Source organism: Lawsonibacter sp. OA9 (assembly GCF_022440585.1).
Map to the genome: position 1 here is coordinate 1 of NZ_JAKNTI010000022.1, position 56985 is coordinate 56985.

55 protein-coding genes and 1 other annotated feature (1 of these 56 only partly in view) are annotated in these 56985 nt (G+C 59.5%); of the genes, 39 read left to right on the forward strand and 16 right to left on the reverse strand.

The window, feature by feature from the left end:
* Positions 1 to 307: 307 nt before the first annotated feature.
* From dnaN to rnhA, 10 genes are all read left to right on the forward strand, one after another.
* Positions 308 to 1414: a DNA polymerase III subunit beta gene (gene dnaN, locus MCG44_RS00950; RefSeq protein WP_147572521.1), complete on the forward strand. Its 1107-nt coding sequence runs from the start codon at positions 308 to 310 to the stop codon at positions 1412 to 1414.
* An 89-nt stretch (positions 1415 to 1503) separates the two neighbouring features.
* Complete coding sequence (locus MCG44_RS00955; protein ID WP_240286345.1) at positions 1504 to 1830, forward strand: hypothetical protein; 327 nt, start codon at positions 1504 to 1506, stop codon at positions 1828 to 1830.
* A gap of 21 nt (positions 1831 to 1851) precedes the next feature.
* Positions 1852 to 2067 carry an RNA-binding S4 domain-containing protein gene (locus tag MCG44_RS00960; protein ID WP_147572519.1) on the forward strand — a complete coding sequence of 72 codons (216 nt, stop codon included), beginning with the start codon at positions 1852 to 1854 and terminating at the stop codon, positions 2065 to 2067.
* A complete protein-coding gene (recF, locus tag MCG44_RS00965) occupies positions 2064 to 3176 on the forward strand; it encodes a DNA replication/repair protein RecF (RefSeq protein ID WP_147572518.1) in 1113 nt (370 codons plus the stop codon). The genes MCG44_RS00960 and recF overlap by 4 nt, the downstream gene beginning before the upstream one ends.
* Positions 3177 to 3681: 505 nt before the next feature.
* Positions 3682 to 3945 carry an extracellular matrix regulator RemB gene (gene remB, locus MCG44_RS00970; RefSeq protein ID WP_147572516.1) on the forward strand — a complete coding sequence of 88 codons (264 nt, stop codon included), beginning with the start codon at positions 3682 to 3684 and terminating at the stop codon, positions 3943 to 3945.
* A gap of 103 nt (positions 3946 to 4048) precedes the next feature.
* The gene (gene gyrB, locus MCG44_RS00975) at positions 4049 to 6004 is read left to right on the forward strand and encodes a DNA topoisomerase (ATP-hydrolyzing) subunit B (RefSeq protein ID WP_147572515.1); all 1956 of its coding nucleotides are present in this window, start codon (positions 4049 to 4051) and stop codon (positions 6002 to 6004) included.
* Positions 6005 to 6102: 98 nt separating this feature from the next.
* Positions 6103 to 6288 (forward strand): hypothetical protein, encoded by a 186-nt coding sequence (locus MCG44_RS00980; RefSeq protein ID WP_147572514.1) that lies wholly within the window; start codon positions 6103 to 6105, stop codon positions 6286 to 6288.
* Between the two features lie 26 nt (positions 6289 to 6314).
* The gene (gyrA, locus tag MCG44_RS00985) at positions 6315 to 8825 is read left to right on the forward strand and encodes a DNA gyrase subunit A (RefSeq protein ID WP_262669552.1); all 2511 of its coding nucleotides are present in this window, start codon (positions 6315 to 6317) and stop codon (positions 8823 to 8825) included.
* Positions 8826 to 8937: 112 nt separating this feature from the next.
* On the forward strand, positions 8938 to 9321 hold the full coding sequence (locus MCG44_RS00990; RefSeq protein WP_240286347.1) for an SHOCT domain-containing protein: 384 nt from the start codon (positions 8938 to 8940) through the stop codon (positions 9319 to 9321).
* Between the two features lie 37 nt (positions 9322 to 9358).
* Positions 9359 to 9796, forward strand: coding sequence for a ribonuclease HI (rnhA, locus tag MCG44_RS00995; protein WP_147572511.1), 438 nt, complete (start codon positions 9359 to 9361; stop codon positions 9794 to 9796).
* A gap of 65 nt (positions 9797 to 9861) precedes the next feature.
* On the opposite strand, the gene MCG44_RS01000 is transcribed toward rnhA, so the two are convergent.
* The 3 genes from MCG44_RS01000 to MCG44_RS01010 are packed head-to-tail and all read right to left on the reverse strand — an operon-like array spanning position 9862 to position 10610.
* On the reverse strand, positions 9862 to 10056 hold the full coding sequence (locus MCG44_RS01000; protein ID WP_147572510.1) for a hypothetical protein: 195 nt from the start codon (positions 10054 to 10056) through the stop codon (positions 9862 to 9864).
* A gap of 25 nt (positions 10057 to 10081) precedes the next feature.
* A complete protein-coding gene (locus MCG44_RS01005) occupies positions 10082 to 10291 on the reverse strand; it encodes a helix-turn-helix transcriptional regulator (RefSeq protein WP_147572509.1) in 210 nt (69 codons plus the stop codon).
* A 4-nt stretch (positions 10292 to 10295) separates the two neighbouring features.
* Positions 10296 to 10610 carry a DUF6442 family protein gene (locus tag MCG44_RS01010; protein ID WP_186852952.1) on the reverse strand — a complete coding sequence of 105 codons (315 nt, stop codon included), beginning with the start codon at positions 10608 to 10610 and terminating at the stop codon, positions 10296 to 10298.
* Positions 10611 to 11072: 462 nt separating this feature from the next.
* Here MCG44_RS01010 and MCG44_RS01015 point away from each other — a divergent pair, with 462 nt between their 5' ends.
* Both MCG44_RS01015 and MCG44_RS01020 read left to right on the forward strand, forming a co-directional pair.
* Entirely contained in the window at positions 11073 to 11882 is an 810-nt protein-coding gene (locus tag MCG44_RS01015) for an AAA family ATPase (protein ID WP_240286350.1), read from the forward strand.
* A gap of 3 nt (positions 11883 to 11885) precedes the next feature.
* A complete protein-coding gene (locus tag MCG44_RS01020; RefSeq protein WP_240286352.1) occupies positions 11886 to 13082 on the forward strand; it encodes a vWA domain-containing protein in 1197 nt (398 codons plus the stop codon).
* A 39-nt stretch (positions 13083 to 13121) separates the two neighbouring features.
* On the opposite strand, the gene MCG44_RS01025 is transcribed toward MCG44_RS01020, so the two are convergent.
* From MCG44_RS01025 to rpsO, 3 genes are all read right to left on the reverse strand, one after another.
* A complete protein-coding gene (locus MCG44_RS01025; RefSeq protein ID WP_240286354.1) occupies positions 13122 to 14996 on the reverse strand; it encodes an LTA synthase family protein in 1875 nt (624 codons plus the stop codon).
* A gap of 207 nt (positions 14997 to 15203) precedes the next feature.
* Entirely contained in the window at positions 15204 to 17354 is a 2151-nt protein-coding gene (locus tag MCG44_RS01030; RefSeq protein WP_147572503.1) for a polyribonucleotide nucleotidyltransferase, read from the reverse strand.
* A gap of 265 nt (positions 17355 to 17619) precedes the next feature.
* Positions 17620 to 17886 carry a 30S ribosomal protein S15 gene (gene rpsO / locus MCG44_RS01035; protein WP_008982127.1) on the reverse strand — a complete coding sequence of 89 codons (267 nt, stop codon included), beginning with the start codon at positions 17884 to 17886 and terminating at the stop codon, positions 17620 to 17622.
* Positions 17887 to 18263: 377 nt separating this feature from the next.
* Between rpsO and MCG44_RS01040 the strand changes: the two genes are divergently transcribed.
* Entirely contained in the window at positions 18264 to 18416 is a 153-nt protein-coding gene (locus MCG44_RS01040) for a ribbon-helix-helix protein, CopG family (protein ID WP_186852948.1), read from the forward strand.
* A gap of 45 nt (positions 18417 to 18461) precedes the next feature.
* Here MCG44_RS01040 and MCG44_RS01045 read toward each other — a convergent pair whose 3' ends face one another.
* The 3 genes from MCG44_RS01045 to ileS all read right to left on the reverse strand — a co-directional run bounded on the left by MCG44_RS01045 (position 18462) and on the right by ileS (position 23479).
* Complete coding sequence (locus MCG44_RS01045) at positions 18462 to 18974, reverse strand: macro domain-containing protein (RefSeq protein ID WP_147572501.1); 513 nt, start codon at positions 18972 to 18974, stop codon at positions 18462 to 18464.
* Between the two features lie 16 nt (positions 18975 to 18990).
* Positions 18991 to 20355: a Na+/H+ antiporter NhaC family protein gene (locus tag MCG44_RS01050; RefSeq protein ID WP_147572500.1), complete on the reverse strand. Its 1365-nt coding sequence runs from the start codon at positions 20353 to 20355 to the stop codon at positions 18991 to 18993.
* A 346-nt stretch (positions 20356 to 20701) separates the two neighbouring features.
* A complete protein-coding gene (ileS, locus tag MCG44_RS01055; RefSeq protein WP_240286356.1) occupies positions 20702 to 23479 on the reverse strand; it encodes an isoleucine--tRNA ligase in 2778 nt (925 codons plus the stop codon).
* A gap of 322 nt (positions 23480 to 23801) precedes the next feature.
* Positions 23802 to 24051: a binding site (T-box leader), on the reverse strand.
* 180 nt (positions 24052 to 24231) lie between these two features.
* On the opposite strand from ileS, the gene glf reads away from it, so the two are divergent.
* Complete coding sequence (gene glf / locus MCG44_RS01060) at positions 24232 to 25395, forward strand: UDP-galactopyranose mutase (RefSeq protein WP_186852945.1); 1164 nt, start codon at positions 24232 to 24234, stop codon at positions 25393 to 25395.
* Positions 25396 to 25490: 95 nt separating this feature from the next.
* Entirely contained in the window at positions 25491 to 26519 is a 1029-nt protein-coding gene (locus MCG44_RS01065) for a glycosyltransferase family 2 protein (RefSeq protein ID WP_186852944.1), read from the forward strand.
* A 77-nt stretch (positions 26520 to 26596) separates the two neighbouring features.
* On the opposite strand, the gene MCG44_RS01070 is transcribed toward MCG44_RS01065, so the two are convergent.
* Positions 26597 to 26749 (reverse strand): hypothetical protein, encoded by a 153-nt coding sequence (locus tag MCG44_RS01070; protein WP_186852943.1) that lies wholly within the window; start codon positions 26747 to 26749, stop codon positions 26597 to 26599.
* Positions 26750 to 26882: 133 nt separating this feature from the next.
* On the opposite strand from MCG44_RS01070, the gene MCG44_RS01075 reads away from it, so the two are divergent.
* Complete coding sequence (locus MCG44_RS01075) at positions 26883 to 27053, forward strand: ribbon-helix-helix domain-containing protein (RefSeq protein ID WP_186852942.1); 171 nt, start codon at positions 26883 to 26885, stop codon at positions 27051 to 27053.
* A gap of 14 nt (positions 27054 to 27067) precedes the next feature.
* Here MCG44_RS01075 and argB read toward each other — a convergent pair whose 3' ends face one another.
* The 5 genes from argB to MCG44_RS01100 all read right to left on the reverse strand — a co-directional run bounded on the left by argB (position 27068) and on the right by MCG44_RS01100 (position 33332).
* A complete protein-coding gene (argB, locus tag MCG44_RS01080; RefSeq protein WP_207721965.1) occupies positions 27068 to 29431 on the reverse strand; it encodes an acetylglutamate kinase in 2364 nt (787 codons plus the stop codon).
* 108 nt (positions 29432 to 29539) lie between these two features.
* Positions 29540 to 30256 carry an aspartate/glutamate racemase family protein gene (locus tag MCG44_RS01085; protein WP_147572493.1) on the reverse strand — a complete coding sequence of 239 codons (717 nt, stop codon included), beginning with the start codon at positions 30254 to 30256 and terminating at the stop codon, positions 29540 to 29542.
* 59 nt (positions 30257 to 30315) lie between these two features.
* Positions 30316 to 31536: an ATP-grasp domain-containing protein gene (locus MCG44_RS01090; RefSeq protein ID WP_240286358.1), complete on the reverse strand. Its 1221-nt coding sequence runs from the start codon at positions 31534 to 31536 to the stop codon at positions 30316 to 30318.
* A gap of 60 nt (positions 31537 to 31596) precedes the next feature.
* Entirely contained in the window at positions 31597 to 32664 is a 1068-nt protein-coding gene (locus MCG44_RS01095) for an alanine racemase (protein ID WP_240286360.1), read from the reverse strand.
* Positions 32665 to 32873: 209 nt separating this feature from the next.
* Positions 32874 to 33332 carry a hypothetical protein gene (locus MCG44_RS01100; RefSeq protein ID WP_240286362.1) on the reverse strand — a complete coding sequence of 153 codons (459 nt, stop codon included), beginning with the start codon at positions 33330 to 33332 and terminating at the stop codon, positions 32874 to 32876.
* Between the two features lie 256 nt (positions 33333 to 33588).
* Here MCG44_RS01100 and MCG44_RS01105 point away from each other — a divergent pair, with 256 nt between their 5' ends.
* The 14 genes from MCG44_RS01105 (at position 33589) to MCG44_RS01170 (ending at position 47890) form a co-directional block, all read left to right on the forward strand.
* Positions 33589 to 34236, forward strand: a complete 648-nt coding sequence (locus tag MCG44_RS01105; RefSeq protein ID WP_240286363.1) for a GNAT family N-acetyltransferase — start codon at positions 33589 to 33591, stop codon at positions 34234 to 34236.
* 373 nt (positions 34237 to 34609) lie between these two features.
* The gene (gene miaB / locus MCG44_RS01110) at positions 34610 to 36025 is read left to right on the forward strand and encodes a tRNA (N6-isopentenyl adenosine(37)-C2)-methylthiotransferase MiaB (RefSeq protein WP_147572488.1); all 1416 of its coding nucleotides are present in this window, start codon (positions 34610 to 34612) and stop codon (positions 36023 to 36025) included.
* Positions 36026 to 36050: 25 nt separating this feature from the next.
* A complete protein-coding gene (mutS, locus tag MCG44_RS01115; RefSeq protein ID WP_240286365.1) occupies positions 36051 to 38657 on the forward strand; it encodes a DNA mismatch repair protein MutS in 2607 nt (868 codons plus the stop codon).
* 10 nt (positions 38658 to 38667) lie between these two features.
* On the forward strand, positions 38668 to 39423 hold the full coding sequence (locus MCG44_RS01120) for an AAA family ATPase (protein ID WP_186852936.1): 756 nt from the start codon (positions 38668 to 38670) through the stop codon (positions 39421 to 39423).
* 2 nt (positions 39424 to 39425) lie between these two features.
* Positions 39426 to 39935 carry a hypothetical protein gene (locus tag MCG44_RS01125; RefSeq protein ID WP_147572485.1) on the forward strand — a complete coding sequence of 170 codons (510 nt, stop codon included), beginning with the start codon at positions 39426 to 39428 and terminating at the stop codon, positions 39933 to 39935.
* A gap of 50 nt (positions 39936 to 39985) precedes the next feature.
* Complete coding sequence (gene mutL, locus MCG44_RS01130) at positions 39986 to 42016, forward strand: DNA mismatch repair endonuclease MutL (RefSeq protein WP_240286367.1); 2031 nt, start codon at positions 39986 to 39988, stop codon at positions 42014 to 42016.
* Between the two features lie 165 nt (positions 42017 to 42181).
* Entirely contained in the window at positions 42182 to 42856 is a 675-nt protein-coding gene (locus tag MCG44_RS01135) for a hypothetical protein (RefSeq protein ID WP_240286369.1), read from the forward strand.
* A 21-nt stretch (positions 42857 to 42877) separates the two neighbouring features.
* Positions 42878 to 43819: a tRNA (adenosine(37)-N6)-dimethylallyltransferase MiaA gene (miaA, locus tag MCG44_RS01140; RefSeq protein WP_147572481.1), complete on the forward strand. Its 942-nt coding sequence runs from the start codon at positions 42878 to 42880 to the stop codon at positions 43817 to 43819.
* Positions 43820 to 43886: 67 nt separating this feature from the next.
* Positions 43887 to 44123 (forward strand): RNA chaperone Hfq, encoded by a 237-nt coding sequence (gene hfq / locus MCG44_RS01145; RefSeq protein WP_147572480.1) that lies wholly within the window; start codon positions 43887 to 43889, stop codon positions 44121 to 44123.
* A gap of 119 nt (positions 44124 to 44242) precedes the next feature.
* Positions 44243 to 44353, forward strand: coding sequence for an RNA chaperone Hfq (locus MCG44_RS01150; protein WP_147572479.1), 111 nt, complete (start codon positions 44243 to 44245; stop codon positions 44351 to 44353).
* A gap of 104 nt (positions 44354 to 44457) precedes the next feature.
* Positions 44458 to 45723, forward strand: a complete 1266-nt coding sequence (locus tag MCG44_RS01155; protein ID WP_240286371.1) for an HlyD family efflux transporter periplasmic adaptor subunit — start codon at positions 44458 to 44460, stop codon at positions 45721 to 45723.
* Positions 45724 to 45773: 50 nt separating this feature from the next.
* The gene (locus MCG44_RS01160) at positions 45774 to 46499 is read left to right on the forward strand and encodes a YggS family pyridoxal phosphate-dependent enzyme (protein ID WP_240286373.1); all 726 of its coding nucleotides are present in this window, start codon (positions 45774 to 45776) and stop codon (positions 46497 to 46499) included.
* Between the two features lie 26 nt (positions 46500 to 46525).
* Positions 46526 to 47026, forward strand: coding sequence for a cell division protein SepF (locus MCG44_RS01165; protein WP_147572476.1), 501 nt, complete (start codon positions 46526 to 46528; stop codon positions 47024 to 47026).
* Positions 47027 to 47149: 123 nt separating this feature from the next.
* Positions 47150 to 47890 (forward strand): DivIVA domain-containing protein, encoded by a 741-nt coding sequence (locus tag MCG44_RS01170; protein ID WP_147572475.1) that lies wholly within the window; start codon positions 47150 to 47152, stop codon positions 47888 to 47890.
* Positions 47891 to 47928: 38 nt separating this feature from the next.
* On the opposite strand, the gene MCG44_RS01175 is transcribed toward MCG44_RS01170, so the two are convergent.
* Entirely contained in the window at positions 47929 to 48150 is a 222-nt protein-coding gene (locus MCG44_RS01175; protein ID WP_240286375.1) for a hypothetical protein, read from the reverse strand.
* A gap of 94 nt (positions 48151 to 48244) precedes the next feature.
* Between MCG44_RS01175 and MCG44_RS01180 the strand changes: the two genes are divergently transcribed.
* The 9 genes from MCG44_RS01180 to MCG44_RS01220 all read left to right on the forward strand — a co-directional run.
* Positions 48245 to 48418, forward strand: a complete 174-nt coding sequence (locus MCG44_RS01180) for a ribbon-helix-helix domain-containing protein (protein WP_240286377.1) — start codon at positions 48245 to 48247, stop codon at positions 48416 to 48418.
* A 429-nt stretch (positions 48419 to 48847) separates the two neighbouring features.
* A complete protein-coding gene (locus MCG44_RS01185; RefSeq protein WP_240286379.1) occupies positions 48848 to 50269 on the forward strand; it encodes a glycine--tRNA ligase in 1422 nt (473 codons plus the stop codon).
* A gap of 361 nt (positions 50270 to 50630) precedes the next feature.
* A complete protein-coding gene (locus MCG44_RS01190; RefSeq protein WP_147572471.1) occupies positions 50631 to 51407 on the forward strand; it encodes a TIGR00282 family metallophosphoesterase in 777 nt (258 codons plus the stop codon).
* 2 nt (positions 51408 to 51409) lie between these two features.
* Positions 51410 to 52492, forward strand: coding sequence for a metallophosphoesterase family protein (locus MCG44_RS01195; RefSeq protein ID WP_186852931.1), 1083 nt, complete (start codon positions 51410 to 51412; stop codon positions 52490 to 52492).
* Positions 52489 to 54741 (forward strand): ATP-binding protein, encoded by a 2253-nt coding sequence (locus MCG44_RS01200; RefSeq protein ID WP_240286381.1) that lies wholly within the window; start codon positions 52489 to 52491, stop codon positions 54739 to 54741. Before MCG44_RS01195 ends, MCG44_RS01200 begins: the two co-directional genes overlap by 4 nt.
* A 68-nt stretch (positions 54742 to 54809) precedes the next feature.
* The gene (gene lepB, locus MCG44_RS01205; RefSeq protein ID WP_240286383.1) at positions 54810 to 55421 is read left to right on the forward strand and encodes a signal peptidase I; all 612 of its coding nucleotides are present in this window, start codon (positions 54810 to 54812) and stop codon (positions 55419 to 55421) included.
* A gap of 192 nt (positions 55422 to 55613) precedes the next feature.
* A complete protein-coding gene (locus MCG44_RS01210; RefSeq protein WP_240286385.1) occupies positions 55614 to 56006 on the forward strand; it encodes a zinc ribbon domain-containing protein in 393 nt (130 codons plus the stop codon).
* A 10-nt stretch (positions 56007 to 56016) separates the two neighbouring features.
* Positions 56017 to 56841, forward strand: a complete 825-nt coding sequence (locus MCG44_RS01215; protein ID WP_240286387.1) for a purine-nucleoside phosphorylase — start codon at positions 56017 to 56019, stop codon at positions 56839 to 56841.
* Positions 56842 to 56875: 34 nt separating this feature from the next.
* On the forward strand, positions 56876 to 56985 hold the 5' portion of the coding sequence (locus tag MCG44_RS01220) for a hypothetical protein (protein ID WP_186852927.1). Its footprint extends 163 nt past the window's final position; only the first 110 of its 273 coding nucleotides appear in the window; its start codon is at positions 56876 to 56878; its stop codon lies beyond the right edge, outside the window.

Sequence of the window (56985 nt, forward strand, 5' to 3'; positions counted from 1 at the left end):
ACTGCCAACATCAACAGCCGGTACGAATAAAAAAGCGCGAAGGATAGACCCATAGGAGATCTTGAAAAAATCAGAGAACACATAAGTTATCCACCTTTTTTTGTGGATTATCTGTTGACCAATGTGGATAATTTTTTCTCTGTGGAAAAGAGCTTTTCTCTATCCACATCCCCTGTGGAAGCTATTTTCTTACTCCCCCAGAGCTTTCAGCCATCTTTCCACAATTTTTTCTCCTACGGCTAACTACTACGAAATATATCCTGTCCTCTCCCCTTCCGGGAGAGAGAAAGAGATCGGAGGAATCCATATGAAATTTTCCTGTGAAAAGGCCCTGCTGTCTTCCGCTGTTACCGTGGCCTCTCGGGCAGTGGCGGCTAAGAGCTCTATCCCCGCCATGGAGGGCATTCTCATCGAGGCCGGAGCACAGCTGAAGCTGACTGGTTATAATCTGGAAACTGGCATCCAAGCTACGGTACCGGCGGAAATCAAGGAAGGGGGTTCCCTGGTTCTCTCCGCCCGCCTGCTGGGGGAGGCCTGCCGGAAAATGCCAGATGATGTGGTGGTATTTTCCTCACAGGGTTACTCGGTCAATATCAAATGCGGGATGTATGAAATCAACATCCTGGGCACCGATGCCGAGGAGTTTCCAGAACTGCCCTCAGTGGACCAGCAGAACTCTCTGGTGTTGAGCCAGCCTGTGCTCCGGTCCATGATTGCCCAGACTCTCTTTGCCGTCAGCGACAACGAGAGCCGCCCCATCCATACTGGCTCCCTCTTTGATGTGGAGGGCAGCCGCCTCACTGTGGTGTCTGTGGACGGTTATCGTCTGGCACTCCGCCGGGAAGATGTAGAGGAAAAAACCGGGGCCGAGGCGTTCTCCTTTGTGGTCCCCGGCTCCGCTCTTAACGAGGTGGAAAAGATCTGCTCCGGGGAAGAAAAGGTGACCATTATCCAGGGAGCCCGGCATATCCTGTTCCAGACCGGGGATATCCTTCTGGTCTGCCGCAGGCTGGAGGGAGAGTTTCTGCCCTATAAGAACGCCATTCCTCGAAATAACACGATTCAAGTGGAAGTGGAAGCTAAAGCACTCTTGTCCTCCATTGACCGGGTGTCCCTTATCATCAGCGAGAAGCTGAAATCTCCCCTTCGCTGCCTTTTTGGGGATGGGGTGGTAGATATTACGACAAAGACCGCCCTGGGCGACACCGCCGATCGGTGCCCTATTAGCGGCAACGGCGGCGGGCTGGAGATTGGATTTAACAACAAGTATCTGATGGACGCTCTGAAGGCCGCCCCCGCTGACAAGCTCCGGATGGAGTTTACCTCCGGTGTGGCCCCCTGTGTCATCCTGCCCGCCGAGGGGGAGGAGAAGTTTATTTATATGGTGCTGCCCGTCCGTTTGAAGGCCAATTAAAGACCCGAAAAAACAAAAGGAAGGACACTATGAAACAGAACCGCTGAACAGAGCTCTGGCAGAGGCATAAATCCTATTTCATCAATGTATTGGGATTTGTGGGATTTTTCGTTCTCTTTTCATTCTGGATTCCCTTGGTGTTTTGGATATTTTGGCACTATGTTGCCTGTATCCTTCTTATTTCAGCCAGCTATCTATGTAAAAAAGAGGGAAAGCAGGGCCTTGTGACAGGTATTACGGTCCTGGTCTGTATCGTAGCGATTGCTGGCTTTTTTCTGGTATATCAGACCTTGGGGCATGTTTATTCCAGAGAACATTGGAGCTTTTATCGATATGTGACAGGACACGCTGCTCTCCCCATCTTTTTGCTGCCTTGTATCGCTGCTGGAATTGCGGTATGGAAGCCAAAACAATAACCTTAGAAAGTTGAGGCCGCTATGGAATCTCATGAGGTCAAAATAAAAACTGAATTTATCAAGCTCCAGGATTTACTGAAGTTTGCCGGGGCGGTGGAGACCGGAGGCGACGCCAAGCTTATCATCCAGGAGGGACGGGTGACAGTCAACGGCGAGGTGTGCGAAATGCGGGGCAAAAAGCTCCGCCCCGGGGACCGGGCGGCCATCGACCACGCCCTTGAATTGGTGGTTACATGATCGTAAACGCCTTAGAGCTGGATTTTTTTCGAAACTATACCCATCTGGAGGCCTCCTTTGACCCGCGGGTCAACCTGATATATGGGGACAACGCCCAGGGAAAGACCAATCTGCTGGAGGCAGTCGCCTACCTCTCCGCCGCCCGGTCCCATCGGGCCCGCTATGACAGAGAGATGATCATGATGGGGATAGACTCCGCTTTTCTCAAAGGGGAGGTGGCCAGTCGGGACCGGGTGTTCACTTTGGAGGCCAAGCTGTTCCGGGGCCGAGGCAGACAGCTTTTTTCCAACGGCGTACGCCTTAAGACAGCCGGGGAGCTGGCCGGGATCCTGACCACGGTGCTGTTCTGCCCGGAGGACTTGTATCTTATCCGGGAGGGGAGCTCCGCCCGGCGCCGGTTTCTGGATGGGGCCATCTGCCAGCTCCGCCCCCGATACAGTCAGGCATTGGCAGAATATAACCGCCTTTATGACCACAAGACCCGCATTCTGCGAGACTGGCCGGAGAACCCATCTCTGCTTCAGACCCTGGATGACTTTAATCTGCGCCTAGCTCAGACCGGGGCCATCCTGATCCATTACCGGGCCCATTTTATCCGCCGGATGGAGAAACACGCCCCGGCCATCCACGCTGATTTTTCCGGCGGAAGGGAGCGGCTGGAACTGTCCTATGAAACAGTGTCCACGGTAACTGACCCCATGGCACAGCCCAGAGAGATCCTTCCTCAGCTACTGGCCCATCAGGAGAGCCACCGCCAGGCGGAGCTGGACGCCCGCCAGTGCCTGTCCGGTCCCCATAAGGATGATTTGGTGGTATCCATCGGTGGGCAGCTGGCTAAAACCTACGCCTCCCAGGGCCAGACCAGAACAGCGGTCCTATCCCTGAAGCTGGCCCAGCGGGAGATCTTTCAGGAGGAGACAGGAGAATGGCCAGTCCTGCTGTTGGACGACGTGCTGTCTGAGCTGGACTCGAAACGGCAGGCCTTTGTTCTTAACCGTATCCGTGGCGGCCAGGTATTTATTACCTGCTGTGAGGAGGAAAAGCTGGAGGGGCTGGAGGGTGGTCGGGTGTTTCATATTCGAGACGGCTCTATTGTAACGAATATCTAAAACGGCGTATTTGCGCCGTCAAATCGAAGTCGCGGCGGCGGAAAATTTCCAGAGAGAAAATTTAATTTGTTCGGGGATTTTAATTTAAAAGGGCTCCGACAGGGCTTGATTCATAAAAAAGTTCATCATGTGCTGTATGGAGGAAGATACTGTGCTGCGGAATCTTATTTCGTATTGGCAGGAATTATCCAGCCCCTGGTTCGGCGGAGCTCTCTTTGGACATGGTGGACTGGTAGCCCTAGGACTGGTAGCTTGGCCGGCGGCGCTCTCCTATTCCCTTCAATTTTGGCTGTCTGTAAGGGGCCGAAAAAAGGGAAGAAATTATCTCTATTGGTTAGCGGGGCTATTTTTTTGATTTGCTGGATTACATGGTATCTGCCCATAGGGGCAGATATGAGGGCAAAGCTGATTGTCATTCCGTCTATTGCATTTTTTTGGATGGTTGGCTGTGTATTTTATGAACTGCCAGCATTTTTGTGGTCAAGGAGAAAATAGGGAGTTTGTTATGTACTTGTATTTAGGCCAGTCCGTGGTACTTCCTCACCGGGAAATTTTGGCCATTTTCGATTTGGACAACGCCAGTTGGGCCTATAAGACCCGGGAATTTTTAGAGCGGGCAGAACGGGAGGGTCGGTCTGTCTGGCTTACCGATGACCTTCCCAGGTCCTTTATTTTAGCGGGGGACGGCAAGTCCCCTCCCACGGTCTATCTATCTTCTCTGTCCCCCTCTGCCCTGGTCAGCCGGGCAGAGCGAAATTCCTTTGAGTGATATTTTCTTTTTTTATTACGAAGAGTCAAGAGAGGAGAGGAAAGAGAGCGCCTCTTGCCCCTCCCGTCTTGACCCTTCCACCATATGAAACCGGAGGTAAATTATGTCTGAAGAACGAAACGAACTGAATGAGCTGAACACCACCCAGACCAACCACGAATATGGTGGCTCTGAGATCCAGGTGCTGGAGGGTCTGGAGGCGGTCCGCAAGCGCCCCGGTATGTATATCGGCTCTACCAGCGAGTCTGGCCTGCACCACCTGGTCTACGAGATTGTGGACAACTCCATTGACGAGGCTCTGGCGGGCTACTGCACGGATATCACAGTGACCATCAATCCTGGCAATACCATTACCGTCACTGACAACGGCCGGGGCATCCCGGTAGATATTCAGCCCCAGACCGGCCGGCCCGCCCTGGAGGTAGTCTTTACCATCCTCCACGCTGGCGGAAAATTCGGCGGCGGCGGGTATAAGGTGTCTGGCGGCCTCCATGGCGTGGGCGCTTCAGTGGTCAACGCTCTGTCCGAGTGGCTGGAGGTCCAGGTCCACAAGGACGGGCAGATCTATGAGATGAAGTTTTCCCGGGGTAAGATCACCCAGAGTATGAAGGTAGTGGGCAGGACTGATCACACCGGCACTACCGTCACCTTCAAGCCCGACCCGGAGATGTTTGACACCCTGGAGTATAACTATGAGACCCTGCACACCCGTATGCGGGAGGAGGCATTCCTCAACGCCGGCCTGCGCATCCAGACCGTGGACCTGCGGCCTGGCCAGGAGCAAGAGGACGACATGTGCTACGAGGGCGGCATTCGGGAGTTTGTTACCTTCCTGAATAAAAATAAGGACCCCCTTCACAACGACGTCATCTATATGTCTGGAGCCCGGGAGGACAGCATGGCCGAAGTGGCCATGCAGTATAACGACGGGTACAGCGAGGTGATGGTGTCCTTCGCCAACAACGTCCATACCCCTGAGGGCGGTATGCATGAGGAGGGCTTCCGCCGCGCTCTGACAAACGTGCTCAACGCCTACGGAAAGAAAATCAAGGTGCTGAAGGACGATGACAAGGTGTCCGGCGAGGACTGCCGGGAGGGCTTGACCGTGGTTATCTCCGTCAAGCTGACCGAGGCCCAGTTTGAGGGTCAGACCAAGGCAAAGCTGGGCAACAGCGAGATGCGTACTCTGGTCAACGCCATTGTCACCGAAAAGCTGGAGACCTATCTGGAGGAGAACCCCGCTGTGGGCCGGGCTATTCTGGATAAGGCCCTCACTGCCAATCGGGCCAGAGAGGCCGCCCGTAAGGCCAGAGAATCCATCCGCCGAAAGACCGCCCTGGGCGGGGCGGCCATGCCGGACAAGCTGCGGGACTGCAACGAGGCCAACCCGGAGCTCACCGAGATCTATATCGTCGAGGGCGACTCCGCCGGCGGCTCCGCCACCCAGGGCCGGGACAGCCGCTTCCAGGCGATCCTCCCTCTATGGGGCAAGATGCTCAATGTGGAGAAGGCCCGGGCGGACAAGGTATATGGTAACGACAAGCTCACCCCGGTAATCACCGCTCTGGGTGCCGGCATCGGAGAGGAGTTCGATTTGAGCAAGCTGCGCTACCACAAGGTCATCATTATGGCCGATGCCGACGTGGACGGCGCCCATATCCGCACCCTGCTGCTTACCTTCTTCTTCCGCTTCATGCGGCCCCTCATCGAGCACGGGTATGTCTACTCCGCCGTCCCTCCCCTGTACAAGCTGACACGGGGCAAGACCACCCGTGTGGCCTTCTCCGATGAGGAGCGGGATGCCATCTCTGCCGAGATGCGGGGGGGTAATCCCAATGTAAAGATTGATATCAGCCGCTTCAAGGGTTTGGGCGAGATGAACCCCCACGAGCTGTGGGAGACCACCATGGACCCGGAGAAGCGCACCCTGCGCCGCATCGAGCTGGACGACGCCGTTAAGGCCGATGAGACCTTTACTATTCTGATGGGTGAGAAGGTGGAGCCCCGGAAGGAGTTCATCGAGCGCAACGCCAGATATGCCGTCAATTTGGACTATTGATATGGAGCATATCATTTTGCTGGGAGCTCCCCTGCCCGGCACGGAGTCCGTCACACCGCCCAACGGCGCCTCCCTGGCGCTGGTCCTGTTCCTTACCTTTGCCGTACTCTAAGACCCTGCTGTGGGTTCGGGTGAGGCGGCTTTGGCTGTGCCTGGTGTTCCTGCTGTGCGTCATCAACCTGTACCATCCCTATGAGACAGGATTTGCCCTGTTCTGCGCTCTGGCCTGCCTGCTGGGTTCCCTGGCGGGTGTGGCCTGCGGCTGGCTCAGAAGGAGAAAATGAGCCTCTAACAAGGAGGAAATAAATTCATGAGCAAAAAACCACAATACGATCCCGAGGAGATCCGCTACCCGGACCAGCATATTGTTACCTCCCCCCTGGTACCGGAGATGGAACAGTCCTATATCGAATACGCCATGTCCGTCATCGTGGGCCGGGCCCTGCCCGATGTCCGTGACGGCCTGAAGCCCGTCCACCGCCGCATCCTCTACGCCATGTATGAGGATAACTTGACGGCGGATAAACCCTTTAAGAAGTCCGCCACCTGCGTGGGCGATGTGCTGGGCCGGTACCACCCCCACGGTGACCAGTCCGTGTACGACGCCCTGGTCCGTCTGGCTCAGGACTTCTCCATGCGCTATATGCTGGTGGACGGCCACGGTAACTTCGGCTCCATCGACGGTGATCCCCCGGCTGCCTACCGTTACACCGAGGCCCGGATGTCCAAGCTGTCCGACGAAATGCTGAGGGATATTGAAAAGGACACGGTGGACTGGGACCCCAACTTTGACGAGAGCCGGAAGGAGCCCAAGGTGCTCCCCTCCCGCTTCCCCAACCTGCTGGTCAACGGTTCCTCCGGCATTGCCGTGGGCATGGCCACCAACATCCCTCCCCACAACCTGAAGGAGGTCATCGACGCCACCATTCGGGTGCTGGACGACCCGGAGTGTACCCTCTCCGATTTGATGGAGCACATCAAGGGCCCCGACTTCCCCACCCACGGCATCATCATGGGTCGGTCCGGCATTCGGGCGGCCTATGCCACCGGCCGGGGCCGGGTGGTGGTCCGGGCCCGCCATGAGTTTGAGGAGTTTGGCAAGGACCGCACCCGCATCATCATCACCGAGATCCCCTATCAGGTCAACAAGCGGATGCTGATCAAGAACATGGCCGATCAGGTGGAGGACAAGCGGCTGGAAGGCATCTCCGACATCCGGGACGAATCCGACCGGAACGGGATGCGTATTGTCATTGAACTAAAGCGGGATGCCAACCCCCAGGTGGTGCTTAACCGCCTGTTTGCCCAGACCCAACTCCAGACTACCTTTGCTATCAATATGCTGGCCCTGGTGGAGGTCAACGGCAAGCTCCAGCCCCGCATCCTCTCTCTGCGCCATATTTTGGACGAGTACATCTCCTATCAGGAGCAGGTCATTATCCGCCGCACCCGCTTCGACCTGAAAAAAGCCCAGGAGCGGGCCCATCTGCTGGAGGGCCTGCTGGTGGCCCAGGATAACATTGACGAGGTCATCCAGATCATCCGCTCCCGCTATGACGACGCCAAAGAAGCCTTGATGACCCGATTCTCCCTGGACGATGTTCAGGCCCAGGCCATTTTGGATATGCGGCTGAAGGCCCTGCAGGGTTTGGACCGGGAGAAGCTTCAAAACGAATATGAGGAGCTTGAGAAGCGCATCGACTACTTCAACCGCCTGCTGGCCAGCGAGGAGATGCTCCGGGGCGTGCTCAAGGACGAGCTGACCGCCATCCGGGACAAGTACGGAGACGAGCGGTACACTGAGATCCAGGATGTAGAGGACGAAATCGACATTGAGGACCTGATCGAGGAGGAGCAGTGTGTCTTTACCCTGACCCAGGCGGGCTATATCAAGCGCACCCCGGTCAGCGAGTACGCCGCCCAGTCCAAGGGCGGAATGGGAAAGAAGGGGATCACCACACGGGAGGAGGACTATGTGGTGGATGTGTTTACCGCCTCCACCCATGACTATATCCTGTTCTTTACCGACACGGGCAAGGTCTACCGAAAGAAGGGTTACCAGATTCCAGAGAGCGGCAAGACCGCCAAGGGGACCAATATCGTCAATATCCTCCAGGTGGAGCAGGGAGAGCGGATTCAGACCATGGTCCACTTCCGGGACTTCACCGAGGACGAGGTATACCTGTTTATGGTCACCCGGAACGGCACAGTAAAGCGTCTGGCTGCCTCCGCGCTGAAAAATATTCGGGCCAGTGGCATCCGGGCCCTCCGGCTGGACGAGGGGGATGAGTTGATCTCCGTCCGAGAGACCGACGGGAAGCAGAATATCCTCATCGCCACCCATGACGGTATGGCTGTGTGCTTTGACGAGAACGACGTTCGGGCTATGGGCCGGGACGCTGTGGGCGTCCGGGGCATCCGCCTTCGAGATGGGGACTATGTGGTAGGGGCCGCCCGTGCTGCCGAGGGCAAGTGCCTTCTATCCATTACAGAAAAGGGCTATGGCAAGCGGACCCCGGTGGAGGAGTACCGGATCACGAACCGAGGCGGCATCGGCATCAAAAATTATATGGTTACCGAAAAGACCGGGCCTGTGGTGGGCGTCAAGGTAGTGGACGGCTCAGAGGACCTGCTGCTGGTCACCCAGAGCGGCATCCTGATCCGTACTCATGTGGATGCCATCCGCACCGCCGGCCGGGCTACCCAGGGCGTCATCGTCATGCGCTTCAAGGAGGAGGGGGATCAGGTCATCTCCCTGGCCCTCACCGAGCGGGAAGAGCAGGCGGACGAGAATGAGCAGTCCCCCGTCAATCAGGAGTAAAAGCTCCAGTCGTAAGGAGGCCGCAAACCGACAGGAGAGGATGAACTTTCCAGTGGGCTATAACAGCCTTTATCGTCTGGAAAGGATCCGCGGGACAGGAGGCTAAGGAAACATGAGAAAACGGGTAACTTACCGCCCGGGCAAGGCACAGGGAGCCTTTGGAACGATATGGGGAGGCATCTTCGTCCTGATCGGGCTGTTTGTGGTAATCCCCACCTTTGGACCGTTTGGAATAATATGGACGCTGGGCGCTTTGGGAATCACTGTGATAAACGCCCTTCACGCGTTTGGAAAAAAGTATGTGGGCCCCGAGATCCGCATTGAAGAGGACAAAGAAGGAGAACCCGTTCCCTCTGACGAGTCCCAGGACCATATTCAGTCCACCGCCCTGGACGCCCAGGGGCGGCTGGAGCAGCTCAAGACCTTGCGGGAGGCCGGGCTCATCACCCAGCAGGAGTACGACCAGAAGCGCCGGGAGATCGTGGAGGAACTATAAAAGCCTTCCCACAGGGGAAGGCAGCGATAGGAGAACTATGAAAACTGTTACTATCTACACGGACGGAGCCTGCTCCGGCAATCCAGGACCGGGGGGCTGGGGGGCAATCCTGATGTACGGCCCCCACAAAAAGGAGATGTCCGGGGGCGAGGCCCATACCACCAATAACCGTATGGAGCTCACTGGGGTTATCACTGCCTTGGAGGCTCTGAAAGAACCCTGTGTTGTGGAGCTGTGGTCTGACTCTAAATACGTTATCGATGGCCTGGACAAAGGCTGGGCTAAGGGCTGGCGGGCCCGGGGCTGGATAAAGAGTGACAAAAAGCCCGCCTTGAATCCAGACCTCTGGGGCCGTCTGCTGGATCTGTGCGACTACCACACCGTCCACCTCCATTGGGTCAAGGGACATGCGGAAAATCAATATAACAACCGCTGTGATGAAATGGCGGTAGCGGAAAGTCAAAAGTACAGGTAAGGAAGGCTCCTTGGTAAAAAACGATCAGACAAGTGATGGAAGCACCAATAAAAAGAGACGTCTGCTTATCCAGACGTCTCTTTTTTGTCGATTTGCTCCGGTTTGTCAGAATACTGGTCCGGATGGCAGAGAAAACGATTTCCACAGGTGGCGCATCCCCGGCCGCACCCCCGCTTTTTTCCATAGTCATTGTACAACAGGACCGCGATGGGGATACCAATGACCCCGATGGAAAACAGGGCTACAGCAAAATATTCCATAGAAGTCGCACCCTCCTCAAAGCCGTCAGTCAAAGTAAAAAAGGTCCTCAAATTTTTTGTCTAAGGCGATGCTCAGGACCAGAGCCAGCTTGGCCGTGGGGTTGAACTGCCCTGTTTCGATAGAGCTAATGGTCTGGCGGGACACACCCACCAGCTTGGCCAGTTCTCCCTGGGACAGATTTTTTTCCGCACGGGCTATCTTCAGCCGGTTCTTTAAGATCAGCTGGTCATCCATTTTATCACCGCCCCTGTGTAAAATATCTTACCAGACAGAATACCAGAAATGCAAGAGAAATAAGCCCAGTGATGATATCGGAAATGTTTTTTCGCTTGGTCAGCCGGTACACTCGGCTGCCCACACAACTGGCCCAAAACATGGCTAACACCTGGCTGCTAGGCAGGTCGTGGAGCCGATTATAGATGAGAATGACCAGCCCAACCAGAAAGACGAAAATCAGAGAGAAGGACTCCCCTTCCACTTGGACGGTGCGTTCCATCTCATCTTGGCGCATATTTTCCTTCCTGCTTTTTTCTAAAATTTTCTCTTTGTCCATAACAGTTCCTCCGTCTCCCCTGTGGGCCGTTTTCTGATTTGAGGCCCCGGCTTATGGAGAGAGCATATCACATAGAAATTTTTATGTCAAGTATACTTATCAAAAAAATAATAAAACTTGTCAAAATGGAGTGGGGTTACCTCTACTGGTTAGGGAGATCGACAACTTACAGAGGCAGCCGGTATTCCCAAGAGGATATCTGTCCCAGATTGCCCTTACAGCCCTAGAGAGGGAACGCGGCGCCATTTGCAAGGTCAGAGCAGCAGAATAAAAATTTCTCCACAGGGGGAATTTATTTTAATTTCTGACCATTTTTTTGGCAAGAAATAGGTGCAGTTTTGGGGAGGTCAGGTGATTCCAGGTAATTTCAGGGAAAGGGGTTGCTTTTCTCTGCAAAAGACTATAAAATTCGGAGCATAGACTACACAGGCCCGAATCCCCGGGCCGGGAAGGATATTTGGAATGAAGGAATTTAGAGGAAGTCAGAATTATGTGGCCTCGGAGGAGCTGCTCCGGGCGGCCAATATCGCCATGGTGCTCCAGAAGCCCCTGCTCATTAAGGGGGAGCCAGGTACCGGAAAAACTATGTTGGCCGAGGCCATCTCCCAGGCGCTTGGGAAAAAGCTCATCATCTGGAACATCAAGTCCACCACCAAGGCCCAGGACGGCCTATATGTCTACGACGTAGTCCAGCGGCTCTACGACAGCCAGTTTGGTGGACAGGGCGTGGACGATATCGAGAAGTATGTCAAGCTGGGCAAGCTGGGCGAGGCGTTTACTGACGAGGAACAGGTCATCCTCCTCATCGACGAGATCGACAAGGCGGACCTGGAGTTCCCCAATGACCTGCTGTGGGAGCTGGACCGGATGGAGTTTCATATCCCGGAGACAGGGCGAACGGTCAGGGCCAATCACCGGCCGGTGGTCATTATCACCTCCAACGCGGAGAAGGAGCTGCCCGACGCCTTTCTGCGCCGGTGTGTGTTCCACTATATCGAGTTCCCCGACAAGGAGCTGATGGCAGATATCGTCCGGGTCCACTTCCCGGACATCGACAACAAGCTGCTTACCCAGGTGTTGGAGGCATTTTACAAGATCCGCTCCCTGCCCACCATTAAGAAGAAGCCCTCCACCAGTGAGATTATCGACTGGATTCAGGCCCTTCAGCACGGCGGCGTCAATGTGGATAAAATCGTCAAGGAGGTCCCCTATCTGGGGGTGCTGCTGAAGAAAAACGAGGACATCGATACGCTTCGGCGGCAGTGGCGGTGAGCCATGTTTGAGGATTTTCTGTATCTCCTGCGGAAGAACGGCCTAAAGGTGTCCCTCACTGAGTGGATGGCCCTGGTGGAAGCCATGGACAAGGGGCTCCACAGCTCCAGTTTCACGGGCTTTTACCACCTGTGCCGCTGTCTTCTGGTGAAAAGCGAGGCGGACTTTGACACCTTCGACCGCTGCTTTCTGGAGTATTTTAAGGACGTGCCTTTCCAGCAGGAGGTGTCTCAGGAGCTGCTGGATTGGCTGAACAGGCCCGAGGTGTTGTCCGACTACGCCAGCTGGGATGAGGAACAGGCGCTGAAAAACCTGGGCTTCTCCGAGGAGGAGATCGAGCGGATGCTGAAGGAGCGTATGGAGGAGCAGACCGAGGAGCACAACGGGGGGCGTTATTGGGTAGGAACCCACGGGATGTCCACCTTTGGAAACTCTGGACTGTCCCCCAAGGGCATTCGAGTAGGGGGCCAGAGCATGTACCGACGGGCTTTCCGGGTGGCCGGGGAGCGGAAGTTTCGGGATTTCCGCCGGGATAACACCCTGGATACCCGGCAGTTCCAGGTGGCCCTACGGAAGCTGCGGCAGTTCTCCGGACTGGTGGACCTCCCCCCCACGGAGTTCGACGTGGACAACACCATCAAAGACACCGCCGACAATGGCGGCGTGCTGAAGGTGCGATACAAGCGGCCCAGGGAAAACACGGTGAAGGTGCTTCTTTTGATGGACTCCGGGGGGTCTATGGACTATTACAGTCAGCTCTGTTCAGCTCTGTTTCAGGCGGTGTCCAAGTCGGGCCATTTCAAGGATCTGAAGGTGTACTATTTTCACAACTGCGTCTATTCTCGACTGTATCAGGACCCCATGCTCATGAGCCGAAACTCAGTGCAGACAGATTGGGTGCTGTCCAATATCCCCAGCGACTATAAGCTGATCCTGGTGGGGGATGCCCAGATGGCTCCCCATGAGCTGCTGGGCGGCTACTACGGCGGCAGTCGGGAGGACGGGCCCAAGTGTGGTATGGACTGGCTGCGGCTGTTGAAGGGACGCTTTGGCCATACGGTATGGCTCAATCCCAGTGAGCGGCCGGGGTGGGGCCAGTACTGGTGCCAGACTTATGATGCCATTTCCCAGGAGTTCCCCATGTTCCCCTTGACAGTGGACGGCCTGGAGGATGCCATGAAGAAACTCCTTGTTCGGTAATCAAAAAGGCCCCCGCCTGATATCAGGCGGGGGCCTTGTCTATTCAACGGGGAGGAGCTGGTTCTCTCTGAAATATTCGGCGGACAGAAACTGGTCCAGCAAAGCCTGATCCTCAGGCGCTAGTATATCAGTGAGCTGGCCGTCCACCAGATAGAGCCCCTGGGTGTGGACCAGGGGGGTGACGGCCCGGACCTGCCTGGACAGCTCCATAAAGCCGGGGCCAGTCCAGCCGCACTGGTCAAAGAGCTCTGTCATCAGGAAGCAGGGGGAGAAGTCTCCCCCGTCCCCCACAAAGTCCCGGCCCAGGGTCTCCTTGGCGGCAGAGTTGGCCCAAATCACATAGGGGGTGGCGTAGTAGTCATAGAAGCCGTCCAGGGTGGACAAATCAAAGGTGGCCCCCATCTCAATATAGGCGGAGTTGCCGTTGCCGCCCCAGGGCTTGTGGTCGCCGAACAGGACCAGCACCACCGGCTCCTCCATCTCCTCCAGCCCCTGGACGAGAGTGGTGAGGGCCTGAAGGGTCTCGGCCACGCCGTTGAGATAATTGTTCCAAATATTACAGCTCTCCTGGCTTAGACCGGAGCCCTCTGGGGTGAGGTGCTGGGGCCCGGAGGATAGCTCGGTGCTGTATGGGCCGTGGTTCTGGTAGGATACAGAGAAGGAGAAGCAGGGGCCGCTCTGGACGCGCTCCTTCATCTGGGCCAGCAGCTCCTGGACCAACAGGGGGTCGGAGTGCCACTGGGCGAATACCGGGTCCACCAGCTCCCCATAGTGGTTTTCTGTGAACCAGTATTCCTCAAAGCCCAGGTACTGGTTCACGTTCTGGCGGTTGTAAAACCAGCCGAAGCCGGGGTGGCTGCCAAAGGTCTGATAGCCCTGGTCCTTCAAATACCATACATAGGAGTCGGTGTCCTTCCAAAACTCATCATGGGTGGAGTAGCCGGTAAGGAAGGCCCACTCGCTGTCCACCGTGCCCCCGGCAAAGATGTTGGTCAGCAGGTCGCCGGAGATGGACTGGGCCTCCAGCTGGTGCCAGGGGGCATAGACCTGGGCCACCCCCTCCTGCCCGGCCAGGGCGTCGAAGTCGGTGAGGTCACAGAAGGCCTCCAGCATGATTCCCATGACCGATACCTTCTGACCCTCCGGGATGCTCTGGTCCTCGTACTGCTGAAGCAGGCTGTCGGCCTCCTCTTTGTCGTAGTTTTCCGGTGGGGTGGGAAGCATATCCCGGAAGGAGTGGAGAAAGGGGTACAGTCCACCCTTGGACAGATAGACCTCCACATCGGACCAGGCGTAGCGGATGGCCTGGGTGGGAGTCTGGTCATAGACAGTGGGGTTGAGGTAGAGGGACACAAAGGCGACGCAAATCAAGGCAAGACAGGACAAGGCGCCGAAGGTCCGCTCCCGCCAGCCCCGAATGCCATGGGGCATAAGGAAGATGGTAAAGAGCAGCCCGGCCACAAAGCAGAACAGGGCAAACCACACCAGCCAGGTCAGGTCCAGTGTGTAGTTGCCCACGATACCCCCGGCCTCTGCCGCCAACAGCAAGTCAGAGGCCAGCAGGGGGTCCGACCGGAGCCGGATCTTGAAGTAGTTGGCCAGAGCGATGGCCAAAACGGGCAGAAAAGTACAGATAAAGGCGGCCCAGCTCTGGCGGAACAAGAAGTAGAACAGCCAGATCAGCAGGACAGGAGGCAGAAGATTCAAGAACATGAGCAAGGGGCTGGAAAGATAGGCGCCCAGCAGATGCCAGGAGTTCAGACTGACATAGGCGGTAGCGGAAAAAAACAGGGAAAGGCCGCCGACGCAGCACCCCATTCCCGTCAGGGCCAGGGCCAGCCAGATGGTGTGAGCCCGGCCGCAGTGCTCCTGGGAGCCGTCGGGCAGTCGCATGATGGTAAGCAGCGTTTTCATTGGGAGGCACCTCTTACTATGGGGAGAAAAGGCCGGGTGGGAGAGAACGGCCGTGATTTTGGTCCCCAAATGACACTCCGTGTGGGAATTGTTGATATTATAGCACATATTTTGGAAAAGTAAAAGAAAACTCCCTCTGTGCTTTGAGGGAAAAGCAACGAGGTGGACAGCTTTGCTGTCCACCTCGTTTAAATGGTAAGAACAGATTTATTTGATGGGCTCGCCGGATTCTTTTCTGGCGCGGATCTCACGCAGGGCGTCCTTATAGGACAGGTTGACCCGGCCCTTGTCGTCAATTTCAGTGACCTTGACCCAGATCATATCGCCGATGTTGACCACGTCTTCCACCTTGTCCACCCGGTGCTCGGCCAGCTTGGAGATGTGGACCATGCCGTCCTTGCCAGGGGCCAGTTCTACAAAGGCGCCGAACTGGAGGATGCGGACCACCTTGCCGTAGTACAACTCACCCACCTGGGGGACAAAGACGATGGTCTCGATCATCTTCTTGGCGGCGTCGCAGGCCTCGGCGTTGGGGGAGGCGATGTGGATGGTGCCGTCATCCTCAATGTCAATCTGGGCGCCAGACTCGGCGGTGATCTTCTGGATGACGGAGCCGCCCTTGCCGATGACCTCACGGATCTTGTCGGGATCGATCTTGACGGTGATCATCTTGGGGGCGTACTTGCTCACCTCGGCCCGGGGGGCGGAGATGCAGGGCAGCATGATCTCGTCCAGGATGGCGAACCGGGCGTCACGGGTGATGTCCAGTGCCTCCTTAATGATCTCATGGGTCAGACCGTCGTTCTTCAGGTCCATCTGGATGGCGGTGATGCCGGCCTTTGTACCGGCCACCTTAAAGTCCATCTCGCCGTGGAAGTCCTCTACGCCCTGGATGTCGATGAAGGTAGTAAAGCCGCCGTTGTCGTCCTGGATCAGACCGCAGGAGATGCCGGCCACAGGGGCCTTGATGGGTACGCCGGCGTCCATCAGAGCCAGAGTGGAGCCGCAGATGGAGCCCTGGGAGGTGGAGCCGTTGGAGGACAGCACCTCGGACACTACACGGATGGCGTAGGGGAACTCCTCCACAGAGGGGAGCACAGGCACCAGGGCCCGCTCGGCCAAGGCGCCGTGGCCGTACTCCCGGCGGTTGGTGGAGCGGGGGGCACGGGCCTCGCCCACGGAGTAGGGGGGGAAGTTGTAGTGGTGCATATACCGCTTCTCTTCCTCTTCCCAGATGGTGTCCAGCTTCTGGCTGGCGGCCAGGGTGTTCAGGGTACACACGGACAGCACCTGGGTCTGGCCCCGGGTAAACAGGCCGGAGCCGTGGACCCGGGGCAGGACGCCCACCTCGGCGGCCAGGGGACGGATCTCGTTTTTGGCGCGGCCGTCCACACGGTGGCCCTCCAGCAGCCAGGCCTTGACGATCTTCTTCTGGAACTTATAGGTGAACTCTTCCAGATACTGGTCCATATCCGGATACTCCTCCAGATACTTCTCGTGCCACTTGTCGATCATGGCGTTCCAGCGGGTCTCCCGGACATTCTTGTCGTCGGTGTCCATGGCCTCCTTGGCCTCGTCCATGAACTCGTCCACGATCTTGTCGAACAGCTCCTGGTTGAACTGGGCGTGGTCATACTCCATCTTGGGCTTGCCGATCTCGGAGACGATCTGGTCAATAAAGTCGATCTGCTTGCGGATCTCCTCGTGGGCCTTCACGATGCCGGCGTACATAATCTCGTCGGGGATCTCGTCGGCGCCGGCCTCGATCATGACCACCTTTTCCCGTGTGGCGGCCACAGTGACGTCCATGCGGCTGGTCTTGCGCTGCTCCTGATTGGGGTTCAGGACAATCTGGCCGTCACAGTAGCCCACCTCCAGACAGCCGATGGGGCCGGCGAAGGGGATCTCAGAATAGCTGACGCAGGCGGAGGCGCCGATCATGGCGGCCACCTCGGGGGAGCAGTCGTAGTCCACACTCATGACAGTGCACTGAATGCACACGTCGTTGCGGAAGTCATAGGGGAACAGGGGACGCATAGGCCGGTCGATCAGGCGGCTGGCCAGCACGGCGGGCAGAGAGGGGCGGCCCTCCCGGCGCATAAAGCTGCCGGGAATGCGGCCCACGGCGTATAACTTTTCCTCAAACTCCACGGACAGGGGGAAGAAGTCGATGCCGTCCCGGGGACGGGGGGACACCGTGACCGCCACATGGACCGTGGTGTCACCGTACTTGACCCAGGCGGCGGCGGAGGCCAGCTCGGTGGTCTTACCCACTTCAATGGTCAGAGGCCGGCCGCACAAGTCCATGGTCCAGGTCCTGTACTTGGGGAACTGTTTGTGCTTGATGATAGTTGACATCTCGGATTCTCCTTTGTTTCAAATTTTTCCGAACGTCCAACAACTCTTTAGCACTTGAATACAGGCCGAAACGGATAGGATCGAGCCAGAAAGTTCCTTTCCTGGGTTCTCGCCTTCGCCCCGGTCTAAGCACCCCTGCTGGGAAATTCGGCGCTTCGGCTCATATTCAACTGCTAAAAAAGTGCGGGAAATTCGGAGTTTTCGTTTGGTTTTATATGCGAACATAGGGCAGCACGCGGAACGCGCTGCCCTATGCGGCATAAACTTATTTTCTAATGCCCAGCTTGGCGATAATAGCGCGGTACCGCTCGATGTCCTTGGCCATCAGGTAGTCCAGCATCTTGCGGCGCTTACCGACCATTTTCAGCAGACCGCGGCGGGAGTGGTTATCCTGCTTGTGGACCTTCAGGTGCTCGGTCAACTCGTTGATGCGGGCGGTTAGAATGGCGATCTGGACCTCGGGGGAGCCGGTGTCAGTGGGATGGGTGCGGTTGGCCTCAATAACGGCCGTCTTTTCGTCCTTGCGAATCATGAAATTTCCACCTTTCTTAATTGCGGCATACTACTTTCCCGTCTAACGGTAAAGCCGCTTGTTGTTTTACCCTAAGGGCTGGGTAGCGGGCGGGCAGAACCCCGCGCACCTGCGCAGGCCATATCCCGGAACCAAGCCAGTGGGCATACCGACGCATTCTCATGCTGGGTTAATATATCACAATTTTCCCCCTATGTAAAGAAAAAAGTCCCGTATTCCAAGGAAATTTTTTATCTTTTCCCAGATCCGCAAGATGTAGTGGTCCTGCTGCCCGCCAGAGGCGAAGAGTTGAAGCGTAAAAATAATGCGAAATAATACAAAGTCATGCGACCGACGGAGCCTCCATTTCGGTATGATAGAAAAAAGGAGGTGATCCTGTGGCCAAGTCAGACGCTCAGATCAGCCTACGGCTGTCCAAAAAGCTCAAGGAGGAGTTAACGGCCCAGGCCAAGCGGGAACGGCGCAGCGTCACCGCTCTGATCCTTCGGGTGATGGAGGAGTATCTGAAGAACAGAGAAAGCGAAAAATAGCCTAAAAACAGCGGAAGGACCAATTTATTGGCCCTTCCGCTGTCTTTAGTTCTCTGGACAAAGCTGGCGCAGCACAGCCTGAGCTTGGGCCAGTATCTGGGGGGTGTAGAGGACCAGGGACACATCTAACTCTGGATGTTTGGCTTCAAATTTCAGGATCGCTTTTTCTGCTACTGTGAGGGCCTCCATTCTGGGTAGATGAAAGGCTCCGGAAAAGACCAGGGGGAAGGCCAGAGTTCTGCACCGGCACATCAGGGCTTGCTGCATGGCGTGGCGGTAGCAAGCCTCCATCAGCCGCTTTCCAGTTCGCAGGTCCCCCATCCACTCACCCAGGGCCACATGGATGATATACTTACAGGGAAGACCGAAGGACGGGGTGACTACTGCCGTACCCACAGGACAGCGGCGCAGTTTTTTGCAGGCGGCAGTAAGGGCCCTGGTATCAGCGGCGGCAAAAATGGCATCGCAGATGCCGGGAGACCGACGCAGATCGGGGGAGGCGGCATTGACGATGGCATCTGTCTCTATTTTGGTAATGTCACCAGTGAGTAGTTTCATAGGGTAAGACCTCCTGTCACAGTAAGAATCCGCACAGCAGATAGCCTGCCGCAGCGATGGCGGCGGCCAGCATGGCATAGGGAAACTGGGAAAGGGCGTGGTCCATATTTTCCATTTTACAGCAACTGGAGGTGAGAACGGTGGCGTCGGAGTAAAAGCAGGCGTGGCTGCCTAATACTGCTCCAGATACCACGGCTCCCATAACAACCAGCAGATTGGCGTCCAGAGAAACGGCTAAGGGCAGGATAACGGGGACCACGATAGCGGGGATGCCCCACACACTGCCAGTGGAAAAGTTGAGGGCGGCTACCACCAGGAAGGTAATGCAAGGAAAAAATTCTGCGCTCATAAAGGGCTGAACCAAATTAATAATGTAGGGAGCAATGCCGATTTCGTTCATGGCCTCCTGCATGACAAAGGCAAAGTAAATGATGGCCACGGTGGGGATCATATTGCAGAAGCCGTGCATGGCCAAGTCGCAAGCCTTGGACAGGGACATGATCCGCTGGGGGACATACAGGAGCAGGCAGATAGCGATGGCGGCTATGACGGCCAGAAACAGCTCACCCCCCACGATAGCCAGGACGATGAGTACGCCGATGGGAATGACGAAGTTCCATACATTGCCCTGTATATCAGGGGCATCATCCTCGCCCTCCAAGTTCATCAGTTCGCTCTCTGGGGAGTAGACCGCTCCGGTCTTCGCCGCCCGCTGGTAGGCCGCCCGCATCTTGCCCATAGGTGGGATGACGGACAGGGCGAACAGGGGCACGATGACCACAGCGGCGATAGCATAAAACACAAAGGGAATGACCCGGTAAAAGGTAGAGATGCCGCTCCCGTAGCCCAGCTCTGGGACGCCGGCCTCAGCAAAGAAAAGACCGGAAAAGAATACCGCCCAAGTGGAGAAGGGAAGCAGAGCGCAGACCGGGGCGCCGGTGGAATCGATAACATAGGAGAGGGCCTCCCTGGGGATATGGTGTTTGTCCGTTTCCTTTTTCATGCAGATGGATAGAGTCATGATGTTGAGATAGTCGTCTACAAAAATCAGGATGCCCATAATCCAGGTGATAATCAGTGTGCTTTTTGGCCCTCGGCACAGCTTGTCCAGTATTTTGGAAAAGCCCATGGTGCCGTGGGAGGCCCCCAGGAGGGCAATGAGGCTGCCAAACAGTAGACAAACCATAAATACCCACTGGTGGTCATAGCTGGTGGCCACCCGGAAAAAGGCGTCCATCCAGCCGAAGATAAATTTGGGTCCATCAATGATCAGATAGGCAACCAGGGTGCCCGCGATTAGGGGCTCCAGAGTTCGTCGGGTTTTTAATGCGATAGCCACCACTGTTACGATGGGCAGCAGGGTCAAGATGCCGTGATCCATATGAGGTACCTCCCTCTGTTTTGCACAAGTATAGTGTCAGAGGGATTAAGGAGGGCAAAGAGTTTGTCCGGAGGCATTAAAATAAAATAAGGAGGCGCCTGTGGAGTGAAGGGAAGGACTAGGGCAGTCCGATGATACGGCCGGTGTTATGGCGTAGCGGTGGATGATTGGGGTCTCCTGAGGGGAGAGTGCGACCTGGGCGGAATAGACGCATGGACAAAAGAAAAAAGTTGCCTGGACGGATGTCCAGGCAACTTTTTTCTTTCCAGTTCCATTGCGCTTCCTGCGTGAAGCGATCATTATTTGAAGGTTCGGCGCAGGAGAACGAATCGAGAGGGGGTGGCTGTTAAAGCGCCTCAAAAGAGGTAGACTTTGCGATGACGCCTGCGCATCTGGGGCAGAGTGTGGGATGAGCCATATCGGCACCCACCAGGGGATGGTGCTTCCAGCAGCGCTCACACTTCTGACCGGCGGCCTCGGACACAGAGACAGCCAGCTCGCCGCCCACCGTGATCTCCACCTGGGAAACGATGAACAGGTCGGCCAGGAGGGCGCTGTCCATCTCGGCCAGGAAGGCGTCCTCGGACGGGACGGTGAGGGCCACGTCGGCCTCTAGGCTCTTACCGATCTTCTTCTCGTTCCGGGCTGCCTCCAGAGCGACGTTGACCGCGTCCCGGACGGCAATGATCTTATCCCACTGGGCCATCTGCTCCTGGGTGAGGGCATAGTCGGCAAAGGGCTTGTTCATCTCGTTGAGAAGCACGTTCCGGCCGTCGTCCTCCGCCCGGTGGGGCATGGCCAGCCAGATCTCGTCGCAGGTGAAGGCCAGGATGGGGGCAAACAGCTTGGTCATGGTGTCCAGGATAAGGAACAGGGCGGTCTGGGCGGAGCGGCGCTCCAGGCTGTCCTTGCCCTCGCAGTACAGCCGGTCCTTGATGATGTCCAGATAGAAGGAGGACAGCTCCACCACGCAGAAGTCATTGATGGCGTGGGACACCACATGGAACTCGTACTCATCATAGGCGGCGAAGCACTTTTCAATGAGCTGGTTCAGCTTGGTAACGGCCCAGCGGTCCAGCTCCAGCATCTCCCCAGGCTGGACCAGGCAGTTGGGGTCAAACCCATCCAGGTTGCCCAGGCAGTAGCGGGCGGTGTTGCGGAACTTCAGATAATTCTGACTGAGCTGCTTGAAGATATTGTCCGAGCAGCGCACGTCCACATGGTAGTCGGCGGAGCCGGCCCACAGGCGGATCAGGTCGGCGCCGTACTTCTTAAAGATGTCGGCGGGGTCCACGCCGTTGCCCAAAGATTTGTGCATGGCCTTACCCTCGCCATCCACGGTCCAGCCGTGGGTGACGCACTCCTTAAAGGGAGCGCCCTGGCCCAGAGCGCCTACGGCGGTGAGCAGGCTGGACTGGAACCATCCCCGGTACTGGTCCAGGCCCTCCATATAGACGGTGGCGGGCCAGAAGCCCTGGTCCTTCTTCATGGAGGCGTAGTGGGTGGAGCCGGAGTCGAACCACCCGTCCAGAGTGTCCTCCTCCTTGGTAAAGCCTGCTTTGCTCCCACAGTGGGGACAGGAGAAGCCGGCAGGCAGAATGTCAGCGGCCTCCATCTCGTACCAGGCGTTAGAGCCCTTCTCACCAAAGAGCTTGGACACGGCGGAGATGGTGTCGTCGTTGCAGATGGGCTTGCCGCAGTCCTGACAGTAGAACACGGGGATGGGCAGACCCCAGCGGCGCTGGCGGCTGATGCACCAGTCGGCCCGCTCCCGAATCATGGACTTCATCCGGTCAATGCCCCAGCCAGGGATCCACCGCACGTTGTCGCAGGCGGCCACGGCCTGCTCCTTGAAGGCGTCTACAGAGCAGAACCACTGGGGGGTAGCCCGGAAAATGATGGGATTCTTGCAGCGCCAGCAGTGGGGGTAGGAGTGGACGATGTCCTCGCTGGCGAAGAGGGCGCCGCTCTCCTTCATATCGGCCAGAATGACGGGATTGGACTCCTCGGTCTTCATGCCGGCGTATTTTCCAGCGTAATCGGTGTGGCGGCCCCGGTCGTCCACGGGCACCACCATCTCGATTTTGTAGCGTTTGCAGGTCTCGTAGTCGTCTGCGCCAAAGCCGGGGGCGGTGTGAACACAGCCGGTGCCTGAGTCCATAGTGACATACTCGGCGGTGCAGAGCTGGCTGGTCTTGTCCAGGAAGGGATGCTGGGCCAGCATATACTCAAAGTCAGCGCCCTTGAACTGCTTGACGATCTCATAATTCTCAAAGCCGCCGATCTTCATCACCTTGGCGCACAGGGCCTCGGCCATAATATACATTTCGCCGTTGTCCGCCTTTACCAGCACATAGCTCTCCCGGGGGTGAACAGCGATGGCCAGGTTGCCAGGCAGGGTCCAGATGGTGGTGGTCCAGATCACAAAGTACATTTTGGACAGATCGCCGTACTGACTGAGCTTGCCCAGATCGTCCCTGACCTGGAATTTGACATATACGGTGGTACAGGGGTCGTCCTGATACTCAATCTCCGCTTCGGCCAGGGCGGTCTCATCCTTGGGGCACCAGTACACAGGCTTCAGGCCCTTATAGATGTAGCCTTTCTTGTACATCTCGCCAAAAACCTTGACCTCCTCTGCCTCGAAGCCGGGGTCCATTGTGAGGTAGGGGTTCTCCCAGTCCCCCACCACGCCCAGCCGCTTAAAGCCCTCCCGCTGGATATTCACATACTTCTGGGCGTAGTCGTGACAGGCGGTGCGGAATTCGGGGACGCTCATCTGCTTGCGGTTGAGTTTCTGCTCCTTGATGATAGCGGACTCGATGGGCATACCGTGGTTGTCCCAGCCGGGGATATAGGGGGTGTAGCGGCCCCGCATGGCCGCGGCCCGGACCATGAAGTCCTTGATGGACTTGTTCAGAGCGTGGCCCATATGCAGGTTGCCGTTGGAGAAGGGAGGGCCGTCATGAAGGGAGAACAGGGGCTTGCCCTCGTTCTTCTTCAGCAGCTCGTGATACAGGTCCAGCTTCTCCCAGCCCTCCAGCATACCGGGCTCCCGGGCGGGCAGTCCGGCCCGCATGGGGAAATCGGTCTTGGGCAGGTTGATGGTCTTGTTGTAGTCCATTGGTTTGCTTCCTCCTATTTCAGGTCTTTTTTAGACTTTTCTATCAGATTACATGGGAATGTGACTAAGCCGCAGTGCCGGCAGAGCATCGTATGGGGAAATTGGGGAAACGGGTCCCGGGTAAACATACTGGTGGTATCGTCACCGTGGGGCCCCAGCTCCACCACGTCCGTCGGACCGCGGAAAAACCGTAATTCCTGTTGAGTCCAGAAGGGGTATTTTTAGGTGTGCATCGTCCCCTCCTCCATAGGGCGTCCACATTGGGGGCAGTTCATAGAAGCCGCTCCTTTCAAAAAAGAAAACGCCTCTGTCCCCCGAAAGAGACAAAGGCGAAACATCCTCTGCGGTACCACTCTTCTTGCCGCGGGAAAAGACCACGGCCACTCAAGCCTGCCTGGTAACGGGGGCGTCCGGAGGCGCTTACTGTCAGGGAAGCCTGATCTCACAGCGCTTCCCGGTTCGGCCCTCTGCTCCAAGGTGATTTTCCCCTCCCCCTCCTGTCCGCCTCGCACCGGACCGGCGGCTCTCTGTACCATTCAGGGGTGGATACTCGTCCTTTTCATCGCGTGTTTCTATATGCAGTTGATATCTTATCTGCTTTTTCGGGGAATGTCAAGGGGGATGGAACAGCATATTACGCTTATTTTATCCAATCTTCAAGGAATTTTAATTTCCTTTTCCGGGAAAGTGTGATATGATACAAAGGAACATCTATAACGGCCAGCAGGCCGGAAAACGAGGTGGGATCGAGCTTGGAGGAGAAATTTGACGTTCTGGCCGTGGGAGCGGGCTATGCCGGCGCCGTGGCCGCCCGCGCTTTGGCGGATCAGGGGAAACGGGTCCTGGTGCTGGAGCGGAGGGACCACATTGGCGGCAATGCCTATGACCGTCCGGACCAGGCGGGGGTGCTGATCCACCAATACGGCCCCCATATCTTCCACACCAATGACAAACAGGTCTTTGACTGGCTTTCCCGGTTCACCCGGTGGCGGGACTACCAGCACCGGGTGGTGGCCAATATCCCGGACGGCCGGGGCGGACGGATAACCTATCCGGTGCCCTTCAACCTGACCTCCCTGGAAACGGCCTTCGGTCCGGAGGAGGGGAGACGGCTGGGGGATAAGCTGACCGCTGCCTATGGAGCGGAGAAAAAGGTCACCATTCTGGAACTGCGGCAAAATCAGGACCCGTCAATCGCCGCCCTGGCGGATTATGTGTACGAGCACGTCTTTGTCCACTACACCATGAAGCAGTGGGGCCAGAGGCCGGAGGACATTGACCCAAATACCACCGCCCGGGTGCCCGTGTTCCTGTCCAGGGACGACCGCTATTTTCAGGATACATACCAGGGGATGCCTTTGGAGGGCTATACCCCCATGTTTGAAAGGATGCTGGACCATCCCAGCATCACCGTGGAGCTGGGGACGGACGCCCTGGGTCGGTTGGACCTGTCCGGTAACACACTGAAGGTAGACGGCGCCCCCTTTGACGGCCAGGTTATCTACACCGGCCAGGCGGACGAGCTGTTTGGCTTCCGGTTCGGCCCCCTCCCCTACCGCACGCTGGATTTTGCCTTCGAAACGCTGGAGCAGGACGACTTCCAGGGGTACGGCACAGTCAATTACACAGTGGACGAGGACTTTACCCGCATCACTGAGTTCAAACACCTGACCGGCCAGGCGGCGCCCGGCGTGACTACGATTGTAAAGGAATATTCCAAGGCGTATACCGGGGAGAGGGGCGAGATCCCCTATTATGCGATCATCAACCCGGAGAACAACGCCCTATACGCGAAATACAGGGCGGAGGCGGACCGGTTCTCCAACCTCCATCTGCTGGGCCGTCTGGCCGAATACAAATACTATAACATGGACGCGATTGCCGGGAAAGCACTGGAGCTGGCAGAAAAACTCTAGCCAATTCGGAGCCCGGCGGGGCGACTGAGAGGCTAAAAGCGCGGCGGGAACTTGGTTCCTGCTGAGGAAATCCACGTACAATGGGAGAGAAAGACATGGAAAAGCTCATTACTTTCGCGGTCCCCTGCTATAACTCGGCGGCCTATATGGAGCACTGTGTGGACACACTGCTCCAGGGAGGGGACGATATTGAGATCATCCTGGTGGACGACGGCTCCACCAAGGATGAGACCCCGGCCATCTGTGACCGTTACCAGGAGCGGTATCCCGGTATTGTCCGGGCCATCCACCAGGAGAACGGCGGTCATGGAGAGGGAGTCAACCAGGGCATCCGAAACGCCCAGGGCGTCTACTATAAAGTAGTGGACTCGGACGACTGGGTGGACGTGGACGCGCTGAAAAAGGTGCTGGACAAGCTGCGGCAGTTCCAGCGGGACGAAAAGCCCATCGATATGATGATCGCCAACTATGTCTATGAGCATGTGGAGGACAACACCCAAAAGGTAGTGAACTACCGGAACGTATTTCCCGTGGGCCGGGTCTTTGGCTGGGAGCAGATCGGGCGGTTCCGTCCCTCCCAGTATCTGCTGATGCACAGCGTCATCTACCGCACCCAGCTGCTGCGGGACTGCGGGCTGGAGCTGCCCAAACACACCTTCTATGTGGACAATATCTTTGTCTATCAGCCCCTGCCGGCGGTGAAGAATATGTACTACATGGATGTGGACCTGTACCGCTACTTTATCGGTCGGGCGGACCAGTCGGTCAACGAGAAGGTGATGGTCACACGGGTGGACCAGCAGCTGCGGGTCACCTATCACATGATCGGCTCTCACGATCTGCGCCAGGTCAGCGCCCAGCACAAGAAGCTGGGCCGCTATATGTTCAACTACCTGGCCATGATGATGGCTATTTCCTCCATTTTCCTGATTATCGACAATTCCCCCGAAGCACTGGGTAAGCGGACCCAGTTGTGGGAGTACCTGCGGACGGTGGACAGCGCGGTGTACCACAAGATGAAGTACCGGGCGGTCTCCGCCTTTACCGCCTTCCCCGGCTACCAGGGGCGGCGGCTGTCGGTGGGGCTCTACCGGCTGGCCCGGAAGATTTATAAGTTCAATTAAAGAGCGCGGGGCCGCCCATGGCTGTCATGGGCGGCCCCGCCGGCAATATGGGGCAGTCCTCTCCCCCGCGCCCCGCCTCACTCCTCTGGTGGAAGCCGGCGGATGTGTTCCCGCAGGAGCTTTCGGATGTAGCTGGGGACAGAGCGGCAGTCCCGGTCCGCCAGATCCTTCAGGGCGGTGTAGAGCTCCTGGGACATTCGGACGGATACAGTTTTGTATGATTGTTCCATAGTATCACCTCAAGCAAACGATACCATATAGTTACCATGAAGTCAATATATGGACACTACTTGACGGTGAAAAAAATTACTGTTACCCTAATGACAGTAGATAGTAACTATATAGTACATAGGTGATGCGATTATGGGAGAAGCAGTATTGGTCAATCGAAAAAAACTCATCACATCCCTTGCCAATGAGCTGGTAGAGCCCTTTGACAAGCTGTCTAAAAAGACAAGGGTCCCCAAATCCCGCCTGATTGACGAGGCTGTGGAGGACTTGTTGAAAAAATATGAAAAAAGGATGGCCGAGTAGGCCATCCTTTTTGTTTATCCTGTGATCGTCGTTCCAGAGGCCCGCTGGCCCAGCATATGGAGTAGCAGGGAGTGCTCCACCCGGCCGTCCAAAATGGACACCTGGCCCACTCCGGCCCGAATGGCGTGGATGCAGCCCCGCACCTTGGGCACCATGCCCCCGGCGATGAGGCCCGTGTCGATGAGCTCCTCCGCCCGCTTGACGTCCATGTGGTCCACGGCGGTCTTGCTGTTGTGGCTGTCGATCAGGATGCCCCCCACGTCGGTGAGAAAAACCAGGCTCTCCGCCCCCAGAGCCTCGGCCACCGCCCGGGCGGCGTCGTCAGCGTTGCAGTTCAGGCCGTCGCCGTCTTCTCCCAGGGCGATGGGAGAGACCACGGGCACAAAATCCCCATCCAGCAGGGTGGTCAGCACTCTGGGGTCTACACGGGTGATGCTTCCCACCCGCCCCAGAGCCGGGTCCTTGACCACGGCGGTGATGAGCCCGCCGTCCTTGCCCGAAATGCCCACACCGGAGACCTCTAACCGGGCCAGGTCCCGGACGATGGCCTTGTTCACCTGGGCGGACAGGGCCATCTCCGCCGCCTCCAGGGCGGCCTCGTCAGTGACCCGGTAGCCGTTCTCAAAGCGGGTGGGCACCTGCAGCTTGTCCAGCAGGGCAGTAATGTGCTTTCCGCCCCCGTGGACCAGCACCACCCGCATACCCACCATCCGAAGGGCGGCCACATCTTGGAGGGTGGTGTCCAGGGCGGCCTCCGCCCCAATGGCGGAGCCACCGTACTTGACCACTACGGTCTTCCCCTCATGCCGATTCAGAATGGGCAGGATGGACAGCAGATTGCGTACCTTTTCCATGCCGTCCAGACCATGCTGGACATCGTACTCCCGCAGGAAAGCCTGGACATAATCCACGTCAGAGGGGGTGTCCACATACTCATTCCCCCGCTTCTGGCGGGTCTCCGCCCCCTTTCCAGTGATGAGCAGGACGGAGGGGACATGACAGCCCAGGACAGCCTGGCGGATAGCCTCCCCCCGGTTGGGCTCAATGGACCACTCGCAGTTCTGTCCGGCCACATAGGAGGCGATCTCCCGGCAGATGTCCAGGGTGTCCTCCTCTCCGCTGTCCTCCTCGGTGAGGACCACCAGATCGGAGTATTTGCCCGAAATCTCCCCCAGGTCCTTCCGCCGGTCCAGGGCCTTTTTCCCCGGACAGCCAAAGACAGTGACGATCCGCCGGCCGGGATATTCCGCCTGGACAGAGCGGAACAGCGTTTCGAAGCTCATTCGGTTGTGGGCATAGTCTACGATGGCGGTGACCGTTTCATCAGCATTAGAGTAAATCTCCATCCGGCCGGGGACCCGGGCCTTCATCAGCCCCACATAGACACACCGCTCCGGGATGTTCAGCGCCTCGCACACGGCGATGGCGGCCAGCGCGTTCTCCACGTTGAACAGGCCGGGCATGGTCAGCCGAAATTCCCGCAGATAGCGCCTGGTGCGGACCCGGAACAGAATGTCGTTCCCCCGCTTGCGGACCTGGGAGGCGTAGACATCCGCCTCCTGATCCTTCTGAGAAAAGGTGAACAAGGGCCTGCCCGCCGCCCGGGCCGCCTCTAGCACCCGGTCGGCGTAGTCGCAGTCCAGGTTGACGCAGTTGACAGCCCCTTGGGAAAAAATTTTCAGCTTGGAGGAGAAGTAGTCCTCAAAGTCCGGGTGCTCAATGGGTGAGATGTGGTCAAGGCCGATGTTGAGAAAGCAGGCGGCGGCGAACTCGGTACACAGAGTCCGGTGGTATTTCAGGGCCTGGCTGGATACCTCCATGGTGAGATACTCCATCCCCGCTTCCACCCCGTGGGCAAAGTGGCGTTGGAGCTCCAGCGGTTCGGGTGTGGTGAGGTGGGACTCGAACCGCTCCACCCCGTCATAGGTGTCAATGGAGGAGATGATGCCGCTCTCCGGCTTCTCCCGCTCGGCCATATACTCATCCAGGATATATTTCAAATAGTAGGCGGTAGAGGACTTCCCCTTGGTGCCCGTCAGGCCGATGACCTTCAGCTTTCCGGAGGGGTGGCCGTAGAACAGGTCGGCCAGGGGAGCGATGGCCGAGCGCATATCATGGACTTGAAGGCAGGGCAGGTCAGACTGGGGATAGGGGACCTGGCTCACATAGGCCAGCGCCCCTCTCTCCTGGGCCATTTCCAGAAATTCCGGCTTAAAGTGGGCTCCCTTGCAAAGAAACAGGGTACCGGGGACCACCTCTCGGGAGTCGTAAGACACCAGAGCCACCGGGGCGGTCTGGTCTATTTCCCTGGGAATGGGGGCGGCTAAGAGGCCGGAGCGATCCAGCAGGGCGATGTAGTCCTTCAGAATGTGCGCCATGATGAACACCTCGATTTCAGGGTTGAGAGGGAAGATATTGTGTTTGTCCCAGGCAAACCGATTTTAAGGCGTCCGGCAGGGCCGGACACAAAATCTCTATGCTTCACGCTATTTGATGAAGATGTGCCGCAGGGGCTTGCGGCAGGCCTGGACCGACCGCTCGGCCAGGACGGCCATGGCGTCTGTGTAGAAGGGAGGCAGGTGGTGCCTGTCGGCAAAGACGGACAGCTCGGTGCAGGCCAGCACGCCACAGTCGCAGCCCTGTTCCTCCAGGTCCCGGTGGATGGCGGCGAACTTCTGGGGGTCCCCGTCCCGACCGGACTTCACATCGTCGTAGATCAGGGACATGACCAGCTTCTGGGCCGGCGGCGTGGGTACTGTCGCCTGAATCCCCACAGCCTCAAATTCCTTTTGGTATAATCCGGACTGAATTGTACCATCCGTAGCGAGAATGCCAGGGCGCTTCAACCCCTGGGAGGCCAGCAGACGGGCGGTTTCCCGTATCATGTGGAGGATGGGCACCCCTACCTGCTCCTGCACCCTGTCCAAAAAGAAGTGCGAGGTGTTGCAGGGGACGGCGATGACGGTACAGCCCGCTCCCTCCAGCAGGCGCGCGTCGGCCAACAGCCGTTGAAAAACAGCCTCCCGTTCCCCCTCGCTGCCTAAAATAGCCTCGGTGCGGTCGGGCATCTGGCTGTCCGAGAGGATTAGGGCGTTGACGTGCTCCTGGTCACAGGAGGCCTCCGTCCGGTCAATGACAAATTGATAAAAGGTATTGGTTGCCTGGGGGCCCATTCCCCCCAGAACGCCTAAACGATATTCCATAAAATCACCATGGTGGGAAGAAGAACAGCAAAAAAGAGGAGCCGCAGGTCCTGTGCCGGTCAATCCTCCGCGGGTATCTTGTTATACTGGTTGAACCGCTTGATATTCCCCAGGTGGTTTTTCATCACCCGGAGCCGCCGCTTGAGAGAGCCATCCTTGTCGTAAACCAGGGAGTGGCTGTCCGCCCCGGCTTTAATGAGGGCCCGCATCTCCTGGTGGTACTGCTTTGGGGTGAATTTGAAGGCCACCTTCCGGGGAACCATGCGCCACAGGGAGCGGTTGCGGGTCATCTCAAAGGGCAGGTCCTTCCCCTCCACACGGTCCTGGACGACCATCTTGGCGATGTTGTGGCCCGCCCCGGTGACGTAGTAGTTGCTCCGCCCCTGGCGGCAGTTGATCTCAAAGGCCTTGTACTTCCCGTCCCGGCTGTCGTACTTGATGTCAAAGTTGGAGAAGCCGGTGAAGTGAAGGGCCTCCAGGAGAGTTTTGATTTTCAGCTCTAGGGCCTCGTCGCACTCAGTCAGGATGACGGCGTGGTTTCCGATGCCGTGGGGGGAGTGTTCCTCCAGCAGCACATGGCCCAGGCACATGGTGGTCACCCGGCCGTTCCGGTCGGAGTAGCTGGTCAGCACCCGCATATAGCTGTCATCTCCGGGGATGAACTCCTGAAGGACCATGTGGTCCTGGTAGCCGGCGGCGTATACATGGTCCAGAGCGGCCAGCAGCTCCTCCCAGCTCTGACAGATGTAGACCTTGGCCAAGGAGTGGTCCCCACAGGCCCAGTAGGCCACGCTGTCAGCGGGCTTGGCAATGTAGGGCGGACCCCAGGGGAGCTGAAAGTCGTGGCCCATGGACTTGTCGTAGATAAAGGTGGCCGGGTGATCGATGCCATGCTGGTCGCACAGGGCGTAAAACTTTTCCTTGTTGATGAGGGTGTCCAGCAGGTCTCCGTCAATGTAGGGGGCGATGACGTTGGCCGGCAGGCTGTCCTTACAGTGGGCGGCCAGCTGGACATAGCTGTCCCCGCAGCCCAGCAGGAGGACTTTTTTGTCCGGAAACTCCCTGGCTACCGCCTCTGTGTTCCGGCGGAAGGCCGCCTCGCTCTCGTTGTCGGGGCACACCCGGTAGTCGAGGATGGCGGAGCCGTGGCAGGGGAAGGAGGGATATTTGCCATAGGCCACGCTCCTTACCCCATAGGCCTCATGAAAGGCCCTGGCCACGGAGTACACGTTGATGTCCCCGCCAAAGAGGAGGGGCTGAAATTGTAAAGGATCGGACACTTGATAGGACTCCTTTTTCTCAAGAGTAAAGGGTAAAGAGGGGGCGTGCCAAAAGGCAGGTCAGCGGTACTCAATGACAAAGCCCCTGGCAAACAGAGGGTCCATCTCAAAGACCGCCAAATCCCCATAGGCGCATTTCATGTTGGTTACATCCAGAATAGTCTCGCTGGCGCCCACGGGGCCCAGCACCCGGGCGCGCTGCTCTCCGACGCGGACGGTGCGTCTCCGGCTCCGGCGCCACTGGGCCAGCAGGGCGGTCAGGCCGGACTGCCGGGGGCGCTCCACGCCAAAGCCGTTCTGATAGCCCACGGGTAGGACGGCCACTCGGGTAGGCTTTTTCAGCACAAGGGGCTTGTCCGCCCCGATGGTGTGGCCCCTGGGCAGCCAGCGGACCTCGGCCAGAGGGGCTTCCCCATAGCCAACGGTTCGCAATCCGTCGTCCCGGGTCCGTCGGCACCGCCCCAAAATAGCGGAGCCGGCCCGCACGCCGTCCAGCCGGGCGCTGTCGTCGTGGAGCAGAGAGAAGGAGCCGGCGGCATGGACCACTCCGGTCTCAAAGCCGGCGGAATGGATCGTGTCCAGCACCTGGTGGAACTGCTCCAGCTGCTGCTTGGCCTCCGGGTCGTTGGGCTGGGCGGCGTGGAGCTGAGTATAGATGCCAGATAGAGCCACATTGGGGAGAGAGCGATAGGCCAGCAGGATCTTCTCCGGCTCCCCCACCAGAAAGCCTCCAAAGCCCATCCCGGTGTCCACCTGAATGTGGGCCTCCACCACGGTGGAGCGGTTCTCCGCCAGCGCGTTCAGAGCCATCCCGGTGTCCACCGAAGAGATGGTGCACACCGCGTTTAGGTCCACCAGCCGCTCCAGCTCCTCCCGGTCAGTGGTGGAACGGAGCATCAGGATTTCCTCGTCCACAAAGCCGGCCTCGCGCAGCGCCTGGGCCTCGGACACTTCAGACACCGCAAAGTGGCCGATACCCTCGTCCCGGAGAAGCTGGGCCAGGGCCGCGATGCCGGCGCCCCCTCCGTCCCCAGACAGCACGCCATAGATCACCGCCCCGGCGGCCCGCTCCTTGATCACCGCCAGGTTGTTTTTGACCGCCGACTTTTCGATGACTAATTTACGCATATGGATGGCTCCCCTCTATCTCTCCAGGATATATCTTACCCATATTAACGCTTCATTTTACCACTATTTGAAATAAAAGGCAACGGATAGATGGCGCCTCCCCTTTCCCCTTTGGACCGATTTAGGCTTACCTAACAATTCGTTCATCAAAATGACGAAGGGAGGCATATTCTCAGTTGATAACTGATGCATAAGCCGGAATTTCCTTGTTATTGTCGCTTTATTTCCATGCAATAAAAGGAAGGCCTATTTGGATGAATTTTATCCGGGGTATTCCAAATATCTGCACTATCAATGTCCTTGATATGTTTTGTGGTAAGATCAGAAATGGATATTGTTCTTCTGTGAACTACAGGGCTGTCCTCAAATTCATAGCAGTCCATCAGCCACACATGCCAGAGCTCTATAGAATCAGTATTTTGCAGCGCGTTTTTTATATATGCAATTATTTGCTTGGCTCTGCCATCGGTATAATTCCATTCCAGATAGACAGCGTTTCTCTTTTCGGTATAGTCCTCAACATCTGTAAAGGTGTACAGGCAATAGTTATCATCCGCGCCGCCATCATGTACTGTGCCATCATCAATATGTATATCCAATGGGTAATCCTGTGAAGGTTCTATTTCAGTCAAAGGATAGTCTGAAGCGATAAATGTACATACACTCATTGGAGATGCCCCCTTAAAATATTCCAATCTGTCCTTTTGGTTTAATTTATCACATTGTTTTGTTTGTATCAATGCTTGGTAAAATCGATGGAGTTAGACTCCATGCATTCAAAAGGAAAAAGGGATAATGGATTTCACCGGGACATCCCTATGGAGAAAAAAGAAGCGGACCTCTGTTGTACGGGGGAAGAAAGCGTGGTAAACTAAACAATACGGGCACGGCCAGACAGCGGCCCGCAGGATCGGAGGAACATTCATGAGAAAAGACATTATTATCCGGAGGGAAACAGAGGACGACCGGCCCAGGGTAGAGGAGATCGTCAGGCGGGCCTTTTATAACTTGTATATTCCCGGAGCCGCGGAGCACTACCTAGTCCACATCATGCGCTCCCACCCGGACTTTATTCAGGAGCTGGACCTGGTGCTGGAGTTAGAGGGACAGGTCATCGGAGCGATCATGTACACCAGAACCCACTTGGTGGATGAGCGTGGGGAGGAGCGGGAGATCCTCACCTTTGGTCCGGTATGCGTTCTGCCGGAGTATCAGCGCATGGGGTACGGAAAGATGCTGATGGAGGCATCCTTCCAAAAGGCGGTGGAGATGGGCTATGACACCATTGTAATCTTCGGCGCACCGGGCAACTATGTGAGCCGGGGCTTTAAGAGCTGCAAGAGGTACAACGTCTGCCTGGAGAACGGCTCCTTCCCGGCGGCCATGCTGGTTAAGGAGCTGGTCCCCGGCTCCCTGGACGGCAGGAAGTGGGTGTACCGCCAGAGTCCCGTCTTTGAGTTTAGCGAGGAGGAGGCCCTGGCCTATGACGACACCCTGGAGCCCCTGGAGAAAAAGGAGCTGCCCTGCCAAGAGGAGTTCTATATCCTAAGCAGCGCGATGCTGCCGGAATAGACCGATATAAAAAAGCAGGCAGCTCGTCGAAAAAGTAGAAATACCCCAAATTTTGTGTAAGAGCCTCGCGGAGTTCCATCGTCCGCAGACGACAGAATGAAATTTGTTTTTCCGAGGATATGCGCCTGGAAAAAACACTTCTCAGCCTGCAAGTGTGCGAGCACAGCGAGTGCGACGCAGCAGGCTGCAGGTCTTCGAAAGAAATGTTTGCGTTTTGGAGAGGGCCTGTTGACTTTGTCGAAAGGCCTGAGAGGGGGCGCCAGATCGGCGCCCCCTCCTTCTTGTGTTTCCGCTCAATAAATGCTATAATATAATGATTCAGTATGTGCGCCCGAAACAGGGCGGCAAATACCCCTGTATCGGGAGGAACAACATGGAAAAGACCACTACGATCATCCCCCAGGGCGACGTAGAGCGCCAGCTTTGGTACTGCGAACAGGTCGCCGCCGTCACCGCCCAGTGGCCGGAGCGGCCTCTGGCCTTTGTGGACACCTATGGCTGCCAGCAGAACGAGGCGGACAGCGAGCGCATCCGGGGCTATCTGAAAAAGATGGGCTTCGGCTTTACGGACGACGAGGAGCGGGCCCGGATCATCGTCATCAACACCTGCGCCATCCGGGAACACGCCGAGCAGCGGGTGCTGGGCAACGTGGGCGCGCTGGTCCATGTGAAGCGCCGCCACCCGGAGCAGCTGATCTGCCTGTGCGGCTGTATGATGCAGGAGCCTCATGTGGCTGAAAAGATACGCCAGTCCTACCGCCATGTGGACCTGGTCTTTGGCCCTCACGCACTGTGGAAGTTTCCGGAGATGATCTACACCCTGCTGACCCAGCGGGGCCGCATCTTCTCCAACGCTGACGAGGCGGGTTCCATCGCTGAGGGCATTCCGGTAGTCCGCCAGGATAAGGTGAAGGCATGGGTGTCCATCATGTACGGGTGCAACAACTTCTGCTCCTACTGCATTGTGCCATATGTCAGGGGGCGGGAGCGGTCCCGGAGGCCGGAGGATATCCTCCAGGAAGTGGAGGAGCTGGCGCGGGAGGGCTATAAGGACATCACCCTGCTGGGTCAGAATGTGAACTCCTACGGCAAGGATTTGGAGGAGCCGATGGATTTCGCCGACCTGCTGGAGCGGGTCAACGCTATCCCTGGGGAGTTTCTCATCCGCTTCATGACCTCTCACCCCAAGGACGCCACCCACAAGCTGTTTGAAACCATGGCTCGGTGTGAGAAGGTGGCCCCCGTCCTCCACCTGCCCTTCCAGGCGGGAAATGACCGGGTGCTGAAGGTGATGAACCGGAGGCATACCAGAGAGCAGTATTTAGAAAAGATTCGGGACCTAAAGTCCCTGATCCCCGATATCGTACTGACCTCCGACATCATCGTGGGCTTCCCTGGGGAGACCACCGAGGAGTTTGAGGACACCTTAAAGGTGCTGGAGGAGGTCCGCTTTGACGCCCTGTTCACCTTCATTTTTTCCCCCCGGGTGGGGACCCCGGCGGCCAACATGGACGATCCCATGCCCCGGGAGGAGAAGCTGGCCAACTTCAACCGGCTGACCGCCCTTCAAGACGCCATCTCCGAGGAGAAGCACCGGGCCTATGTCGGCAGGACCGTGCGCTGTCTGCTGGACGGACTGTCCGACGACGAGCGGTACGACCTTACCGCCCGCACCCCCGGAAACCGCCTGGTCCGAGTGGTGGGCGGCAGATCCGCCCTGGGCCAGTTCCGGGATGTGAAGATCACCGACGCCAACAAGTGGTCCCTGTTTGGGGAGCTGATTGAGTAGAGAGAGAAGAAAGTAGGTGCCCCCTATGCCGGCAGAAACCACCCCCATGATGCAGCAATACCTGGATATCAAGGCCCAGAACCCGGACTCCATCCTGTTTTTCCGGCTGGGCGACTTCTACGAGATGTTCAACGAGGACGCCAAGCTGGTGTCCAAGGAGCTGGACCTGACGCTGACCACCCGGGACCGGAACAAGCCCCCGGAGGAGCGCACCCCCATGTGCGGGGTCCCCTATCACTCCTGTGACAGCTATATCGCCCGGCTCATCGCCAAGGGCTACAAGGTGGCCATCTGCGAGCAGACCGAGGACCCGGCTCTGGCCAAGGGCCTGGTAGACCGAGAGATCATCCGGGTTATCACTCCGGGCACCGTCATCGCCTCCTCCATGCTGGAGGAGGGGAAAAACAACTACATCTGCGCCGTCTACGCCGACTCGGCCGCCTTTGGCCTGTGCCTGTGCGACATCTCCACCGGCGAGGTGTACGCCACCTCTTTCCCCGCCGGAGCGGAGGCCCTGGACCACCTGGAGAACGAGCTGGGTAGATTTCACCCCGCCGAGGCGGTGCTGTCCGACGGGGCGTTTCAGCTTGACGGCCTGGTTCCCTTCCTGCGGGAGCGGCTGGACTGCCCCTGTGAGAACGGTGGGGAGGCCAGGTTCCGCCTGGACGCCGCCCGTCCCCTGGTGGAAAAGCAGTTTAAGGCCGGGCTGGACACCCTGCCTCGGGGGGACGAGGGGGCGGTCCAGGCCGCCGGCGGCCTGCTGACCTATCTCTACGAGACCCAGAAGACAGACCTGTCCCACATCGCCAACTTTACCTACTACACCGCCGAGCAGTTCATGGAGCTGGACCTGACCGCCCGGCAGACCCTGGAGCTCACCTCCACCCTCCGGTCCAAGGACAAGAAGGGCTCCCTGCTGTGGGTGCTGGACAAGACAAAGACCGCTATGGGCGGCCGCCTGCTCCGGGGCTGGATGGAGCGGCCCCTCCTCTCCCCAGTCCAGATCGGCCGGCGGCAGCAGGCCGTGTCCGACCTGGTGGAGGACATCATCACCCGGGAGGAGCTGGCCCTCACCCTGCGGGAAGTCACCGACCTGGAGCGGCTCATCGGCCGGGTGGTCTATGGCTCCGCCGGCGGGAGGGACCTGGTGGCCCTGTCGGGCGGCCTGGCCCGACTGCCCCGTATTCGGGAACTGCTGGGCCACTGTCCCTCTGCCCTGCTCCAGTCCCTCCGGGAGGAGCTGGACGACCTGCCCGAGGTCCGGGACCTGCTGGACCGGGCCCTGGTGGACGAGCCCCCCTTCTCCGTCCGGGAGGGCGGCTTTATTCGGGATGGCTATGATCCGGAGGTGGACGAGCAGCGCAACCTGCTGGAGCACTCCGCCGAGCTGCTGGCCCAGCTGGAGGCCCGGACCAAGGAGCAGACGGGCATCAAGAACATGAAGATCAAGAGCAACAAGGTCTTTGGCTATTACATCGAGGTGGCCAAGTCCCAGATCGACCTGGTGCCCCCTGAGTGGGCCCGGAAGCAGACTACGGTGAACGCCGAGCGGTACATCTCCCAGGAGCTGAAGGAGCTGGAGCACGCCATCCTGTCCGCCCAGGATAAGGTGACCGCCCTGGAGTACCAGATCTTCTGCCAATTAAAGGGGGCCGTGTGCGCCCAGGTCCACCGGGTGCAGAAGTCCGCCGCCGCCGTGGCCCAGGTGGACGTGCTCAACTCCTTCGCTGCTGTGGCCGCCGCCAACGGCTACTGTATGCCTCAGGTGGACGCCTCCAACTCTCTGACCATTGTGGAGGGCCGCCACCCCGTGGTGGAAAAGGTGTTGAAAAATGCCCTCTTTGTCCCCAACGATACCCACATGGACTGCGGCCAGGATATGTGCGCCATCATTACCGGCCCGAATATGGCGGGCAAGTCCACCTATATGCGCCAGGTGGCCCTCATCGTCCTCATGGCCCAGATGGGCTCCTTCGTCCCCGCCAAGTCGGCCCATATCGGGGTGGTGGACCGGGTGTTTACCCGCATCGGAGCCAGCGACGACCTGTCCGCTGGCCAGTCCACCTTTATGGTAGAGATGACCGAGGTGGCCGCCCTGCTGAAAAACGCCACCCGGCGATCCCTGCTGATCCTGGACGAGATCGGCCGGGGCACCTCCACCTATGACGGCATGGCCATCGCCCGGGCGGTGCTGGAGCACTGCGCCGACCCCAGGCGGCTGGGGGCCAAGACCCTGTTCGCCACCCACTACCATGAGCTTACCGCTCTGGAGGGCCAGATCCCAGGGGTGAAGAACTACAACATCGCCGCCAAGAAAAAGGGCTCTGACGTCATCTTTCTGCGGAAGATCGTCCGGGGCGGGGCCGATCAGAGCTACGGCGTGGAGGTGGCCAAGCTGGCCGGGGTGCCCGACCGGGTGGTGCGCCGGGCCAGGGAGATTCTGGAGGAATTGGAGGCAGGAGTACCCCAGCCCGCTGCCGGGACACAGCCATCGGTTGAGGAGCAGATCTCCCTGGGCGACCTGGGGGGCCAGACCGTGCTGAAGAAGCTGCGGATGACCGATGTGAACGTCCTCTCCCCCATCGAGGCGCTGAATCTGTTGGCCGAGCTGAAGCAGGATCTGGCCCAGTGAGGGGAGCGCCATGGACCGCCGCTATATCGACCGTATCTACTTAAATCAGCCTGTCCCGGCGGACAGCTATCTTGCCGCCCTCCCGGCCGTCCGGGCCCTGGGGGGCCGGGACCACCCCCTGACCTTCCCCGCTCCCGTCACCTTTTTGGTGGGGGAGAACGGCACGGGCAAATCCACTCTGTTGGAGGCCATTGCGGTGGCCTGTGGCTTCAACGCCGAGGGAGGCACCCGAAATTTCAGCTTTTCCACCCGTGACACCCACTCTCCCCTGCACCGCTATCTGACGGTGGGGCGAAGGAGCTACCCACGGGACGGCTTTTTTCTTCGGGCGGAGAGCTTCTATAACGTGGCTACCAACATCGATGAGATGGACGAGGAGCCGGGGCCGGGCGGACGGGTCATTGACAGCTACGGCGGGGTGTCCCTCCACCGGCAGTCCCACGGGGAGAGCTTCCTCTCCCTGGTGGAGCACCGCTTTGGCGGCCAGGGCCTATACCTGCTGGACGAGCCGGAGGCCGCCCTCTCCCCTGCCCGGCTGATGACTCTGCTGGTCCACATCCGCCATCTGGTGGGACGGGACTCCCAGTTTCTCATCGCCACCCATTCCCCGATCCTGATGGCTTACCCCGGCGCCTGTATCTATCAGTTGTCAGAAACAGGGATCTCCCAGGTGAACTATCGAGATACAGAGCACTATCAGCTGACACGGCGGTTTCTGGAGGCCCCGGAGCGGATGATGGAGCTGCTGTTTCAGGAGGAGGGCTGACCATGTCCCGCAAAAACGCCGGAAAAAACAGCCCGGATTCCATATCCCAAATAGCGGCCTTAATACTTATGGCTCTGGGTACTTTGTTTTCTGTGCTGGGCCTGCTGGGGTATGTATTAGACCTGCCCATGAAAGCGGGTGAGGCGCGGGGATTTCTCCCTATGGGACTGGTCATTCTGGCTGTTGGAGGGGCGTGCGACCTGTGGGCACGGAGTAAAAAAGCCGCCCGCATCCGCCTGTTGACGGAGGGACAGCCTGTTCCGGGAGAGATCCTGGAGATTCGGCGCCACATTTTTATCACCTGGAATGAAAATGACTGGATCAATTTTCCGGGAAAGAATTCCCCCTGGAGTGTTTCGTGCCGATACACCTGGGAGGGAAGGGAGTACACCGTTCAAAGCCCCCTGATATGGCGGGAGCCGGTCAGATCCGGACCGGTCACTGTTTATCTGGACGCAAAAAAGCCGCGCCGGGCGGCGGTGGATCCGGACAGCGTTGCCACAGTGTTGTAGGCACAGCGGCCTGAACGCCCCACAGCTTAGAACAGAAAAAGAGGTATATCATGCCAAATATCCAAGTGTTAGACCCCCATGTTGCCGACCTGATCGCCGCCGGTGAAGTCGTAGAGCGGCCCGCCAGCGTGGCCAAGGAGCTGATGGAGAACGCCATCGACGCTGGGGCCTCCGCCATCACGGTGGAGATCTCCCACGGAGGAATGACCTTCCTCCGGGTGACGGACGACGGGAAGGGCATCCCCGCCGGGGAGCTGAAAACCGCCTTCCTCCGCCACGCCACCAGCAAGCTGCGCACTGAGTATGACCTGGAGGCCATTGGCACCCTGGGTTTCCGGGGGGAGGCTCTGGCCGCCATCTCCGCCGTGTCCCGTGTGGAGGTGATGACCCGGACAGCGGACGCCCCTCTGGGGGCCTCCCTGGCCCTGGAGGGCGGAGTACCGGGACAGGTGGAGGAGGCGGGCTGCCCCCTGGGCACCACCATGGTGGTGCGGGACCTGTTCTACAACACCCCCGCCCGGCTGAAATTCATGAAAAAGGACGCCGCCGAGGGGGCGGCCGTCTTTGCCGTGGTCCAGCGGGCGGCCCTGTCCCACCCGGAGGTGAGTGTGAAATTTATCAGGGACGGCAAGCAGGAGCTGCTCACCCCCGGTGACGGACAGCTCCAGTCCGCCGTCTATTCTGTCCTGGGCCGGGAGCTGGCACTGGGCTTCCGCCCGGTGAAGGCCAGCGGCGAGGATATGACTGTGACCGGCTTCGTGTCCATGCCCGCCTGCTGCCGGGGCAGCCGGAGCTGGCAGTTCTTTTTCGTCAACGGCCGCCAGGTGAAAAGCCCGCTGATGGCCGCCGCCCTGGAGCAGGCCTATCAAAACCAGAAGATGGTGGGCAAATTTCCAGGCTGTGTCCTCCATCTGGAGTTAAAGCTGTCCGCTGTGGATGTGAACGTCCACCCCGCCAAGACCGAGGTGAAGTTCGGCCAGGAGCGCCAGGTATTTTCCGCCATATACCACGCGGTCCTCTCCGCCCTGGAGAGCGACCGCTCCCACCCCCAGGTGGAGCTGAAAAACACCGTCCTGGCCGGGGTGAGGCCCCAGGACACGGTTACGCCGAACCAGACCCGGCTCGGAGGTCCGTCCTGGGCGGCGGAGGGACGGCAGGGGGAAAGGCCCCCCGTCCTACCCCAGCCCCCCCGCCGGGAGAGCGTCCCGTCCGGCGTGGTCCAGGTCCATGACACCAGCTACCAGGGTCGGCCGGCCGTCCCCGCCGGAGAGAGGAAGCCCGTTGGGCGCTTCAGCCCCAGCCCTCTGGCCGCCGTCCTGACCCCGGCCGCCCCGGCGAGGCGGGAGGAGGCGCCCGGCCGCGCCACAGGGAGCCCCATTCCGCAAAAGGGCGATTCCACCGGGCAGGGGGAGCTGCCCCGTAGGAATCAGGAGGCTCCGCCGCAAGTGACAGTGGCGGAGGAGCGGCCTGGTCAAGAGCGGGACGCCTCCGCCGGGGACACCCCCCTTATCCCCCAGGAGGAGGGCTGGCGCTTGGCCGGGGAGGTGCTCAACACCTATATCATCGTGGAGCGGGGGGACACGGTGTATTTGATCGACAAGCACGCCGCCCATGAGCGGATGAACTTTGACCGGATGAAGGCGTCGGGCTATGACCCCATGGCCCAAAGCCTGCTGGCCCCCGCCATCTGCCGCCTGTCCGCCCAGGAGCGGGAGGTCCTGCTGGCCCACGGGGCGCTGCTGGAGGAGTTCGGCTTTGAGGTGGACCAGCTGGGGCAGGACCTGGCGGTCCGTCAGGCCCCCTTTGACGTGGCGGTGGAGGATATCCCCGCCACTCTGGAGGAGATCGCCCAAAAGCTGCTGACTACGGGCGGGGCGGACCCCGCCGCCGCCCGGGATGAGCTGCTCCACACCATGGCCTGCAAGGCGGCCATCAAGGGGGGCTGGAAGACCAGTCTTCAGGAGCTGGAGCGGGTGGCCCAGGCGGTCATGGAGGGCAGCGTAAAATATTGTCCTCACGGTCGGCCGGTAGCCATCGAGCTGACGAAAAAGGAATTGGAAAAACAGTTCAAAAGAGCCTGATAGGGCAATATTTTACAGGCGCAGCCGCCGCAGGGGGGAATCTATTTTCCCCCGAGGAGAAATCAAAAAAGGGCTCCCGGCGTGGAAGCCCCCTTTCCATAAGGAAACGGAGCGTCGAAAAGCGAGGGGCGGCAGACCGCCCCCGGTGGTTGGAGGTGAAGATCCATGGCGATCGAATGGAATCGGTATCTGGCCCGCTACCAGCAGGAGCGGGGCGGCTATTTCTTCGGCAACGGAGACTCCTGCTGGGACGGATATCTGGTACTGGCGGAGGGGGAAAAGACCCCCCTTCTGGTCTGGTTTGACACGGAATTCACCGGAGGGAGCAGCAGAGACGTGCTGAGGGCCCGGACCATGGTGTGGCTGGATGGGGAGTATACGTTACACATCCGGGCCAAGAGCGTGGTGGGGGCGGGGGTTCAGAACGTGATGGGTCTCGTGGGCGGAGATATGGAGTTTGGATATCCTGAGGCCACCCGTGGCCGGATCATCACCACCAACAGCCCCGCCTTTACCAAGCTGGTGCTGGGAGATCTGGCCCTCCGCAACGCTTTGGCTATGCGGGAAAAAGATTCCATCCAGGTGGGAGAGGCCCCCCAGGGCGGGGGCTGGCATAGGATAGAAGTCAATGCCGGCGATGTGTTCGGCACAATAGGGGGCGCCTCCCCCTGGATCAATGAGGCTATGGCCGCTGATACCCTCTATATGGACCCGGAGGACAAGGAAGCCCTTTTACAGGCGGGCAGCAGGTGCTTTAATACTCAAATGGACGGGTTTTTAGGGCTCCTCCGGGCGGCACGGGACGGGGTGACCATGTGGCCTATGCCCAAGACAACGTAACTGACAGCGGAGGTGGCTCTTATGCCCCCAAAAATCTTAGTCATCAGCGGCCCCACCGCCTCCGGCAAGACAAAGCTGGCGGTGGCGCTGGCCAAGGCCCGGGGCGGCGAGGTGGTGTCCGCCGACTCCATGCAGATCTACCGCCGCATGGACATCGGCACCGCCAAGCCCACCCATGAGGAGATGGAGGGCGTGCCCCACCATATGCTGGATGTGGCCGAGCCGGAGGAAAACTTTTCTGTGGCCCGGTATGTGGACATGGCCGCCCGCTGTGTGGACGACATTCTCGCCCGGGGCGGTCTGCCCATCGTGGCCGGAGGGACCGGACTGTATATCGACTCCCTGCTTTCCGGGCGGACCTTCGCCCACTTTGACCCGGACAGCGCCCTCCGTGCCCAACTGGAGGAGCGGGTCCGGCGGGAGGGGGGCCAGGCCCTGCTGGACGAGCTGGCCAGGGCGGACCCGGATACCGCCGCCCGCCTCCACCCCAACGATGAGAAGCGGATCGTCCGTGCCCTGGAGGTCTATCTGTCCACGGGAAAGACCATCACCCAGCACAACAGGGAGACCCTCGCCCTGCCCCCCCGCTATGACGCCCTGACCATCACCCTGGCCTTTCAGCGCCGGGAGGATATGTGGGCCCGTATCGACCGCCGGGTGGACGAAATGATGGAACGGGGGCTGGCACAGGAGGTCCGCTCCCTGCTGGACAGCGGCGTGCCGGAGAAGTGTACTGCCATGCAGGCCATCGGCTATAAGGAGATGGCCGCCGCCCTGCGGGGAGACGGGGATGTGGACCGGGCCGCGAGGGAGATCCAGCTGCGCTCCCGTCAGTACGCCAAGCGGCAGCTCACCTGGTTCCGCCGGAACGGGGCGGCCAAATGGATCACTTGGGACTCTGAGCCAAATTTTGCCCAGGCCCTCCAGGTTTCGACAGGATATCTGGAAGATTTTGGTATATAGTGGAAGCACTCAAGGGTGGAAAACAAATCTGGTTTCCCCCTTAAAGAAAAAAGGAGTGCTACATATCATGCAGAAAACCAACAACCTTCAAGAGATTTTCCTGACCCAGGTCCGCCGGGACCGCCGGCCCGTCACCATGTTTTTGATGAACGGCTTTCAGATGCGGGGCTATGTCACCGGATTTGACGCCTTTACTGTAGTGCTGACCAGCGATGGCAAGCAGCAGATCATTTATAAACACGCCATTTCCACCATCGTTCCGGAGCGGCCGGTGCCCCTGTGCGAGCCCGGGGAGGGAGACTAATCTGCTGCTTGCCGCGGGAGCGCCAGCGACCCGCGCGAAGCGCGTAAAATTGCCGGCCGAGCCGGCAATTTCCGGAGGGGCAATTCATTTGCCCCGAGGATATAAAAAAACGGGACCCCATGGGGGCTTGCCCCCCATGGGAAAAGCAGCAGATTATTTATAAACACGCCATTTCCACCATCGTTCCGGAGCGGCCGGTGCCCCTGTGCGATCCGGGGGAGCTGGAATGACCACCGTCTGTCTCAAGGGCGGTCTAGTGGCTCCAGGGCTGTGAATTGCGGGTCCTCCGGGGTTCCGCCGGGGCAGGCACGCTGTACAGAAAGAGAGAATACCCATGAAGCAAGGAAAATCTGTCATCACGCTGGTGATGGTCCTCATCGCCGGGGCGCTGGCCATCTACTTTGGCTACTACGTCTTTGACACCTTGAACGACCCCTTCACCACCACTCTGGCCTACTCCTACACGGTCAACGACAGCGTGGAGGCCGATGGTCTGCTGGTCCGGGAGGAGAAGGCGCTGTCCGGTCAGGCCGGCATCCTGGACGTGACCCGGACCGAGGGAGAGAAGGTGGGCGTGGGCCAGACCGTGGCTCTTATCTACCGGGACAGCCAGGCCCAGGCCGACCAGGCCGAGCTGGACAGGCTGTCCATGGAGATCGAGCTGCTCCAATATGCCGCCGCCCAGAGCGGCGACGTGGAGTCGGCCGCCCGGCTGGATGAGGATATCCTCCAGTCCGTGGTATCTCTGCGGGCCTCTACGGCCCTGGGGGACTACGCCGATCTGGAGGATCAGGTGCGGGAGGTAAAGAGCGGCGTCCTGAAGCGGGGCTATACCTACGGCGACGGCCTCACCTCCGCCGATTTGACGGCCCAGCTCCAGAGCCTGAAGAGCCAGCGTTCCGCTCTGTACAAGCAGTCTTCCGGGGCCACGACCCGGATCACCGCCGACCGGTCCGGCGTGTTCTCCAGCCTGGTGGACGGCTATGAGAGCTTGCTGACTCCGGAAACGGTGTTCCAGCTCACCCCCTCCTCCCTGGCCGCCATGATGGACAGCCAGAGCGCCGACGAGGGCGCGGTGGGCAAGCTTATCACCTCCGACCGGTGGTACTTTGCCGCCAGCCTGCCCAACGAGGCGGCGGAGCGGCTGCGGGAGGGGGGAACGGCCCTCCTCCGGTTTACCGGGGACTTCTCCCAGGACGTGGACATGCGGGTGGAGCAGGTGGGTCCCACAGAGGGAGAGGTGACCCTGGTGGTCTTTTCCTCGGATCGGTATCTGGCCCGTACTACTCTGCTGCGCCATCAGACGGCAGAGCTGATTTTTGAGAGCTTCTCCGGCCTGCGGGTGCCCAAGGAGGCGGTCCGCATGATAAAATCTACCCAGAAGGATGAGGAGACCGGCGAGGAGCGGGAGGTCAGCAAGCTGGGCGTCTATGTGCTGGTGGCCGGCCGGGCGGAGTTTAAGGGCATCCAGGTGGTGACGGAGGGCGGCGACTACTATGTGGTCAAGCCTACTTCCACCAGCAGCGATGCCCTGCGGGCCGGGGACGAGGTCATCACCCAGGCCATCGGGCTGTTTGACGGCCAACTGCTTCAATTCTAAGCGCATTCAAAAGGGGAAGATCCCTTGAGATAGAGAGAAGGTCATATTTTATGGAGCTGGCACAAAATATTCAGGCGGTGCGGGCAAAAATCGCCCAGGCGGCGGCTGACGCTGGCCGGACGCCGGGTGAGATCACCCTGTGCGCCGCCACCAAGGTACAGACGGACGAAACCATCCGGGCGGCTATTGCCGCCGGGGTCCAGGTGTGCGGGGAAAACCGGGTTCAAGAGCTGACCGCCCACCTGGAGGCCGGGGCCTATGAGGGGGCCAGGGTCCACTTTATCGGCCACCTCCAGACCAACAAGGTCAAGCAGGTGGTGGGAAAGGTGGAGCTCATCCATTCGGTGGACTCGGAGCGCCTGCTCCGGGCCATCCACAGCCAGGCGGAGAAGTTGGGCATTGTCCAGGACATCTTGCTGGAGGTCAACATCGCCGGCGAGGAGAGCAAGGGGGGCTGCTCCCCTCAGGAGGCGGAGGAGCTGGCCCAGCTGACGGCCCAGCTTCCCCATGTCCGGCTCCGGGGCCTGATGGCTATTCCTCCGGTCTCACTGGAAATTGGTTCCAACCGGCCATATTTTCAGGCCATGCGACAGCTTTTTGTTGACATAAAGGAGAAAATGTCGGATAATCAAGCTAGTATAGACTGTCTGTCCATGGGGATGAGCGGCGACTACGCCGACGCCATCGCCGAGGGATCTACTCTTGTCCGGGTGGGCACCGCCCTGTTTGGGCCCCGGCCTCCCATGGGCACGCCCCGGACGGACATACACAAATGACGCGCTGAAGAAAAGAGGAACGTGTGATGGGACTTTTTGACGAATTTAAGCGTTTGGCCCACCCCTATGAGGACGAGGAGCCCGACGACGACTTTGATGGCTTTGACGACTTCGACGCCCCCGCCCCACGGGCAGAGCGCCGGGAGCGGCCCGAGCGGTTGGAGCGGTCCTCCCGGAATGTGGACACCCTGTACGGCTCCTCCCAGGAGGAGGAGCGCCGGAGCAACAAGGTGGTCAACATCCGGGCGGCGACCCAGCTCCAGGTGGTGCTGGTCAAACCGGAGAAGTTTGAGGACGCCTCCGCCATCGCCGACCATCTGCGGGAGAAGCGAACGGTGGTGCTGAACCTGGAGTCCACCAACAAGGAGATCGCCCGCCGCCTGCTGGACTTCCTGTCCGGCGTGGCCTACGCCAACGAGGGCAAGATCAAAAAGGTGGCCATCTCCACCTATATCATCACCCCTTACAACGTGGATATCCTGGGCGACCTGATCGACGAACTGGAGAACAACGGGCTATATTTCTGAGATCGCCGCCCAAGCCCCGTCACGGATGGGGCGGCGCGGCAAGCGCCGTAAATTGGAAGGGCCGGCATACCCGTCGGCCCGCTTCCCTTTTGGCAGTAGAAAGATTTTAGGAGGGATCACACTATGCTTACGCCCCAGGAAGTGTCTGAGCGCGCCTTTCAAAAGGCCACCTTCAACGGCTACAATATGTCCCAGGTGGACGAATTTTTGGATATTCTGACGGCGGATTACTCCGCCCTGTACAGCGAGAACGCCGTGCTGAAAAGCAAGATGAAGGTGTTGGCCGACAAGGTGGAGGAGTACCGGGCCACCGAGGACGCCATGCGGCAGGCCTTTATGATCGCCCAGCGCCGGGCGGATGATCTGGTCCGGGAGGCGGAGCAGAAGCGTGCCGCCCTGATCCACGAGGCGGAGGGCGAAGCGCGCCAGCGTATGGAGAGCATTACCAAGGAGGTGGAGGCGGAGGAGTTCCGGCTTCAGCAGGCCAAGAACGCCACCGCCGCCTTTGTGGATAAGCTGCGGGCCATCCACGCCAAGCAGGAGGAATTTTTGGACCAGCTGGGCGAGATGTGTCCCGACGCCCAGCCCCAGCCGGCCCCTGATCCGGTGGAGGAAACGGTGTCCGAGATAGACGACAATGTTCAGCGATTGCTGAACCAGGCCATGCTGGAGGCCACGGCGGAGAATTTGAAGGCCCGCCAGGAGGCGGAGGAGGAGCCTGAGGATCTGGAGGATACCGCCGAGTTTGGCCCCGTGTCGGGCGGCGAGGCGGAGGACGAAGATGAGGAGGATCTGCCCCCAGTCCGGGGCAGCCGCATTAACTTCGGTGAGCTCCAGTTCGGCCGAGACTATGAGATCAAATGAAGAGAGCCGGACTTGTCCGGCGTGAAATAAGCGGCCTCTCAACCGATTTCCGGCTGAGAGGCCGCTTCACGCTGTCCATCTTCCGCGCCGCCGCGGAGGAGGGTAAAGATGGGCTCCTCCTGAGGCGGGGCCCCTCCCGCCGCCTGCCATCCAGCGGCAAAGGCCAGACGGGCCAGGGTGAACATCTGGTTCGCCGCCTCGTCATAGTCCCTCCGCTCTAAAAAGCAGGAGAAGGCGGCTTCAAAATCATTGGAATACATATGCATCACCTCTTTTAGTACGATTATAGGCGATTCGATAGGATTCGTCAATATTAAATACTATTTGATAGTATAGTCGTATATGGTGATAAGTATGAAGCCGCTTAAAACAAAAATCAGTATTACATTGGATGACCCGGTACTGGAGCAGACAAAGCGTCTGGCTGAAAGAGAGGACCGCTCTTTGTCCAGCTATATCAATCTGCTCCTGAAGGCCCATCTGGAGCGGATGGAAAAAAACGGGGCTGACGGGGCGAAAAAACCGTAAATTCCCTTGACAACGGGGAAAAACTGTCATACAATACGCTTCAAAGCAAGGACAGAGAATAGTACCCAGCGGCGGGGCTTCAGAGAGAGGATGGCTGGTGAAAATCCTCCAAAGCCGCGAAGGGAAGGCGCCTCTGGAGCGCGGGCAGGAAATGGCCCGCCGGTCCCCCGCCGTTACCGGGAACGAAGTGCGTGTCAGCCAGACACGAATTCAGGTGGAACCGCGGATATTTGTAACATATTCGCCCTGAGCCCAAAGGGCTCGGGGCGCTTTTTTTGCTCTGGGCCATGAGAAGAACCCATGATCCTGGTAGGGCGGGGGCTTGCCCCCGCCGCCGGCACAGGACATGAACCGATAGAACGGCGGGGGCAAGCCCCCGCCCTACCGTCTTCTTCTCAACGAAAAAACAAAGAAAAAGGAGCAAGCATCATGAAAAACACCGAAAAGACCATGGAGAAGATCGTCAACCTGTGTAAGGGCCGGGGCTTCATTTTCTCCGGCAGCGAGATCTACGGCGGACTGGCCAACACCTGGGACTACGGCCCCCTGGGTGTGGAGCTGAAAAACAATGTGAAAAAGGCATGGTGGAAGAAGTTCGTTCAGGAGAACCCCTACAACGTGGGCCTGGACGCCGCCATTTTGATGAATCCCCAGGTGTGGGTGGCCTCCGGCCACGTGGGCGGCTTCTCCGACCCCCTGATGGACTGCAAGGAGTGTAAGGAACGCTTCCGCGCCGACAAGGTCATCGAGGATTGGTGCCAGGAGAACAGCTTTGACCTGGGCCACAGCGTGGACGCCATGAGCCAGGCCCAGATGAAGGAGTTTGTGGAGGAGCACAACATCCCCTGCCCCTCCTGCGGCAAGCACAACTGGACCGACATCCGCCAGTTTAACCTGATGTTCAAGACCTTCCAGGGTGTTACCGAGGACGCAAAAAACACCGTCTACCTCCGCCCCGAGACCGCCCAGGGCATCTTTGTCAACTTCCAGAACGTCCAGCGCACCACCCGCCGGAAGCTGCCCTTCGGCGTGTGCCAGGTGGGCAAGTCCTTCCGCAACGAGATCACCCCCGGAAACTTCACCTTCCGTACCCGTGAATTTGAGCAGATGGAGCTGGAGTTCTTCTGCACCCCAGGCACCGAGCTGGAGTGGTTCGCCTACTGGAAGGACTTCTGCCATCAGTGGCTGTTGAACCTGGGCATGAGGGATGAGAATTTACGCCTGCGGGACCACGACCCGGAGGAGCTGTCCCACTACTCCAACGCCACCACTGACTTTGAGTTCGTATTCCCCTTCGGCTGGGGCGAGCTGTGGGGCGTGGCCAGCCGGACCAACTTCGACCTGACCGCCCACCAGAACACCTCCGGCAAGGACATGACCTACTTCGACCAGGAGAAGAACGAGCACTATATCCCCTATGTGGTGGAGCCCTCCCTGGGCGCCGACCGGGTGACACTGGCCTTCCTGGTGGACGCCTATGACGAGGAGGTGGTGGATGCCGAGAAGAACGATGTCCGCACTGTCCTGCGCCTCCACCCTGCCCTGGCCCCCTTCAAGTGCGCCGTGCTTCCCCTGTCCAAGAAGCTGTCCGACAAGGGCCGGGAGATCCAGGCCGAGCTGTCCAAGTATTTCATGGTGGACTACGACGACGCCGGCTCCATCGGCAAGCGTTACCGCCGGCAGGACGAGATCGGCACCCCCTACTGCATCACCGTGGACTTCCAGACCGTGGGCAGCGACACCGATGAGGCGGACAACGCCGTTACCATCCGGGACCGGGACACCATGGAGCAGGTCCGTGTTCCCATCAGCGAGCTGAAGGGCTGGCTGGAGGAGAAGCTGGCCTATTAAGCAGACGGCCGCCACCTGCTCCATGCCGCCTGCTGAAGCGGCGGTTTAAAAATTCGACCGCAGGGAGAATTTCCGGAGGGCGGATCCATTCCGTCCGAGGATTTTAATTGCCTTGGGGCCCCACACAAAGCCCGCTTTGTGTGGGAGCGCAGGTCCGTGTTCCCATCAGCGGGCTGAAGGGCTGGCTGGAGGAGAAGCTGGCCTATTGATCTGCCCCTCCGCCCCGCAATCAGGCCCTCCGTGCCGCCCATGACCTCCATGGGCGGCGCTTTCTTTTGCCTCCGGTGGTTGCGGACCGGCCTGGGATACGGTATAATCCATTTGAATAGAAGTGGTACCAACTTGGAGGAGGGGCTTTGTTATGCTGTTGAAGATACTGGCCGTGGGGGATGTGGTGGGCGAGGGAGGCCAGGATATCCTGGCCCGCCGGCTGCGGGAGCTGCGGGAGGACACCGGGGCCCACTTTGCCGTGGTCAATGGGGAGAACGCCTCTGGTGTGGGCATCACCCCCGCCCAGGCCCGGCGGATGCTGGAGGCGGGGGCCGACGTTATCACCTTGGGCAACCACACCTGGAACCGTATCCAGATCGGCGAATTTTTGGACAAGGACCCCCATATCCTCCGTCCGGCCAACTACGCCGGCCGGGTGCCGGGCCGGGGAATGGGGATATACCAGTGCCAGGGCCAGCGCGTCGCTGTCCTGAACCTGATGGGCCGGGTGGAGCTGAACCCCAACCTGGACAGCCCCTTTAAGGCCACCAATTTCCTCCTCCGGGGGCAGGACTACGACCTGGCCCTGGTAGACTTCCACGCCGAGGCCACCAGCGAGAAGGGGGCCATGGCCTGGTATCTGGATGGGAGGGTCCAGGCCGTCTGGGGCACCCACACCCATGTGCCCACCGCCGACTGCCAGATCCTGCCCAAGGGCACGGGCTTTGTCACCGACCTTGGAATGACAGGTCCCAAGCGGTCCGTGCTGGGCATACGGCCGGAGCACTCCATCAATCTGTTCCTGGGAGGACTGCCCCGGCGGTATGAGGAGGCGGAGGGGAACTGCAAGCTCAACGCCTGCCTGTTTACCATTGACACGGAGAAGAAGCGGTGCGTGGAGGTCCGCCGGGCGGACCTGGAGGAATAATCATGATTAGAATAATCCATGGGGCTGACTTCCACCTGGACAGCCCCTTTTCTGGCCTCTCCCCGGACCAGGCGGCACGGCGGCGGGGAGAGCAGAGGGAGCTGCTGGGCCGCATGGCCCAGGCGGCACGGGAGAGGGCGGCCGACCTGGTGCTGCTGGCCGGAGATCTGCTGGACTCGGAGCGGGTCTTTCAGGAGACGGCCCAGGCCCTGGCCCGGGCCCTGGGGGACATCCCCTGCCCGGTGTTCCTCTCTCCGGGAAACCACGATTTCTGGTCTCCCCGGTCGGTGTACGCCACCCTGGACTGGCCGGAAAACGTCCATATTTTCTCCTCCCCACAGATGGAGGCGGTAGAGCTGCCCCAGTTGGGCTGCACGGTCTGGGGCCGGGCCTTTTATGACAGCCGCCAGACAGACAGCCCGCTGGCCGGCTTCCGGGCCCCAGAGGGGAAGGGTGTGCAGATCATGTGCGTCCACGGCGACACGGCGCCCCAGAGCGAGTATGGGCCCCTCTCCCCCGCCGAGATCGAGACCAGCGGCCTGGACTACCTGGCCCTGGGCCATATCCACCAGGGGAGCGGCCTGCGGCGGGCGGGCCGGACCTTCTGGGCCTATCCCGGCTGCCCGGAGGGCCGCGGCTTTGACGAGCTGGGACAGAAGGGCGTGCTCTATGTAGAGCTGGAGGAGGGCCGGGCCCAGGCCCAGCTCCTCCCCCTGGGCCGCCGCCAGTATGAGATTCTGCCGGTGGATGTTACGGGGAAGGAACCGCTGGAGGCCGTACTGGCCGCCCTGCCCCAGGACACCAGCGAGCACATTTACCGCATTGTGCTCACCGGCGAGGGAGAGAGCCCAAATCTGCCGGCGCTGGAGCGGGAACTGGCCCCCCGGTTTTACGGCCTGACCCTCCGGGACCAGACAAGACTGCCCACAGACCTGTGGAAACGGCGGGAGGAGGACACCCTGACTGGCCTCTTTCTCCGGGCCATGTGGACAAAATGTCAAGAGGAGCCGGAGGAGCGGACCTATCAGATGGCCGCCCGGTTCGGCCTGGCCGCCCTGGAGGGCGGGGAGGATGTGTCCCTATGAAGATAAGATCCATGACGGCCACTTTCGGCAAGCTGGACCACGCCCGGCTGGAGCTGGGGGATGGCTTAAATCTGATCTATGCCCCCAACGAGGGGGGCAAATCCACCTGGGCCGCCTTTTGGAAGGCTATGCTCTATGGCATCGATACCCGGGACCGGGATAAAAAGGGGTATTTGGCGGACAAGAACCGGTATCAGCCCTGGTCCGGCGCCCCCATGGAGGGGACTATGGACCTGGAGTGGCAGGGCCGGGACATCACCCTCCGCCGGGGTCCCAAGGGCAGCGCTCCCTTCGGGGCCTTTTCCGCCGTCTACACCGGGACGGAGGAGGCGGTCCCCGGCCTGACTGCCGCCAACTGCGGCGAGCTGCTCACCGGTGTGGGACGGGAGGTCTTTGAGCGGTCGGCCTTCATTGGATCGGGTGGAGACCTGGCGGTTACAGCGGCCCCGGAGCTGGAGCGGCGTATTGCCGCGCTGGTGTCCTCCGGGGAGGAGGACGTGTCCTACTCCCAGACCGAGGGGAGGCTGCGGGAGTGGCTCAACCGCCGAAAGGTCAACCGAAGCGTGGGGCTGATCCCCAGGCTGGAGGGAGAGCTGCGGGAGGTGGACCAGGCTCTGGAGCAGTTGGAGGAGCTGTCCGGCCGCATCGCCCTGCTGGAGGGGGAGCGGACCGCCCTGTCCGCCCGTAGAGACCTGCTGGCCGCCGAGCGGGCGACCCACCGCCGATTGGCCCAGCGAGAGCTGGACCGGCGCTTTGCCCAGGCCAGGGAGGAGCTTGAGGCGGCCAGGAGCCAACTGGCCACCCTGGAGGGGGAGACGGCCAAATACGGCCCGCTGCCCGACAAGGACCTGCTGAAGAAGGCACAGGGAGAGCTGCAATATTTGAAGGTGCTGGACGAGGAACTGCGCCAGGGCGAGGCGGCCCGGAAGGAGGCGGAGGAGGTCTATGTCCAGGCACAGATCGCGGCCCAGGACGACCGCTTTCCTGGCATGACCTGGGAGGAGGGGGTCCAGGCCGTCCAGAAGGCCCTGTCCGACTACAACACCGGTCTGGCCACCGCGCGGGTCAAGGGGATGGCATCCAAGCTGTTCCCTGCTCTGGGCCTGCTGTTTGCCCTGATTGCCGGTGTGGTCGGCGGGGTCCGGGAGGGACAACTGCTGTCCTATCCCCTCTACGCCGGGGGCTTCATCTTTCTGCTCACCTTGATGGCGGGGTTTGTCAACCACACCGGCCGACGGGCCTGGGAGGACCGGTGCGCCAAGCTGCTGGAGCGGTACCGGGTGCAGTCCCCCCAGGAGCTGGAGGAACTGGCCCAGGACTACCGGCGGCGGTGCCAGGCGGCGGAAGAGGCGGCCCGCCAGGTTCGGACCATCCGGGGAACGTTGAGCGACCGGCAGGCCCGCCGGGACAACAGCCGGACGGACCTGTTGGACTTTGTCCACACTTTCTCCCCCCAGGTCACCGACCTGTTCGGCTGCTCCGCCGCCCTGTCCAGAGGGCTGAATCTGGACCACGAGCTGTCCCTGGCGCGGGAGCGGGTGGAGGAGCGCCGCCGCCGTCTGGATGACTTAGAGGCCCAGGGAGGCGGGCTGCCTGAACCCGTTGGAGAGGCGGAGCCCCCCGCCCGGACACCGGAGGAAACAGAGCGGGCCCTGGCGGAGACGGAGCGCCGGCTGGCCCAGACTGACCAGGACCTGAATCAGGCCCTGGGACAGCGGAAGGCGGTGGGCGATCCGGCGGCCCTGGCTGCCCGTCGGGAGGAGCTGGCTGCCCAACTGGACCGCCGACAGGAGGAATATCGTGCCCTGGCTGTTGCGCTGGAGGCACTGAAAGAGGCCAACGCCCAGCTCCAGCAGCGATTCTCCCCGGAGCTGAACCGGCTGTCCGGCCAGTATCTGGCCCGGCTCACCGGGCAGCGGTACCAGTCGGTGGCACTGAACCGGGAGCTGGAGGGTGCTGCCGCCCGGATAGAAGATGTGTCGCCTAGAAACGCGCTGTTCCTGTCCCGAGGGACCGCGGACCAACTGTACCTGTCGGTGCGGCTGGCGGTGTGCGGCCTATGTCTGCCTGAGAAGCCCCCCATCCTGCTGGACGACGCCTTGGCCGCCTTTGACGACAGGCGGATGGTCCTGGCGCTGGAGTTGCTGGAGGAGCTGGCCCGTGAGCAGCAGGTCCTCCTCTTTACCTGCCAGCGCCGGGAAGGGGCTGCCCTGGAGGGGACGTCTGCGGTTACCCGGTTGGAATTATAAGTTGAATTTGGATGGAAAAGCGGCTATAATAGCAGGGCTTCACGGTGATACAGAAGGAGGGATACCCTTTGTCAGAAGAGATGGATCAGTTCCTGGACCAGAAGGACGAGGAGCCCCAGGAGGTGCGGCCTCTGGGGTCGGAGCTGTATGAGTGGCTCCAGATGCTGATGGGCTGTGTCCTGGCCGCGGTGCTGCTGTTTACCTGCTTGGGCCGTCTGACCCGGGTGGATGGAGAGTCTATGAACAACACCCTGCAGCACGGGGAGATGATGCTGGTCTGGTCCCTGGGCTACCAGCCCCAGCAGGGGGATATCGTGGTCGTCAACAAGACCACGGCTGAGTTTTTAGGGGGCAAGGCCATCGTCAAGCGGGTCATCGCCACCGGCGGTCAGACCGTGGATATCGACTATGGCACCAGTACGGTCTATGTGGACGGGGTGGCTCTGGACGAGCCCTATATCAGAGAGCCTATGGGGGTGCCCTATACCCCCTCCGCCTACGACTCCACGGGAGTTCAGACCCACTGGGAGGTGCCTGAGGGCTCTATCTTTGTGATGGGAGATAATCGGAACAAGTCTACCGACAGCCGGGATGCCCGGCTTGGCGCCATCGACGAGGATTATGTGCTGGGCAAGGTGGTGTGCGGCCTGTGGCCCCCTTCCAAGATCGGTCCCCTGTAACGGAATATCGGCTTCAGCCCGTCCGCGCCCGGCGCGGGCGGGCTATTTTTTACGGAAAACCGCCGGCTGCACAGGGATTTGTTGCAATCACAGGGGGATTGGTGTAAAATAACAGGGAACTGTCACGGGTGGAGAGTGGTCTCCTCCCCTCTGACGAAACTGAAATACAGATGCGGGAAAGGAGCGCATAGTATGGACGACAAGGTGAAGGAACTGCTGGATAAGATCCGCGGCACTGCCTCTGTGGCCGCCGACGCCGCCGCCGACACCGCCAGGGTGGCGGGTAAGAAGGCGGGCCAGATGGTGGACGTGGCCAAGCTGAATGTCCAGCTCTTTGATCTGAACGGAGATTTCAACGACATCCTGCGCCGACTGGGCCAGGTGATGTATGACACCCACAGGGGCCAGACCCCTGAGGGAGACCCGGTGACAGAGCTGCTGGCCGAGGCCGATGAGACCGCGGCTAAGGTGGAGGAGGTCAAATCCCGCATTGCTGACCTGCGCCAGTGCCGCAGCTGCCCCGCCTGCGGCACTCCCTGTGGTAAAGGGGACAAGTTCTGCCGCAGCTGCGGCACCTCTCTGTAAGGAGGAAGCCATGAGCTATTCGATGGAGCAATATCGGGCCAGTGCCAGAGCGATCCGGGACCGCCTTGGAGACTTTATCCCCAAGGTGGCCATGGTGTTGGGCTCCGGTCTAGGCTATATGGGGGATGAGGTGGAGGGTGCCGTCGCCATCGATTACTTGGATATTCCCAACTTTAAGGCATCCACCGCGCCGGGACACAAGGGGCGGCTGGTCTTCGGCACTCTGGAGGGGCAGCGGGTGGCGGTCATGCAGGGCCGAACGCACCACTACGAGGGCTACTCCTATGAGGAGGTGTCCTACGCCGTCCGGGTGCTGCGCCTGCTGGGGTGTGACACCCTGATCGTCACCAATGCCGCCGGATGCGTCAACACCAGCTGGCAGGCCGGGGACCTGATGCTCATTACCGACCACATCAAGATGTTTTCCGAGTCTCCTCTCCGGGGGGAAAATCTGCCCGAGTTCGGGGTCCGATTCCCCGACGCCTCCCATCTGTACACCCCCCGCCTCCGGGAGCTGGCCCGCCAGACGGCCCAGGAGCTGGGCATTCCTCTGCGGGAGGGGGTCTACTTCTACTGCTACGGGCCTCAGTATGAGACCCCGGCAGAGGTCCGGGCCGCCCGCGTCCTGGGGGGCGACGCCGTGGGCATGTCCACCGCGCCGGAGGTCATCGTGGCCGGCCACTGTGGCATGGAGGTGCTGGGCCTGACTCTGCTGTCCAATATGGCTGCCGGCATCCTGGACCAGCCTCTCAGCGAGCAGGAGGTGCTGGAAGCCGGCGAGGCGGCCCGTGAAAAGTTCTCCGGTCTGGTGCGGGCGTGTCTGAGGAAGATGTGATCTCTTTGCCCGGCGATGAAAGGTGGCTTTGTCCATGATTACAATCTTCAACCGCGCAGAGCTGTTCCTGACCTATGACCTCAGCCGCTTTAACCAGGTGCGCGACACCCTGGAGGGGGCGGGGCTCGACTATATCTACCGGAG

Coding starts and splice junctions, on each gene's coding strand:
- MCG44_RS01170 (WP_147572475.1), top strand. CDS start 47,150: ATGCTTACGCCCCAGGAAGTGTCTGAGCGCGCCTTTCAAAAGGCCACC.
- rnhA (WP_147572511.1), top strand. CDS start 9,359: ATGAAAACTGTTACTATCTACACGGACGGAGCCTGCTCCGGCAATCCA.
- MCG44_RS00990 (WP_240286347.1), top strand. CDS start 8,938: ATGAGAAAACGGGTAACTTACCGCCCGGGCAAGGCACAGGGAGCCTTT.
- MCG44_RS01005 (WP_147572509.1), bottom strand. CDS start 10,291: ATGGATGACCAGCTGATCTTAAAGAACCGGCTGAAGATAGCCCGTGCG.
- rpsO (WP_008982127.1), bottom strand. CDS start 17,886: ATGATTCGCAAGGACGAAAAGACGGCCGTTATTGAGGCCAACCGCACC.
- MCG44_RS00960 (WP_147572519.1), top strand. CDS start 1,852: ATGGAATCTCATGAGGTCAAAATAAAAACTGAATTTATCAAGCTCCAG.
- MCG44_RS01050 (WP_147572500.1), bottom strand. CDS start 20,355: ATGGATCACGGCATCTTGACCCTGCTGCCCATCGTAACAGTGGTGGCT.
- MCG44_RS01070 (WP_186852943.1), bottom strand. CDS start 26,749: ATGGAACAATCATACAAAACTGTATCCGTCCGAATGTCCCAGGAGCTC.
- recF (WP_147572518.1), top strand. CDS start 2,064: ATGATCGTAAACGCCTTAGAGCTGGATTTTTTTCGAAACTATACCCAT.
- MCG44_RS01095 (WP_240286360.1), bottom strand. CDS start 32,664: ATGCGTAAATTAGTCATCGAAAAGTCGGCGGTCAAAAACAACCTGGCG.
- miaB (WP_147572488.1), top strand. CDS start 34,610: ATGGAAAAGACCACTACGATCATCCCCCAGGGCGACGTAGAGCGCCAG.
- MCG44_RS01075 (WP_186852942.1), top strand. CDS start 26,883: ATGGGAGAAGCAGTATTGGTCAATCGAAAAAAACTCATCACATCCCTT.
- MCG44_RS01105 (WP_240286363.1), top strand. CDS start 33,589: ATGAGAAAAGACATTATTATCCGGAGGGAAACAGAGGACGACCGGCCC.
- MCG44_RS01030 (WP_147572503.1), bottom strand. CDS start 17,354: ATGTCAACTATCATCAAGCACAAACAGTTCCCCAAGTACAGGACCTGG.
- MCG44_RS01000 (WP_147572510.1), bottom strand. CDS start 10,056: ATGGAATATTTTGCTGTAGCCCTGTTTTCCATCGGGGTCATTGGTATC.
- miaA (WP_147572481.1), top strand. CDS start 42,878: ATGCCCCCAAAAATCTTAGTCATCAGCGGCCCCACCGCCTCCGGCAAG.
- MCG44_RS01150 (WP_147572479.1), top strand. CDS start 44,243: ATGGGGGCTTGCCCCCCATGGGAAAAGCAGCAGATTATTTATAAACAC.
- MCG44_RS01190 (WP_147572471.1), top strand. CDS start 50,631: ATGCTGTTGAAGATACTGGCCGTGGGGGATGTGGTGGGCGAGGGAGGC.
- MCG44_RS01135 (WP_240286369.1), top strand. CDS start 42,182: ATGGCGATCGAATGGAATCGGTATCTGGCCCGCTACCAGCAGGAGCGG.
- MCG44_RS01165 (WP_147572476.1), top strand. CDS start 46,526: ATGGGACTTTTTGACGAATTTAAGCGTTTGGCCCACCCCTATGAGGAC.
- MCG44_RS01155 (WP_240286371.1), top strand. CDS start 44,458: ATGAAGCAAGGAAAATCTGTCATCACGCTGGTGATGGTCCTCATCGCC.
- MCG44_RS01185 (WP_240286379.1), top strand. CDS start 48,848: ATGAAAAACACCGAAAAGACCATGGAGAAGATCGTCAACCTGTGTAAG.
- gyrA (WP_262669552.1), top strand. CDS start 6,315: ATGAGCAAAAAACCACAATACGATCCCGAGGAGATCCGCTACCCGGAC.
- MCG44_RS01175 (WP_240286375.1), bottom strand. CDS start 48,150: ATGTATTCCAATGATTTTGAAGCCGCCTTCTCCTGCTTTTTAGAGCGG.
- MCG44_RS01200 (WP_240286381.1), top strand. CDS start 52,489: ATGAAGATAAGATCCATGACGGCCACTTTCGGCAAGCTGGACCACGCC.
- MCG44_RS01120 (WP_186852936.1), top strand. CDS start 38,668: ATGGACCGCCGCTATATCGACCGTATCTACTTAAATCAGCCTGTCCCG.
- hfq (WP_147572480.1), top strand. CDS start 43,887: ATGCAGAAAACCAACAACCTTCAAGAGATTTTCCTGACCCAGGTCCGC.
- MCG44_RS01045 (WP_147572501.1), bottom strand. CDS start 18,974: ATGAAACTACTCACTGGTGACATTACCAAAATAGAGACAGATGCCATC.
- MCG44_RS01020 (WP_240286352.1), top strand. CDS start 11,886: ATGTTTGAGGATTTTCTGTATCTCCTGCGGAAGAACGGCCTAAAGGTG.
- MCG44_RS01085 (WP_147572493.1), bottom strand. CDS start 30,256: ATGGAATATCGTTTAGGCGTTCTGGGGGGAATGGGCCCCCAGGCAACC.
- MCG44_RS01160 (WP_240286373.1), top strand. CDS start 45,774: ATGGAGCTGGCACAAAATATTCAGGCGGTGCGGGCAAAAATCGCCCAG.
- dnaN (WP_147572521.1), top strand. CDS start 308: ATGAAATTTTCCTGTGAAAAGGCCCTGCTGTCTTCCGCTGTTACCGTG.
- MCG44_RS01025 (WP_240286354.1), bottom strand. CDS start 14,996: ATGAAAACGCTGCTTACCATCATGCGACTGCCCGACGGCTCCCAGGAG.
- MCG44_RS01100 (WP_240286362.1), bottom strand. CDS start 33,332: ATGAGTGTATGTACATTTATCGCTTCAGACTATCCTTTGACTGAAATA.
- MCG44_RS01195 (WP_186852931.1), top strand. CDS start 51,410: ATGATTAGAATAATCCATGGGGCTGACTTCCACCTGGACAGCCCCTTT.
- MCG44_RS01065 (WP_186852944.1), top strand. CDS start 25,491: ATGGAAAAGCTCATTACTTTCGCGGTCCCCTGCTATAACTCGGCGGCC.
- mutS (WP_240286365.1), top strand. CDS start 36,051: ATGCCGGCAGAAACCACCCCCATGATGCAGCAATACCTGGATATCAAG.
- MCG44_RS01015 (WP_240286350.1), top strand. CDS start 11,073: ATGAAGGAATTTAGAGGAAGTCAGAATTATGTGGCCTCGGAGGAGCTG.
- MCG44_RS01010 (WP_186852952.1), bottom strand. CDS start 10,610: ATGGACAAAGAGAAAATTTTAGAAAAAAGCAGGAAGGAAAATATGCGC.
- mutL (WP_240286367.1), top strand. CDS start 39,986: ATGCCAAATATCCAAGTGTTAGACCCCCATGTTGCCGACCTGATCGCC.
- remB (WP_147572516.1), top strand. CDS start 3,682: ATGTACTTGTATTTAGGCCAGTCCGTGGTACTTCCTCACCGGGAAATT.
- MCG44_RS01210 (WP_240286385.1), top strand. CDS start 55,614: ATGGACGACAAGGTGAAGGAACTGCTGGATAAGATCCGCGGCACTGCC.
- ileS (WP_240286356.1), bottom strand. CDS start 23,479: ATGGACTACAACAAGACCATCAACCTGCCCAAGACCGATTTCCCCATG.
- gyrB (WP_147572515.1), top strand. CDS start 4,049: ATGTCTGAAGAACGAAACGAACTGAATGAGCTGAACACCACCCAGACC.
- MCG44_RS01125 (WP_147572485.1), top strand. CDS start 39,426: ATGTCCCGCAAAAACGCCGGAAAAAACAGCCCGGATTCCATATCCCAA.
- MCG44_RS01180 (WP_240286377.1), top strand. CDS start 48,245: ATGAAGCCGCTTAAAACAAAAATCAGTATTACATTGGATGACCCGGTA.
- argB (WP_207721965.1), bottom strand. CDS start 29,431: ATGGCGCACATTCTGAAGGACTACATCGCCCTGCTGGATCGCTCCGGC.
- MCG44_RS01215 (WP_240286387.1), top strand. CDS start 56,017: ATGAGCTATTCGATGGAGCAATATCGGGCCAGTGCCAGAGCGATCCGG.